Below are 57,671 nucleotides of genomic sequence, written 5' to 3'. Positions count from 1 at the left end.
TATGATAGAAATTATATCGGCTTTTAACTGTCTAGCCGAAAGGTTTACCGCGACAGATATATGCTCAAAACCAAGCGCATGCCATTGTGCCAATTGACTACAGGCTTGGTTAATCGCCCAGTGACCAATCTGGTTAATGATACCCGTTTCTTCTGCCAGCGGGATAAACTCAACTGGTGAAATAAGCCCTAGCTCTGGACTCTCCCAACGCATTAAGGCTTCAACGCCGATAATCTTTTCAGTTTTAACATCATATTTAGGTTGATAAACCAAATATAATTCGTTGTCTTGAATCGCCTTTTTTAGCCCTGCTTCTAATTGAACATAACGTGTTGCATATTGGTTTAACTGTTCAGTATAGAATTGGAAATTGTTTCGCCCCAATGATTTAGCATGATACATGGCTGTGTCGGCGTACTTAATCAACGATGTAGTATCTTTAGCATCTTCTGGATACAAACTGATACCAATTGACGGTGAGATCGTCAGTACTTTATCGTCTAGTAAGAATGGGGTTTGAAATGCATGTAACACTTTTTCCGCAATAATAGTGGCCGCTTTAGTTTTAGCCACGCCTTCTAAAATAATGGTAAATTCATCTCCGCCCAAACGAGCAACCGTGTCGCCATCTCGTACAGCATTTTGTAGACGATGGGCGACGGCTTTAAGCAGCAAATCACCAATATGGTGGCCCATTGAGTCGTTAATATGTTTAAATCGATCGAGATCTAAAAATAATAATGCCACGATACTATTGGCGCGATGGGCTTTGGTTACTGCTTGATTTAGTCGGTCTTGAAACAGAGTGCGGTTAGGCAGTCCGGTCAGTGGATCAAAGTTAGCCAATACACGTAAATCTTCTTCAGCTTTTTTACGTGCGGTAATATCAGTAAATACTGCAACAAAGTGACTGGTTTCACCTTTATTATCGATGACTTGGTTGATCTCTAACCATGCAAGAATACCGCGTCGATCGCGAGTTCGAATATGAATTTCACCAGCCCAATGTTTGTGTCTTAGTAGTTGGGTTTCAACAGCATTATAAAATTCTCGAGACTGCTTACCCATGGTCAAAAATAAGAAGTGCTTACCAACAACATCACGGTGTTTAAAGCCAGTTATACGGCTAAACGCAGGGTTGATTGAACGGATTTGGTAATCCAACTCGCCGACGACAACGGCTTCGTTCATACTGAATAATACTTGTGATGACAGTTTAAGTTCATTTTCGGTAATTTTACGACTCGTAATATCTTTATGTGTTCCCGCCATCCGTATAGGAATATTATTGTGATCACGTTCAACGATTTGGCCCCGGTCTAGTACCCAAGCCCATTCTCCGGGTTTGGTTTCAACACGGTACTCAGCTTCAAAAAACTCACTGTCGCCATTGAGATGTTCGTTAAGCAGTTGTTGAACCCGAGGCTTATCTTCTGGATCAATATTTTTAATCAATAGTTGATCTGTTAATGATAAATTCATCGGCTCAATCATATTAGTGCGATAAACTTTATCGTCCTTAATATTCCAATCCCACATACCGTCGCCAGAAGCCCAAAGCGCTAATTTGAGACGCTCTTCAGATGCGCGGATACTGCTGTCAAACTCGCGTTGTTTAGCTCGTTTTTTCTTTCTAGTCGAAAAAATCCAAATAATAATAAATAACCCAAATGTGGCATAAAGTGCATAGGCCATCTTGGTCATGTAAATAGGCGGGATGACTGATACATTTATATTTAGTGTATATTGACTGTATCTATTGGTTCCCAGAGCATGGCGAACCATTAAGGTGTACTCACCCGGCGGCAAGTTCGTATAAGTGATGTCATTGCCGTTAGATAACTCATGCCAATCACTATCATAGCCGTCTAAAAAGTAACTAAAACGGTTTAATCCAGGGTAATTAAAATTGAGTGAGCCGATTTCAAAACTGATCAGTTGTTGTTCATAAGGCATGACAATGTGAGGTGCATGGCTTAAGTCGAGAATAGGATGCTGGTCTTCACCTACGGTGTATTTCGTTAGCGCCAGTTTATTCTCCGCTCTCTGAGTGGGAATCGTGCTGGGGTTAAACTGATTAAGCCCTCTAATACCGCCAAACCATAAGGCGCCATTCGCCTCTTTAAATTTGGCAGTACCATTAAACTCGTTAGCTTGTAGACCTTCGAATTTATTATAGGAAATAAAGCTCTGAGTACTTGGAGTAAATCGTGAAATCCCTGAGTTAGTGCTGAGCCACAAATCGTGTGCGTCATCTTCTAAAATGGCATAAACCGTATTGCTACTGTTATCCGCGTTAACGTCCATCCGTTCAAAGTTAAATGTACCGTATTCAATCGTTAGCTTGTCTATACCACCATGGGTTGCTACCCAAAAATCACCGTTATCGGCCAGTAAAAAGTCTCTAACACGGTTATCACTAATGCTGTAAGGATTTTCTGGGTCGTGGTTTAACAGCACTAATTGTTGCGCTTCAGCAGAGAGCCTAACGACACCGCCCATGGTGCCTAGCCATAAATAACCTTGGCTAAAATAGAGCTTAATAATCTGGTATTTATAGGGTGAAAAGTCATCTTGAAAGCCAAAGTTATAAGCCATCATAGTGTGACTATATTCAGAGATGAAATACAACCCCTGTGAACTTGCTATCCATAAACGGCCTTTGTCATCAATGGTTAAACTGCGAAACTTGGTATCGGTACTAAATTGCTCATTTGCAGGTTTTACTTGTTTGAGGGTGTTGTTGTTATCGAGAGTAAACAGTCCTATATTGGTGGCAAACCACAGTAAACCTTGGTTATCTTGCACTATGTCGTGTACTACAAACGATAACTCTTCTGCTGGTATTGCTAATGTTTTAGCAAATAATTCATTAATATAGTGATATTGATGGTCATTAGGAGCTAAATATTTAAGCCCTGCACCATCAGTACCAACCCACAGGCGTTGCTGCTTATCGCGAAAAATAGCCCGGATCATGTTTGCCATGCCTGGGGTATCAGTTTGGTAATCGTAGAGATGGCTAAAGTATTGATTGGTAAGAGAGAGTTTATCAATTCCTGAATAACCTGTGCCAATCCATAAGGTGCCATTTGGATCAAGCATTAGGTTTTGCAGATTATTAGCACTGATGGTATTGAGGGTTTGCGGATTATACTTGTAATGCCTGCTATGCCATTGTTCATCAAAAAAATCCAGCTGAAAAAGGCCATTGTTATTGCCGATAGCAAAAATCTGATTGGCATTAATCACCACAAAGTCTGCAATATTACGGTTGTATCCGTAACTATTTTCATTTGTCCAAATGAGTTCTTTTTCATGGGTATCAAGATTGTAGCGCCAAATTTGATTATTAATCGCTAACCAAACTGAATAGATTGAGCTCGATTTAATTTGATTTACTGTCATATTGACCGGAATATCAAGTCGAATGATAGTGTTACTGTCGATGGCAAATATGCCATGCGCTTGAGTACCGACAACAATGTACTTATTGTCGATGTTAGCGATAGTGGTAATTTCAGGAGCAATGTTATTGCCTAGGCTAACGGAGGTTATTTTTTCTGTTTTGAGCGAGAGAATGTAAAGACCTGAACGTGTGCCGATCCAAAGGGTATCACCGATAACATCAAGTTTGGTCACCTGAAGATCTAGCAAGCCTTGAGCTTTTTTAAACTGAGTAAATTTGCCTGTGGTTAAATTTAACCTATTGAGACCATTATTGAGAGTACCGACCCATAAATCGCCGTCAGGTGACTGCAAAATATCAGTGATAAAATTGCCTGAAATAGAGTTAGTGCTTTTTTGTTGTTTCAAATACAAGCTAAAGTCTACACCATTATAACTGTGCAGACCGTCTTGAGTACCTATCCATAGCATTCCCGCACTGTCCATGAAAAGGCGAGTAATAGAGTTTTGATTTAGGCCATCCTTGGTATCAAAGTGCTCAAATTTTACTTCAGTTAGGCTGTCATAAGGAGCATTTTTTTGCGCTGCAACAGACACTGAGAAACTCAATGTAATGACCAAAATTAGCCAGTGTGTTGCAAGCGTTAAGGCACGAAAATTCAAATTTCACCTATAAACATTTCATTGGAAGGCTGCGAAAAATTTTAATTATGTTAACAATGATATGCTAATTTAAGCTTTGCAGATTCAGTTGTTAACTAATTTTATCAATTGAGTTATCTGAAAACTATTTTATTTCTAAAACTGACAGTTTTACATGCTCAACGCAACAGAAAATCGTCATTTGTCGACTTTCTGACAATTAAACCTATCCAATACCCTTATTACTGTTGGTAAACTTTCATTATGTCATCAATTTGCTGGTCTTTATCTAACCAGAGCTGATTTAACCAGCGCTGAAATTCGACACGGTTTTCAGGGCTTGAAAAGTAAATTTCTGAATCCACTTTAGGCACGGGTAGCGTTTCAACACGCATAACCACTTTTTTAGTGCGCCCATGCATGACATTGGCTAATACTTTTTCTGACGTTTCTGGATACACTAAAGTGATATTGAGCAGTCCGGTAAATTGTTCGCCCATTGCTGAAAGTGTAAAAGCGATACCGCTCGCTTTAGGACGTAACAAATGGCGATAAGGTGAGTTTTGACGCAGGCGTTTTTCTTCGGTAAACCGACTCCCTTCGACATAATTAATAATGGATGTCGGCATGTGCTTAAATCGTTCACAAGCTTTGCGGGTTGTTTGCAGATCTTTGCCTTTTAATTTAGGATTTTTTTTCAGTTTGGCAGCACTGGTGCGATCCATAAATGGCATATCGAGTGCCCAGCAACCTAGACCCATAATGGGCACATAGATGAGTTCTTTTTTTAAAAAGAATTTCAACATTGGAATGTGGTTACGCAATAAGTATGTTTGGGCTGCTATATCGAAACCACTCACATGATTACTGATCAATAAATACCAGCCATTAGGGTCAAGTTTATCTAGACCTTCGACGTCCCATTCTATATTTGAGATTAAATATAAAATACCACCATTGCATGTTGCCCACGCCCACATGAATCGGTTCATTATTCGCGTTAACAGTCGACGAACGGGCAAGAAAGGCAGTAATAATTTTACCACCCCACCAATGGTCAATAAGGTGCTCCATATTGCGGTATTGATGATCAATAGTGACAGACTAATAATAAACAGTATCGGACCTGGTAGAAAAGACAGCATTCCTTGTTATACCTCTTGCTTTGCTTGCGAAGAAAATTCCTGTAACTGTAAATCTTTTTTAAGCCAAAGCTGATTGAGCTGCTCTTGAAATTCAATTTTAAACTCACGATCTTTTAGGTAATCACCTCGCATCCTCTGAGGAATATCAGTGATTTTGATGTCGACTCTCACCTCTGACAACCCGCCACTGATATATTGCCAATATGTGGGTACCGTATCAGGGTAATATATAGTGACATTAACCAGCTTGTTAATGTGTTCACCCATGGCTGAAAGAGCAAACGCCATACCACCAGCTTTAGGTTTTAAAAGATGTTGAAAAGGTGATGCTTGTTTATCGTGTTTAGCTGCAGTAAAACGCGTACCTTCAACAAAGTTCATTATACTCACAGGCTTAGTTTTAAATTTTTCACATGCTTTACGTGTGATTTCAATGTCTTTCCCTTTCAATTTAGGGTTTTTGCGCAATTGTGATGTGCTATAACGGCGCATAAAAGGAAAGTCTAATGCCCACCAAGCCAAGCCTAGTACGGGCACAAAAATCAGTTCTTGTTTTAGGAAAAACTTTAAAAAGGGGATCTTGCGATTAAATACTCGTTGTAAAATGAGGATGTCGACCCAGGATTGATGGTTAGCAATAACCATATACCACTCTTGTTCCGAAAATGATTGATCACCTGTAACGCGAATACGCATCGGATGAAAAATAGCTTCGATGACGGTATTGACGCTAATCCAAGCTGTGGCGCAATTATCAAGAATATAGCTGCAGATTTTTTGGCAAATACCAATAGGGATCAATTTTACAAAACTAAATGCTAAGATCGGGATGGTCCAAAAAATGGTATTAATGACATAACATAAGAATGCGATTGAACCTTTGATTTTCGAAAGCAGCGACATTTGTATCTCCTATTAAACGGAGTGCTATGTTACTCGTAGTCGCTGTTTTGCTCAATCAATACGATAGGTTAAATTACGCTTATTGCTGATTCAATTTTGCCAGTAATCGGTCCATTGCCCTATAGCCAAGGGCTTGAGCAATATGACTGCGTTCGGTGGTTGGTGATTGCTGTAAGTCGGCAATGGTGCGAGATACCCGTTGAATACGATGAAAACTGCGAACAGACAACCCTAAACTCACCACACTTTGCTCCAAAAAAGCCAAATCTGCTTGAGTTATCCCGCCGTCTTGTTTGAGTTGTTTTGGGCTTAATTCACTATTCAATACTCCAGACCGGTTGAGTTGTCGATCGCGTGCTTGTTTAACCCGTTTAGCGATTTCAACGCTGGACTCACTGGGTTGATGTTGTTGGGTTAAGGTGCCAGCTGGCAGTTTGGGTACATCAACGGTTAAATCGAAACGATCCAAAAAAGGTCCCGATAGACGTGATAAGTAACGTTGAATTTGATCAGGGGTAGAACGAGTACGTTCCGTATCGCCACAGGGGCTGGGGTTCATTGCCGCGATGAGTTGAAATCGACTCAAAAAAGTCAGTTTAGCGGCTGCGCGTGATATCTCAACTTGACCGGTTTCTAGTGGCTCTCGCAGGCAATCTAATACTTTTCGAGGGAACTCAGCTATTTCGTCAAGAAATAATATACCACGGTGAGCCAACGATATTTCCCCAGGTTTTGGATGACTGCCACCACCAATAAGCGCAATCGATGATGACGTATGATGCGGCGAGCGAAAAGGGCGGTTAAGGAAACTTTGTGGTTTAATATGTAATCCGGCGACAGAGTGAATGGCAGCCACTTCAATGGCCTCATCGTAGGTGAGTTTGGGTAATAGTGGGATAATTCGATTAGCTAACATGCTTTTTCCTGTGCCAGGCACCCACGACTAAGTAAGTATTTAATCACACCTACTACTTATCCCTAAAGTTGACATAACACATACATTAACTACGCTTATTGGAATTAAATTTGTATTTTTAAGCGAAATGTCATGGCTTTTAAGTTTAACGAACATTTTAATTCAAGCGCTAAAATAACCTACCTAAATCAGTTTAGGTTCGGTCAGCTAGAGTTTGATAACCCTTCTGCTTCATGGCAGGGTCATAATTATGTTAGAGAGCATGATTATTACCCTAAGTTTCCAGTATTAATTCAAAGTAACGGACTTCCATGGGATATAGCTAATTCATATTTAATGAGTCTTGTACAGCAGAAACAACCTTGGGAAATGGAGTCGGTTAATACCCGCGCAAAGGGCTTATTGGCATATCTTAGATTCCTGGAACATTCAAACTTAAATTTTTTGCATCTACCAAAAAATAATAGACAAAAAGCTCCCTATCGTTTTAGGGCCAAATTGAGTGAGTTAATCTACGAGGGATTGAGTGTTTCATATGCAGCTAATTGTATTAGAGCAGTAATTGATTTTTACAAGCATATCGTAAAGTGGAAGTTATTAAATCCAGAAATGTTAGAGAATTCCCCCTACCAGACGATTGAGAGCCTCATTGCTTACATAAGTGGTGACGGTTTTAGCCGCATAAAAAAAATTGAAGCTGCGGACATATCAATTAAGATTCCAGCACCTCAAGTTCCAGTTGATCGTATCAAAGATGGAGGAATACTTCGTCCGTTGAGCATTGCCGAACAAAGAGTCCTAAAAACCTATATAGATTCTCCAGATTCAAATACTGCACTTAGTCTACTTATAAAGATAGCTGTGACGACAGGAGCAAGATTGCAGACTATTTGCACAATCAGAAATCATCATATTGACTACTTATGTTCAGAATTAGAGAGTAGACGAAAAGCTGGAAAAGCAAGGATTAGTATAGAACTGAATACAGGGAGATTCAGAGATATTGATACTAAAAACGGGACAAGCCACAAGCTATTGTTTAGTCCCGATATCATAGAATGCCTTTACATCTATTCAATAAGCGAAGTTCATGAAAAACGAATGTTTGTTTCTTATTATGGTAAAACACGAAACAACTATTTATTTCTTACCCGAGATGGAAACCCATTTTATACATCTAAAAAGGAAATACTTGAGCGCCAAAAAGAAGTGGCTATACCTGATATTAACATTAAGAAATTTATAATTAAGACCGGAGGGTCAGTTGATAAACTTTTAAAAAATTTAGTTAAATCAATGCTGGATAATCATGTGGAGGTGAAATCCTTTAGGATACATGATCTGCGTGCAACATTTGGTATGAATTTAGTTAGGCGTTTATCAGCTTCAGGTATTTCAGGAATAAAACTTCTTATAACTGTGAGAGATCGAATGGGCCATAAAGACATTTCTGTCACTCAGAGATACCTTGACTTCGATGAGATGCTCAGCGATATGGAGACTACTACTGAATTATATGAGAAAAACCTCTTCGGTGAGTATTAAATGCAGTTAAGTGAAAACATTTATCAAAATCGGCCTGTGACGATTATAGATATACTTAATCAAAATATTGAAATATTAAAGCCCGAGAGCGTTGTTATTAAACTTAATGACATTACGAAGTCTGGTGATAGTTATTTTGATATAGGGTCACTATGCTTCAGCATAAGGCGATACAGATTAAACCCTCGAAGCCAAGAAAATTATTATGGTGGAAAAATTGCTGATGTTGTTATTGAATCAAAAGAAGATTGGAGGATAGACCTCGTAAGATCTCTCATTGAGCATTTTAGAACAGAAGTGATCACTAAATCGACTTCAACTCTAAGAAATATAATCAAAATATGCCTTAATTTTTTTGAATTTTGTGAGAAATACTCTGATTCTAATGATCGAACAAAAACATTTGAAGGCTTCATTGCTATTTATAGAGATTTTACAGATAACCTTAAGCATAGAATTAAACTTGCTCCAAATAATCCACAATCTCTCAAAAGAGCTACAGCAGCATCTAAGCAAAGGTGTGTTCGTTTTTTCTTGTTACATCACTTTGAGAGATCGGAAATAGATATCATTAGATATGTACCCACTATTAAAAGAGGGAGGGATAAATGTAATGTTGTATCTGCGCCTGAGTCTGCTAATAGAGATGCATTTATAAAATTTTCATATGCTCTATTTCATGAACTTGCGGATGGAATTATAAGGCAAGAATACGCACCTATTAAACTTATGCTTCCTGTTAGGAAAAAATTAATTCCCCACATTTATTTAGACCCAAGCAGTCTTAGTGATATTATACTTAACCCTGATTTTAGTTGGCCTAATTTCTCAAGAAACGGAGAAAATAGCGCTACTGTCGATAACTTAATAAATGGCGACAGAGAGCTCCGTCGTAAGATTCGTGTAGCTACAAATCAAGCGAAAGCTCATCGTTCTTTTATAACACCTTCAGTTTCCTTATCTAAGTCTTATGTTCTGGCACAAAGTGCCTTCATAGCTTGTTTTTATGCATCTACTGGGATTAATCCTACTGTTCTTACGCATCTAAAAGTCACTTCAGAGACTCCGAAATCTACTCGTGGAATTCGTTTTAGCGGGCTTAAAGGAAGAGCCAACAATAAAATAGTATATCCCGAATTCGGAGCTAATTTTCTATCGACATTTAATAAATTTAAGAAACTACGTTCGTACGTTGTTAATCTTTTTGAAGATGAAGACTTTTGGTTTTTCCACCCGATTAATTCTCATAAGCAACTTGATTCAGATGCAACTTTATCTCCTTTAAAGCTATTTATTAAAGCTCACGATTTTGACATTCCTCTGATTACTCCGACTCAAATTAGAAAAGGTTTAGCTGTTGACTTCCTAAAACTGTCACAAGGGAATCTAGTCATCACATCCAAAAAGCTTGGAAACAATATCAACACCCTCTTATCCCACTACACGGTTAATTCTCCTTTAGAGCAGAGTCGTGAATTTTCAGATTTTTATCAGAAGATGTTTGAGTCTGCTCTTGAGCGTGCTCGGCCTAGACTAGTTAATATAGGGGTCTCGAAGTCTGCGAAGCAAGATTTTCATACACCAGCAGGACATTGTTCAAATACCCAAAAAAAGATCCCTCTCTTAATTGAAGGTTTTAGTCCGTTAGCTCCCCAACCAGATTGCTCCAGACCAGAAACATGTTTATTTTGCGAGCATTATTCAATAGTTCCTGATAAGGAAGATATTGGAAAGCTTTTAGGACTTAAAGAGCTGCTAAAACTCGTGAAACTCAATATTGGTGTATCAGATCAGTACATAAGTACTCTAGCACCAACTTTTCATCGTATTGACGAAATAATTCAATATATTCGAGATAATTATCCACAAACTGAGTCGATTATTTCTGATGTTCAATGTGATATTGAGCATGGGATTATCGATTCCTTTTGGGATGAGCATTATGATTTCTTAATTGAGCTGAGCTTAAAAGTATGAGTAAATTTATTCCCACATTTTTAGAGGATTTAGGCTTTGATTCAAGTATTTGCCCTGATGGAATCCACCCTAATTATCTTGCTATCAATGAAAATCATGTTATTAGTCGAGATAAAGTGGGCAATGTAGTCAGTAGGTTTAAAGATTTGCGATGGGATTTTTCTCATTACGCAAGCCGAGAGCTTAGAATTAACTTTACGAGATTTTACGAAGCAGATAAAACAGATAGTAAAGAGGTGTATGACGACCTTAAGTTGTGTAGTTTTTATCTCATATATTATCCGAACTTTAAAACAATGAGAACAGTTGACGGCGCTATAAGAGATTTATTTTTTTTTGCTGATAATGCAACCAAAAAGGGTATTTCTTTTCGGCAATCTTTAAATGATATTTCGGCACTTCAAGAAATTGAAGTTAATAATAAGTTATCTGAATCAGAAAAATTCCGGAAATTCAGCTCGATTTTAGCTTCATACAATAGACTAGGTAAATTATCAGCTCTCTTTTCTGCGTTTGATTTTTATCCAGAAAACAAGGCTTATAAATTTGTTTTAAAATGCTATCACATTTTCAAAAAAAATCGAATCGTTAACCAAACACTTGTAATACCGACGAGGTTGTTTGCAGAAATTATCACAGAGTGCTCTCACATTCTTGGTTCAATATTTTCTGAGACAGATTTCATTTTTAATGGAAAAAAACTTTTAGTTCATGAGGTTATTGAGAGATTGTTAGCTGATAGTATTTCTATTTGTCTTGAATCATCTAATAATGATAAATTTACATGCATTGATCAAATCCCCAATAATATTTGGAACTCCAGACGGTGGTCGCTACGGTTTTCTAAAAGTCAAGAAAGGTACTGGAAGGCACTGCAGCCATTCGGTATTAGCCACTTTAAGGACCTTAAAGTATTTTTTAGCTATTACTTTTCATCTGGAAGAGCTCTAGTGATGATTTTCACAGGAATGCGCTTTGAGGAATCTTCCAATGTGCCATTTAATGGGTTTGAAAGGATTTCACTTGAGGGAGAGGAGGCTTGTTTTATTCGTTCATGGACTACAAAGTTAGAGTCTGAATCAGCAAGGTTTGCAAGCTGGTTTACTTCGGATTTGTTTATTGACTACAACAAATCAATACAGACTTTAGTACGAATTTTTTATTCCAAATACAAATCGATTGATATAGACAGTGTAGACCAGTCAATGTACCCACTATTTCCCGCACTAGTGGGAAAAACACAAATAAACCCATTTTTTAACCACCCTTCGTTTAACAATTTTAATGCATTTACTGGATGGAGACCTTACGAACCATTTACATCTGCTCCTACTCGCTTTTGCGTAACTGATGAAGATATTGATGAATTACAAAGGTTAAATCCAGATAGTGACTGGCAAAGTCGAGGTATCAAAGTTGGAGTATGTTTTCCTTTTGCAAATCATCAATTTCGCCGAACACTTGTAGTCTATGCAGCACGTAGTGGACTTATATCTCTTCCCTCTTTACAAACTAATCTTCAGCATCTAAGTAACAAAATGACTGCGTATTATGCAAATAGCGCGTCTTATGCTGATAACTTTATTTTGGCAAATACAGATGAATCTAGTGGTAATAAATCCCTTAAAGCTTTTGTGAATGAATTTCGAGATGAGCAGTGTGATGCAGAGGTAGATTCTATCTGGGAAGATGTAGTTAAAACTGATGATATTCTTTTTGGCGTTTACGGATCATTTTTACAACGCAAAAAGGAATTAGGAACCATGCCTGCCATCTTCGAAAGTCGGGATAATGTTCGTAAAGCTGTCAAAAAAGGTAAACTAGCGTACAAGAAAACGCCACTAGGAGGATGTTGTTCATTAAGTTCCTGTGAGAAAGCTGCATTCACATCAATTACTGCATGTGTTCTGTGCGAAAACGCAGTGCTTAACAGTGTTTCAGCAGTAAAACTTGAAGTAACGAGGCATAACTTTAATCTCAAGTTAGCCCAGTTTGATCCACGTAGTCCTTTCGCACTTCAAATAAAAAAGGAAATTAAAGCGATTGACACCGCACTTTCCAACAGAATTTTTTCCATTGAAGGGAACAAAAACAATGTCTAGATCATTTGCTCAAGAGAAATATTGGGAGGCTTTAGAAAGAATCCAAAGCGAAAATACTCTTATTGTTAATACTAATGAACCTGGCTTCCGTATTAGTAACCTTACAGTTGCATTGGAAGCAGGCAAAGCAAAACCTAAAGGCTATATTAGACCTCTGCGCTTCCCTGAACTATGCGCTGCAATAAAAGCAGCACATCTTGACCGTCTAACTTCATTTGAAACATCAGCAACTAAGCGACAAAAGTTAGATTCAGACAAAAAACAAGCAATGAGTGCTAAGTATAAAGAGTTAAGAAATGATTATGAAAAGTTATTAGAGCAATATCTTAATGTGGTTAAAGAAAATTTTGAGCTTAAAACTCATATCTCTACTGAGAATAATTCAAAAAAAAGAATTTGATTTTAATACCGTTGATTGGTTAGAAAGCTCTGACCGGATCGGTGTCTAGAAACTGTAATATTTATCGTCATGGAAGTAACTCCTTTACATCACACTCGAGCACTTCAGCTAATTGATATACCTTTTCTAGTGTAATGTTAACTTCACCACGCTCAATTCTTCCTGCATAACTGCGATCCATTTCCGCTAATAAAGCCATTTTATCCTGTGAGATTCCAAGAATTTTACGTTTAGCTCTTATTTTTCGTCCAAATTGTACTGCTAAGTCTTTCATTTTTAATCTCATTAAAAAGAAAGACTATCTAAAGTTGCGGCTTATAAAGCCACGGACTATAATCCGCAATTGTTTTTTATGTCCATCTAACACTCAAAATGAGTGAGTAATAGAACCTTGTGAGAACGTTATGTCAAAAGCTTCAATCAAAATATGTTCAACATTACATACTATTCTCCAGGATGAGAGCTTCAATCATTTTCAAGTTATAGAATTACGGGATGTATATCATGCAGTTTCACAAGGCTGTGAAAGTGTAAGCCAAACATACAATTTCATTTATCGACAAATATCTAGATTGGTTAAAAAAGGGCTTTTGAAAAAATCTCAAAATGAAGGCTTAAAATCTATCACATACCAGAAGACAGAATTATTTTCAAAAACGAATTTCATTATAAGCACTAGTGATGAGCGAAGTTATCACCCTTTATCGCAAGCAGAAAATATTAGTAAAGATAAAATACAAAATCTAGAACAACGTCTTAAGCAATCGGAAGTTGATTTGCTCACAAGTATTGGAGAGTCAGAAGAATATATGCGTTTATATAATTCATTCCCTGAAATGAAATCGCATCTTGAGTCACAGTATATGCTTGCTAGAGAAAATAGTTCGAAGTTACTGGGACAGATAAAGGCAATTAAGTCTGTGCTCGCTCACCAACAGAAGTAAATATTATGCAACTAAGGCAATGGCAGTCAGAGTGCGTCAATCATGCCATAAAGCAATTTAGTGCTAATCAGAGACATTTCCTTTGTTTAGCTACTCCAGGGGCAGGAAAGACGGTTATGGCATCTGAGGTGACCGCTAGATTATTTGAACAAGGCCTTATTGATTTTGTTCTTTGTTTTTCGCCTTCAGTAAATATTGCACAGGGAATTCAAAAAACGTTTTCGCACCGGTTGTCATGTCGATTTGATGGTGTGATTGGTTCTATCGGATGCTCTTATACTTACCAAGGAATGCTATCTTTTAAAGAAGACTTTTGGCAATTACTAGAAAAAAATCGAGTACTAGTGGTCTTTGATGAAATCCATCATTGTTCAGGGAGAACTATTGAAGATGCAAATGCTTGGGGTGAAGAGATTTTACTCAACATACAAGATAAAGCTCAGTACACTTTGGCTCTGACAGGGACTCCATGGCGTTCAGATCAGGCTCCTATTACCTTGTCTCGATATACTGATCCAGATAATAAAATTCAATGTGATTATATTTATGGTCTAAAAGAGGCCATTATTGACGTTGTGTGTCGAAGTCCTAAAATAGTACTAATAGATAACGAAAAAATATCTGTTACTGACGAAGCCAATGAGACAAAAACCTTTTGCTGTTTTGATGAATTATTCAAAGGTACATCAGTTCCTTATCAATCGGTCATCAAAAATGATGAAGCGATCCGACATATTTTAACACTAGCAACAGACAAGCTTAAAATCATCAAAAAGGTCAATCCTAATGCTGCAGGGCTTATTGTTTCCTCATCAACAGAGCACGCTACATATATTTTCAACATGCTTAAAACAGAGTTTAATCAAACCGCTCAAATTGTTACTTATAAAGAAGACGAACCTTCACATAAAATAAATGAATTTAGGAACAGTTCAATCAACTGGATAGTAAGTATTGGGATGGTAAGTGAAGGAACTGATATCCCACGGCTGCAAGTATGTTGTCACCTAAGTAGAGTTAAAACCGAGCTCTACTTTAGACAAATATTAGGCCGTATTTTACGTATGACGACATCAGTTGATCAGCAAGCATGGCTATTCACCTTTGCAGAGCCAAAACTTGTTGAATTTGCAAATCGAATAGCAGAAGAAATACCCGAACAACCTGTAATATTTAGAGCTCCCGTCAATGTCAGTTTGTCAGAAGTAGTATTGTTAGATGAAAATAAAATCATGAAAAATGGCATTTCATCTATAGCTACTAACAAACTAGAATTTGGAAGTAGCTATAAACAAAAGCCCTTACAATCCGATTTTCTGGATACAACCACATCTAAGAATATAATAGGCTTAATATCCCAGTCTTTTGAGCTTTTGGGCGGATTTAGAGAGAAGGTAGTGTCTACGTTTGATTCGCCATTTTAGAGGGCTAATCGTACCAACTTGAAGTGTCGACGCTAAAGATATCTAAATCGATATCACTACCAAGAGGCTGTTTAAAATGAACTTCCATTTCACTGTGTACAGGGAAACTTACGGGTATTTCAGCACCATTATCCTTTCTTCGATCTGAAGCTGAACCATACATTAGTATTGCATGTATAGTTCCATCGACTTGCATTTTGAGTGAAGTAACCCCTATTTTTTCCACAACAATTGTATCAGGGTCAATCTCTTCTATGAATTGATGCGTAGACAACTCCATTAACTCTTCAACCGACTCACTATTAATTCGATCAAGAAGAACGGAATCTACATCATTTAATAAGCGTTCAGCAACTAAGACTCTGAGTTCATTTATTTTTTGTACAAAATGCAATGTAGCATCTAGACACTTTGTTGCTACATTCTCAACTTGCTGTAATTCAGTATTGAAAGTTGTATGTTCTACATGCGTATAATTGCTAAGTTCACTAATTATTTTAATAAGATTCTTGGATACGTCATTCAATTCATCTATTTTTAGTTTATTTATTACGTAAAAATCAGAAAGTCCCCCTTGAATAGCGAATTTGATTCTATGACTTCGAGTTATACCTGTCTTTGATGTTGGGTCGGGTTTAAACCATGTACAGCTTTGTAATTCATCGCTAGGGGCTAGTCGATGAAGCAAGTGCCGTGTCAATTCCCTCAGAGCATAAGCAAAGTTATTTAGCCTTAGAGGATTTGGAGTAAGCAGATTAATAAAAGCAGCATCTAGCAGTTCTGTTTCAAAACCATCAAGTAATATGCTTGTAATTTCGTGACTATATTTTGTGCGTAAATGTTCCATATGCCCTCTAATGTTTGTATAACGCGCATGCGCGTTATCATACTTTCTTTGTCTGTTATCTAACTTTGTGTAAAATATAGCCTACTGTTTTATAATAACTTATTCAATATTTATGCTCAAAAACCGTGCTGTGCACGACTTTTCTTTAATGCCAATACCAATATATAAAAATACAATCTCAAAGAGATATGTATAAAGTACGATAACAAAAATTATGGTAAACCAGACGGTAGAACACATGGAGGGGTTTAATGCTCTAGCTTGTTTTGGGGCAATAACTGCTTAGTGTGGTCACTCTAAACCGTACCTGGACATAACTTTGTTAGATTTTTAGCTCTAATTCGTGAGTTTCGGATAAAAATTTCTATGAGAAAACGCCTGCAATAAACGGCGCGTAAGTTGGTACTATTTTTGAGAGCTTTTTGTTTTTAGCAAAACCACGACAACTGTTATACGTCCGATTTAATTGCCCTGTTACGCTTTTGTGTTTAACACTCTCTCGGCGATTAAATCTAATTGTTTTTCTAATACCAAATCCCATTCTAAAATTAACGAGTTTATATCTGCTTCTCGAAAGATATCTCCCGTTTCGTGATTAGCAGTGTATCCTTTAACTTTAGCTTGTCTCATCGCGTACCTGTCTAGAATAAAACTATGCTCTGATTTGTCTCGCCCTCTATTAGGGGAATGGGCTGAAAAATCATTCCGGTAAGCAACTACTTCTGCACTCTTTATGACGGATATATTTTGTTCAATACTTAATTTTTGGCATATTACTAATATTGCCTGCTGTTGCATATAACATGAATTTAAAACACCATAGAACATCAAGTAAAGCTTCCCAAAAGATTCATTAATGAAGTCCACTTTACAAAATTCGCTTTTAGCTAGCTGAGTGTCTTCAAGCAAGTAAAAAGAATCAATAACTGAGTTGTATGCTTTTTCATCAACAACATTTATAAAATTTATCAGTTCCTTCGTTTCTGAATTGAAGTCTTCAGCTACTTTTGATATTTCATCACGAATTTTCTGGATTATCGAATCAATTCTACTCACTATACGGTACTCCATGAAACATAACGCTTTGTTATGTGCCTTTGTGAACAAAACCCCAATACACTTTGTGCTTATCAGCCAACGGAATGATTCCATATTTTTGGATACCAAGTAGGCACCCAACCCTTGAGTGCCCCTCAACTAAATGAGGCATACTAGACTTGCCACCAAGAACGTTTGCATCTAGGAATATAGGTGGGCTTAACCAAGTACCGTGCATTTTCCAATGATTGAGCACTACTTCTCGACAATCAATAACAGCCTCCCCAACCTCTTCGAAATGCGATGCATCTTCAGAGACCTCCTTAAGGAAATCTGGGAATGAAGCGTTTCTACCAATTTTCAAAAACTTCGTCGTATCAAATTCAACTAACTCCCACTTTAACTCATGAAGCGATAGATCACCGTAGAGCTCTAAAAAGCGATTGTTAGAGTTATGGTCAATATAAAACTGTTCAATCACAGAATCTGGCGCACTAACTCCATGCAGCTTGAGCAACTCGATACTCTTTTCGGTGCTATATGGATCTAATGCAATTTTCGACAATTCTTGATACTTCAATTTATTACCTCAAAACTCTGCTGGCACATAACGCTCCGCTAAAGGACGAGCTAAACGAGTCCTAGTGAAGGTCACGCTTTTTGTGGCCGGAACTAAATTGAGCGGCTTGTTATAAGCCTTACTTCCAATTCACGATTGCTGTAGCTTGGCAAGACGTGATACCGGAAATCCCATTGCGCCCCATAGAGATTCGAATGCGTTGTTCATTCACGTTTGCAATGGGCTTACCGACTTTATCGGAATGCTCCCAGGCAATTGCTGTTAATTGGCTTTTGCAAGCGGTAGCGACAGCATCACTTTCAGGTATGAACTGATATCGTGAGTAGTAAACTGTAATTCCAAATCCATCTTCACGATCTTCTATACCGTACTCGGTATCTTTATCATATGTGGATAGTGGAATATTCGTATGGCTGACTGGTGTTGCACAACCTACAAGTAAAGCACTGAAAACGATTGAAAGTATTAGTTTCATGCACAATCCTATTTTGGCTTATCGCTGCCTTAACCAGCGCAAGCTACAGTAAGTTTACTAACAACAACACCTGAGATGATGGCACCAATAAGAGCCAACGTAAAAGTTAAATACCAACCTTTACGAGATTCGCTTCGATTGTGAAAATATTCTATCCCCTTAGACCCAATATACATGTAACTGTCTGGGTTATTACTACCTAAGATAGTTTCATCTTGATACGTTTGTGTGCCATCACCCTGAGAATAAGCCTGAAATATCCTCACTTGTCTATAGATATTTACATTGTTCTCTTCATCAAGCTTAATTGGTCCAGTAAAGCCAATATAACCTGAATCCAATAGCGCAGCTAACGCATAGAAATCTCGATGATCATTATGTTTACGCATCATGATTTTCGATAGCTCTCGTATCCCAGCATCATCATTTTCGTATATATATTCTAGTATTCCATGATGTGATTTTTTCACTCAACCCTCCCTGAAACATAATATTTTATTCGTGCGCATGCGTGTTTACCTCATTCGACCAGTAAAAGCGCGCATAATTAAATACTTGTATTGCAATGAACTTATCAGCTTTCCATCAAATGTACCATCCGGAAACACGCACATGTGAATTGACTTAAAAACGCTCAATACTAATTAAGTCTGAATATAACTGATACCCACCAAGTTTCGCTCACTCAAGATGAAGTGCTAAAACTTCGGTTAATAGATAAGAATTTGGAGGGTAACTCGTTCGCAGGTTTTCGATTCACTAAAAGAGTTCTAGCAAGCTTTGGGGCAAATAGCGGCTTAGATCTATCACCCTAAGCTGTACCTGGACAAAACTGAGCTAGATTCCTATCTCTAATTTGTGAGCTTAGGATTAAAATTTCTATGCTCTAAGAGTGGAAGCTTAACTCCATACTGAGAGCCATACCCATCTAAGGATGGGTATTTTTTTCTTAAAAAAACACCACTTGTCTATTCTTTAATACATCGCCATCATATTTTTCTTTCAATGGGTTGATAGCTTTTTGAACTGCTTCAGCAAGCTCGTTTACTTCATTGTAGAGTATTAGTAGCGCCTCAACCTTTTCTTCGTTATTGAATATCTTTCTTGACTCATCAGGGACTATTAACGAGTTTCTTCTGTAATCGATATACGAAATGATTAGTAAATATGACCGTAAGTTTTCGAGTAGTGTCAACGGTAAGTTTTGGCTGCACAACAAACTTTCGTTCATGGAATAGGCAATTGCAGCAATGTCATAACTTGTCAGTTCTTTTGCTTTCGTTTTTTTGTATTCAGGCATGTCGGCTATAATGTTTTTCATTAGTCGAGTTACCTTTTTAAGGTTGCCACTGTACTGTGCGTCCCTGTCATTAACCTTCTTGATGTGTAAAAAAGGCTTGTTCTCAATTAAAACATGATTGTCTTTGTCATAAATGTTTACTGCTCTGAAGTGCTCCGATTTTGTTCTTTGGTAATCATGCGTGTCAAACCAACTGCTTGGCACAATATCAACCTTTCGTTTCAGGCTTCCCCCGCTAAGAGCAATCGATTTGGCACCGCTAGTGTTTACTTTAGCTGCGTGATATCGAGATGTTAGTTTCGCTTCAGACTGGAGTCTAAGCTCTTTTACAATCTCAACCATTGGTCTGGTATCGCTGGGGGCTGAATAGTTGGTTTCAGGTAATGCTGGGCCTTGGATAGTAATTATGTCCGACTTTAGTATCAACATATCTACATCTGAATGACCTTCAATATGAACATCCAATGCGACAGAACCTTGCATTTTTGCTTCAGCATAGATTCCTGATGTTCTTAACATTTCTAACAACGTTGATGAGACTCTTTCACCTTCGTCCTTTGATACTTGTGTGGACTCTGGGCTAACTGCTGCCATTGAGCCAATCACATATTTTATCGCGGCATTTTCGTGTAACCTTTCATGTGTTTCTGTCGGTCGGAGATCACCATAGAACGAATACTTGCCTTTTTCTAGTCGATCTCGCTCAGCTGTCCCTTGGCGACGGTTTTTTAGATTTTCGAGTCTTTTTTCAAAGTTGATCATTGCAGCTCTCTCCTTACAACCATTTTCCCGAAAGTCCTTCTGCCGTTACTGTTGAAGTAAGCGGCTTCCCCTTGGTTTAGTTCTTTGTTAAAAACTAACTCGCAATAACCTTTGTGAGAATTCAATTCATGGTATTGATTGGAGTCAGGGTTATTCGTATAGCTATAGTGGAGTATCCAGCCACCTTTTGTTCCTGATTTTTTACCGAGAGTTGCGGTATAGCTTTCGCTTGAACTCTGTGCCGTTTTTAGCGTTATACAGATCTGTTCCCATGTTTGTTCGATATCTATTTCAGCTTCCCAGTTGTACTTTGTAGAACCGTCTTCATTTAGAGTCTCGCCTTTTACAGACCATATGCCACTGATATCTGGGATGCTAAAAAACGGAATTTTCCAACCAAATCTATCAAAGCAATAGTGAAGAACGAAATAAATTATGGCTGGTGTTATTATGGCAGTTGCGAATGCTTCTATGTTTGTTGCTTCGTATAGCCAAACCAATAACGATGAAATAGCACCTGTCACAATTACAGATGCGACACCAAGCCATCGTCCTATGGTAGCCCTATTGTGCCCAAATATTGCGTAATCGTGCACTTTTTTGCTCCTCTGCATTCAATTTTTCTAAGCTCGTCATGAGGTTCTGATGCGCCACGCTATTTCATCTCATCTCATCGAGGTGGCCAAATTCACTATGCCGCTACACTTTGGCATATATTGAAAACTGAGATGATATCGAAATCTCACTTCAAGAAGTAAACGCGATGCGTTTGCGCCGCGACGAAAGCCTTCTAACGTTAACTTTCTCAGGGTTTACGTTAGTCTGCTTTAGTGGCAACCACCCAAAAAAAACACTATATATTGTGCTCTCAGGTTTGATTTATACCAAGATAATGAGGTTTACGGTGATTTGCAAGGGGGAGGATGGTCCCTATTTGTGGATAAGTCGGTTAAATTTCCATCTAATCTTTAGTAACCCCAGTAAATACGTGGGATTGCAATAGGTGTTCAATAATTAATCAGTTGAGCGTAAATGTCTGATCGCCAAATTAAGCTGAAAATGTGACAACCAATTGATCCGCATCCGCAGAAAACTTCATATCGATTAAAATTTCGTATTATGACAACGACTATCGACAACTTGGTTTGTATTACCTTGAAGCTTTTCAATACGCTTGGATCGCTTACACTCCCATTTCGAAACAGGATATTGCTTGTCCCAAGCTTGCATTAATTGGCTTTGTGGTTTACTCATCTTATATTTCGGATAGGTCATTTCCATGTACATATACGTCCGAGCTATTGGCCCTCTAGCCATTTCAGGCGGTTGAGCTTTTCGACTATCGATACGCATATCGCAACTGCCAAAGTCTGATTTAACCTCAGCTGACAACATTACGAAATTATAATTGCTTCTTAAAGCATTCACAGCTCCTATGGCAGGGAAAAGGTTATGCATATCGGCTTGCATATACCGATACTCTTTATTCAGCTTCTCAGCACATTTACGGCCCTTGAATGACTTACCTTTGCTATCAACACAATAGGTATGTCCGTCACGCCATTCACTGAATGCACGGCCAAAGTTTTCTGCCGGAACAACGTGTTCCCATTCAACTTTTTTAGCTCGTTTTAAATGAGTTGTTGTCACAAAACCTTCAGGAGCATGTATGTTTTTTTTTGCATCAAAATTAGCACCGCAGTAAATAGTCACTCTATGGTCTTTATATACCTGCTGTTCAAGCATCTTTTTAGCTTTATTGAATGAATCGTTAGATGTATTGCCTTCTGCGATGGCAGTAAAGCTAAAAATCAGAAATGTTAGAGGAAGTATAATTTTAGAAATAATCATAAATAAATATCTCACAAATAGAGTTGTTCGATAATGCCTTAATTTTAATAGTTATACCAAACCAACGGATAATTTGACTCATTTCTGGACAAAAACTTGTTAGAGTTAAAGCTCTTGATGTGATGAGTGTCATTAGAGAAAGTTCGACAATCGATATACAGTAACGCCTGCTATAAAGTGTGCTCCACTAAACTAGCAAAGCACACTGAGTTCAATGTCCAAACCATCGAGTGTAATGCATCATCTTGATGGCCTTGTTAAGCATTAGATTGGTTTGTCACTTCTAGGGTTTAATAGTGCTGAAAAGTCATCCATTAATGCACTCATTTGTGTCGGGTCTATATCACCATTTAATGCTACATTCTTCATTTTTTCACTCAGGCTTTTTAATTTAGTTTTGTCCAGAACATGGTTGTCATTAACTGGACCATAAGAATACTCATATGCAATGGAAGTGACCTTAAGCCTATTTGTTGATTTTAATTCAAGTTTTTCTCTAGCTACTGGATAACCAAACAATGAAATGTTGAAGAGTTTTTTCTTATGAGCTTGCCCAAAATAACTGTGAGTAATAAAACCGTCATATCCACGCTGCTCAATTTCATTAGCAAGTTCTTGGCAAATTTTATACTCCTCTTTCCCTGCATACGCCAGTCTTTGAAGCATACGATCTATGCGTTCAAACTCTGTAACAGCATTGCTTTCATCAGTACGTGATAAGTTAAGGATTTTAAGTGGTTTTGTCACACAGAACTTTGCCAGCATAATATAATCCGATAATGACGATCGCGTCTCATGAAGACATGTTTCAATGTCAGTAGCACCATAAAATATTGGAGTCGAATCAGAGTTGAATCGCCCTTCTTGAGTATATTTTTGTGGTGGTGTATCAAATTCAGAGGGTATTGCAGGTGGCAGTTTTTCACCAGTTCGTACTCGGTAGATATGTCCCCCCACATCTAAGGTTTCGTCAGCACAGCGACTAATGATTTCATGCCATATGTCTTTCCTTTCAATTCCTTGTACATTATCAAATACTAACGATTGGTAATGCTCTGTATACCCCAGTCGCCAAATCGGAGGGCCATAATGAAAAAGACCAACTTTGGTTGTTTGAGATATTTTTTTTAGATCTTTATCCAGTTCGGTGAGAAATTCAACATCTCCGGGATATTTGTGCTCGTTGAATTGAAACATAGGGGCTGGTCCGCCAACCTCCGGAGGGATTGAACCGGTAACAAAAAACTGATTCATGACTGAGAGAAGCTCATCATTTGATAAGTAATATCCTGTCTTTAAGCAACTTTCACATATGATCTCGTCACTTTGTTTATCAACAACACTTAAAGCAGTTTCTTTAATGCCATGATTGTCAAAACAAGATGTACAGATTTTACTCATTTTTGCACCATAATTAAAAATTTCAACGTTGCCTTGATGCTAAACGCCAAATTCAGCAGCGTAGACGTATTCTGGAATTTATTGTTAGCACTCTTCTGGGGATTTCACCCAGTATGGTGAATTTGTATCCATTATCTCTCGAGATAATTTGGCACTGCTACGATCACGTACTGTCTGGTAAAAATGAGTCATTTTTTGATGATACAAGAGCAAATGGCTGATTTTGTTTCTTCTGAGGTTTTAAGGCCAAAAGTTAACTTTTTATAGCATCAATATTCAAGTTGAATACCTGCCCACCACTCTCAGGTAATAAATACCGCTATTCAGCTTCATACTTCCAATTTATAGACTTCGTGTAAAGAGTTTTAAAGAATAATGAGAGCGCAGCATCGTTTGAATGCCACATATCACTAGCTGCATATAGCAAGAATGCGTTTCCAGTGATTTCACTCTCTTCTTTGTAGTCGACTTTGTGTAACCAGTCACTAACCATAGATTCCGATTTAGGAAAGAGTTTTTCAGGACAATAGCCAATGCAGATGCCTGAGTGGTTATCACCGTAGTGTGACCACATCAGAGTATTAACTGGATCTGATGATAGAGACAGTATTCCAACTGTTTCAGATTTTTTATTCCAGTAATCGGCAACCATACTCGCTTTTTTGTTTAAGATTTTCGCTTGGCTTTCCATTCTTAAATAGTTCATCAAAGCTATTGTAAGTTATATGTTTGCCAGTTTTACTTTTATACCAAATCTGAAACTTTCCAAAACTTTCGATAAATTCAGATTTACTTACATCATTAACCAGTAATTTTATGAGAATCGAAAGGATCATTTAGCTGGATAGGTTTTAGAACCCATAGACCATTGTCCAGTAACTCAGTATTGTGTACTTTTCAAAGTTTATATATTTGAATAATTCTTCAGGTATCATCAAAGCTCGATGTTTTGTTTGAGCGCTAAAGGGTACTGTTATTTGGTAATAAGTTTGAAATACGTGCTTTAATAATTTTATTGATGACATATTACATAAAAAGCTGATAAGTTCTATTTATTATAGATAGTTAATCATGCGCATTTTTACTGTTCTCATGAGATAAATGTGCACAATACAACGGTTCGATTTCAATAGAGTGTCATGATTGATAGAGATACAGCTGCACAACGACTAAATGCCGCTCGAGAAAGCTTCTGGTTCAGTTCGGGAGCCTATGGACTTCTCATGACCGAACCATCTCGCAGCCAACTCGCCACGATACAGATAAACGTACTGGATGATGGCACTTTATCGGTTACTGACGTTAATTACCAACTTGCACAAGGCACTTGCTACCATATAGGATTTAACTCCAGCCTGAGTGAGCAATCTGCCCGTCAAGTTGTCGAATATACGTTCAGGCAGATGGTTTTACAATCGTTCGAGGTTACAAAAGAATACGTGACTTCTAACAATTTGAGTGTCGCGAACGAACCTTGGTATCAGTTCGCGCGACATTATAGGAATGCAATCGCTCACAATGGGCATTGGAACATGAGAGGTAACTCCGGTCTTCCTCTCACATGGAGGAATCGAACACTTGATATCAGCATGAATGGTGCACCGATTGATGGTTTTCTCAGTTGGTTCGAGGGGCTACAACTTTGCGCGCAACTGTTAAACTTTGTCTCTGCAGACATTCGTTGAGGAGTAACCTGTTAATCAATGGATTCGCTAAAGCTATTCAAGTTATATTTTCCCCAATACTTTTAAATAAGTGAGATTTAATGAAGCTCATATCATGGACATTCTTTATCGATATGCTTGGATATCGTGATATTAATGGTGAAATAAACACAGAGGATAAGGCTAAAGAGTTCATTGATTTTATGAATCAAAATAAAGCCATTTTTGATTTTTCAAACTCAGAATCTGTAAAAGAAATTTATAAAAACAATAAACAATTTGATCTATACGAGTTCTACGATATCAAGTATTCGTTTATATCAGATTCCTTAGTGATCAATCTTTCCCCTAAGGAAGTCGAATCCCTAACAATTGAGCGTAAGAAAAATATGCATTCAGCGAATGCACTATTTATTGTATTGATGAGATTACAGTCATTTATATACTCTTGTTTTAAAGAGAAAGAGTTGTTTCTTCGCGGTGGCATATCAACTAAATACTGCTATTTGGATAATAATTTCGCAGTAGGTGAAGGATTGATTGATGCATACCATACAGAAAGTAAGGTAGCAGTTCATCCAAGAATAGCTTTTAGCGACAGCGTGTTTTCTGATAAGAAGCTACTTAAAGAAGTAGAGTTTCTGGGTAATGAAATGTATGGTCGCTCAATTCTGAAATGCGATGAAAAAGGAGTTTATTATCTTGATTATCTCGGGTACAACATGAGTTGTGTCGATCGGAATCATAAGATGGTCTGTCAAGCTATACTTAAAAACTTTAATGCGTACATGTCTAATTTAGAATCCTCAAAACTTTTCGTCAATCGCCATGCTGTAGCAATTTCCAATAAATTGTCAGAGCTAAAAATTAGGAAGTTAGCATTATCTTCTGATGAGGAAAGATATAATTTACAAAGGGTTATTGATAAGTTTGAATGGTTGAAAGGCTACCATAACTCTGCTATTAAGGATTTTTCTGATTTTAAAGAGTTTGTTGTGGAATAAAAATATAACGAGTCCAATGGTTACTATTGTAGTGGTCAAGTTAAATTGGCCACGGTTTTAGAGTCATTCCGATATAAACGTTCTGACTCATTTGGTGTTAATCCACCATTATATTGATGGGGTCTAGTTTCACTGTAATATCCTGTAATGTAGTTTGTGATCGCTTTATCTACTTCTGTAAAATTCCCATAGCCATTTACAGGTACCCATTCAGATTTCAAACTTCTAAAGAAACGCTCCATTGGTGCGTTATCCCAACAATTCCCGCGTCGACTCATGCTTTGCTCAATCTGAAGACGCCATAATAACTGTCTGAACTTCAAGCATTGTGTAATGCGAACCTTGATCGCTGTGATAAATCATATTCTCAGGTTTACCCCTTAACTCAAATGCCATTTTCAAGGCTTTGCATGTCAACTCGCTGTCAGGCGATAATGACAATGCCCAACCAACAGGTTTACGGGAAAACAGGTCTAGAACAACCGCTAAATATGCCCAACGATTACCGACCCAAACATACGTCACATCGCCACACCATACTTGATCTGGTTGAGTGACTGGCTTGAGTGCACTTATCAGCGTAAATTGTTCATCGAGTCTGACATCAAGAGATCGGTAGCCTTTTTTAGGATAAGACTATGCTCCTCAAGAGGAGCTGTTTGTTTTTTCAGTTCACAAATTTCAATTTGTTCAGGGGTAATGGGAAAGGCTTTTGGTGTGCCACCCTGGCGTTCTAGTGTTAACTGTCTTACCCATTATCCATAGTGAATTTACCCACGTTTATCGCCTTTGCAGCTTCGATGATTCTATGGTTTTTATCGAGGACTAATTGGGCTGCTTCAAGTTTGAATTCAGCACTAAATGTTATTCTGGTTATCGATCTCATGTGTTCGCCTAAATAACTATGCCACTACAATTGAGATATCGAGAACAATTTTACTCTGTTGTCCACTGTGCATTTTGACTTTGGTAGTTACGACATGCAAATTAATAATCGCAAGATACAACCTCCTGTAGCAGCTCGTGAGATTATTACTCGAACATATATGTATATCGAACAGATTTATCCTAAATGTAAAATGGACAATCAGCTGAGTCTATTAATGCAAGTTTGGGACAAAAAAATCCTGTTTCAGAATAGGAAAGTAAACGTTTAAAACGTATTGAAACGCTTCAAGGTCGTGAAAATCATATTGTAGAGAGACGCAATGAGGCACTTACTGAGTAACGATATGCTGAAGACGTTGTATTGGATATTATTGGTTGACAATATTATGTCAACCAAGCATAGATATTTGTCATAAATGTCAACTTCCATTACAAATAGGTTGACAATGTTTTTTATGTAAGCAGCCATTTTTAGATGATTTTATTTGTCAACTTAATTTTAAGTTGTGGGTAGCAAGGGGGGCCTATGAATAGCATGTTATGTCCCCCGGCAGCTGCGATTTCTAATCCTTGTTTGGCTTGATATTGACCAATGACATCGCTCATGCAAAGTGATGATTGCTGTTGCGGCTCTTCTTCAATCCACTCGGGGAGAGTATCGAGTAAAGGTAATTGTGCTTGACCGTGTAGAAATGCAGCTAAGTTTTGTAAGTGGGCGACAAAATAACTGTGATGATAGCCAACGAGCTCTGCCTCATGGCGATTTTCGATAGGCATAAAGAAATGATGCTGATCGTTACGGGCGGCAATAATGGCAGGTAACAAGCCACTGCAAGGGCGAATTTGACCGGAAAGAGCCAGTTCACCGACAAATTCACATTGATGTAATGCTTTGGCTGGGACTTGATTTGATGCTGCGAGAATCCCAACGGCAATAGGCAAATCATAGCGACCGCCTTGCTTAGGTAAATCTGCTGGCGCTAGGTTGACAGTGATCCGTCGTTGCGGGAACTCAAATCCTGCATTAATTAACGCGCTTCTGACCCGCTCTTTAGCTTCTTTAACTGACGTTTCTGGCAATCCCACCAGATTAAATGCTGGTAAACCATTACTTAAATGGACTTCAACTGTGACTCTCGGCGCTTCTACACCGCAACTCGCTCGGGTAAATACACAGGCAATCGCCATTAACAATTCCTTTTGTTTGAATAATATACAAATCAACACGTGATTATAGTCTAGCAGCGATGTGTTTTTTTGCGTGATAAAGCCCAAATAACTCAGATATAATTATGCTGGCACGCTAGTTTAAATCACTGATGTTGAGTAGAATACCGCGGCTTTATAGTACGAGAGGCTTGTTAATCAATAGGCCTTTTGCTGTGAAACGCTATAATCATATTCCATCTGTCGTTATTTCTATTTGTATTGAATCATTAGCTTTATTGATTTTTTATTTAAATCAATCGCTTTGGTTTTACATTTACCCATTTTGTAACAATGATATGTCCATACATTCCTGATATTTTGGCTAGTATTCAGGTAAAGGTAAACTATGAGCCTCTCTGATAATTTAGTCATCATCTTGTGCCTCATCGGCATTAGTTGTTTTTTTTCTATGTCCGAAATTGCCCTTGCGGCGTCGCGTAAAATTCGTCTGCAATTAATGGCTGATGAGGGCGACTTACGTGCAGCCAAAGTGCTGAAACTTCAAGCTCATCCCGGTAGTTTTTTTACCGTTGTCCAAATCGGCCTCAATGCGGTGGCGATCATGGGCGGTATCGTTGGAGAGTCTGCTTTTAGACCTCATTTTGAACAACTATTGTTACCTTTATTAGGCAACGAATGGGGTTTACAACTGAGTTTTGTGTGTTCATTTATCACAGTTACATCCTTATTCATTCTATTTGCTGATTTAATGCCGAAGCGGATTGCCATGGTGATCCCTGAGCAAGTCGCGGTCACTTTTGTGATGCCGATTATTTTGTGTATTAAAGTGTTAAAACCTTTCGTGTGGATTTTTAATGGCCTGGCCAACGCGATTTTTAAATTGTTGCAAGTGCCTACAGCGCGAAACGATCAAGTTACTCATGATGATATTTACGCCATGATGACCGCAGGTACTGAAGCTGGTGTAATGGATAAAGGTGAGCAGCAAATGATGGAGAACGTGTTTGAAATGCAGTCGGTATCGGTAACCTCTGCAATGACGGCGCGTGAAAGTTTAGTGTATTTCTTACTGCAAGATAGTGAAGAAGTCATCAAACAAAAAATTGCTAAGAATCCACATAACAAGTTTATTGTTTGTGATGGCCAACTGGACATGATCAAAGGTTTTGTTGATGCCAAAGAGTTGCTCATTAGGGTGATTAACGGCGAGAACATCACCCTAAAAGGCAGTACCTTAGTGCATAACTGTCTGATCATTCCTGATACGTTGACCTTGTCTGAGTCGATGGAATATTTTAAGAATAATCGTTCCGACTTTGCGGTGGTCATGAACGAGTATGCTTTAGTTGTCGGCATTGTGACCACTAATGACTTACAAAGCGCCGTGATGGGGGCGTGGTCATTACACGAAAGTGAGGAGCAAATAGTGGCTCGTGATGGCAATTCTTGGTTAGTCGATGGTGTGACGCCTATCACTGATGTGATGCGCGCTTTTAATATTGAAGCCTTTCCGCATAATCAAAATTACGAAACCATTGCTGGTTTTATGATGTATATGTTGCGCAAAATTCCTAAACGGACTGATTTTGTCAATTACGCGGGTTATAAGTTTGAGGTAGTCGACATTGATTCATATAAAGTGGACCAATTACTGGTTACTCGTTTAGATATTGAGATGCCACCTCTACCTTAAGTATCGTCTATCCGCTTAAGCCTAAGTCGCCTCGGTACGATTAAATGATGTCTAAGAACGCACTAATGATTGGATCATTGGTGCGTTTTTCTTTGCAGCAACAGCCTAATTCAAAAGGAGGAATCGGCACCGGTGACCATAAGGTTTGGATACGTTCTCGCACCGGACTGTTGTGGATCACCGCTTCTGGGCTAATACCAACCCCACAACCGAGTGCGACCATAGAGACAATCGCTTCCTGACCGGATACTTGAGCATAAATATTGGGTTTAATCCCCATCTGCTTAAACCATAAATCGATTCTTTTTCTGCCGGGACCATGGTCCGGTACGATATAAGGTAATTTAGCCCAGTCAATTTTTGGCTGATTGACCCATTGCTGAACTTGGCATTGTATTGTGGGTGCAATGACAGAAATCGGTACTTTATCAATCGGGGTAAAATGCAAACTGCTGGGGAGCACCTCTGGCAATGCAATAATGGCAATATCAGCACGATTCTTTTGAATTTGGCCGACTGCATTTGCCGGATCTCCGGTGTTGAGATTGATGTCTACATGGGGATGTTCACGTCTAAAGCGATCTAACAGTGCCGGTAAATGGCTGTAAGCTGCGGTCACCGAACAATACAGATTAAGATTACCGCGTAACACCTGCTGATTGGGATCAATCCGACTGCGTAGTTGGGTCCATTGCGCTAAAGTTTGCTCCGCAAAACCTTTAAATTCAATGCCTGCATGGGTAATAGTGACACTGCGATTGTCACGCTCGAACAATTTACTGCCTACTTCTTCTTCTAAACGCTGTAGAGCACGGCTTAACGTCGAGGGACTGACATGAGATTGCTCTGCAGTTTTGGCAAAATGCAGGCTATCGCACAAGTGTAAATACAATTTAAGTGAGCGAATATCCATAACAGTACCTTAAAGCACAAATTCAGTTGAGTATGAGGTTCATTAGTCCATGTTGCATTAATTGCAACGTGACGTCCCGAATATATCATTTTAAGCAATCATATGCATGCGCTATAGTGATTTCAATCACAACGCTTAAGGTCGCTGACTTATAAGATGTTGAGTCCCAAATTATTAAATTTTAAAGGTGGTATCAGATGGCTAACTATTTTAACTCTCTGAATTTACGTCAACAATTAGCTCAACTAGCACAATGCCGCTTTATGGACCGTACTGAATTCAGTGATGGTTGCCAATATATTAAAGATTGGAATATCGTTATTTTAGGTTGTGGCGCACAAGGCCTTAACCAAGGTTTAAACATGCGAGACTCAGGGCTGAACATTTCTTTTGCCTTACGTCCGCAAGCGATCGCTGAAAAGCGTGCCTCATGGCAAAAAGCGACCGATAATGGTTTTAAAGTCGGCACCTTTGAAGAGCTTATTCCTGCAGCTGATTTAGTGTTAAACCTAACACCAGACAAGCAACATACTAATGTTGTTAATGCGGTTATGCCATTAATGAAACAAGGTTCTACGCTATCTTATTCACATGGTTTCAATATTGTTGAAGAAGGCATGCAAGTTCGTCCAGACATTACTGTTGTTATGGTTGCACCTAAGTGTCCAGCGACAGAAGTTCGTGAAGAATATAAGCGTGGTTTTGGCGTACCGACCTTGATTGCTGTCCATCCAGAAAATGATCCTAATGGTGACGGTGTAGCCATTGCTAAGGCTTATGCTAGTGCAACAGGTGGCGACCGTGCCGGTGTATTAATGTCCTCGTTTGTGGCTGAAGTTAAGTCAGACTTAATGGGCGAGCAGACCATTTTATGTGGCATGTTACAAACGGGTGCCATTTTAGGCTACGAGAAAATGGTCGCTGACGGTGTTGAGCCTGGTTATGCCGGCAAGTTAATTCAACAAGGTTGGGAAACGGTTACCGAAGCACTTAAGCACGGCGGCATTACCAACATGATGGACCGCTTATCTAACCCAGCAAAAATCAAAGCATTTGATATGGCTGAAGAGTTAAAAGTTATCCTTAAGCCATTATTCGAAAAACACATGGATGACATTATTAGCGGTGAGTTTTCTCGCACTATGATGGCAGACTGGGCAAATGATGACGCTAACTTGCTGCGTTGGAGAGCGGAAACTAACGAAACCGCATTTGAAAATGCGCCAGTGTCATCTGAACATATTGATGAGCAAACCTACTTCGATAAAGGTATTTTCTTAGTGGCGATGATCAAAGCCGGTGTTGAGCTGGCATTTGATACCATGGTTGCCGCAGGGATTGTTGAAGAGTCTGCTTACTATGAGTCGTTACATGAAACCCCTTTGATTGCGAATACTATTGCACGTAAGCGTTTATACGAAATGAACGTAGTGATTTCGGATACGGCAGAATACGGTTGTTACTTGTTCAACCATGCTGCCGTGCCAATGTTACGTGATTATGTGAATGCCATGCCAGCTGCATATTTAGGTGCAGGGCTGGATGTTTCATCAAATGGTGTTGATAACAAACGTTTGATTGAAGTGAATGAGCAAATTCGTCATACCGACGTTGAATTCATTGGCGCAGAATTACGCGGTTACATGACCGACATGAAAGGCATTGTGGAAGCGAACTAAGCACTAATTACCAATTGTTTAATTGAACTGATGTTGTACCTGTTCAGAGTTTTGGCTGGAAATACAGCTCCGTTGTCGGACAGGCATCAATCGAAACGCCTTCATCCTCCTGATTGAGGCGTGGGGAAAACAAATAGTTAGAGTGAGTTCAACTTGATTATGTCGTTGAACTCATAGGTTAAGTTTTTGTTGTTGTTTGCATTGTCTCGGCAGGGAAGCTGAATTTTTTTTATAAAGACAATTTATTAGTTGTGCTAAGTAAATCTTTTATGGTACTTGTTAGTAATACCGTAACGTTATTTGAACATAACTAAACAAATTATTTACTAGAAACTTAGGATACAGTCTAAAACATGTTAAACCATGCAGCCATGCTCATTCTCGTAATTATTACCGTAGTGATTATTAAGTCACAGCGGGGGTGGCGTTTGGCAACTAGACTGACCTAAGAGTCAAACAGATTGCAAAAACCCCCGCTCCGAAAGGACCGGGGGTTTTTTAGTTTTAGGCTTAAAGAAAAACAACCACACAGTAGAGCAGCAGAACCATTGACGAAGTAGAGAGCAACATATGGAAGCAGGACAGAAAATGCGCGGCGCGGATGCAGTAATCAAAGTACTAGCAGCACATGGTGTGACAACCGTATTTGGTTATCCTGGCGGAGCGATTATGCCAATCTACGATGCCCTTTATGGCGGTCCGGTAGAACACTTGCTTAGTCGTCACGAACAAGGTGCTGCGTTTGCTGCTGTAGGGTATGCCCGCGCCAGTGGTAAAACCGGAGTGTGCTTTGCCACCTCAGGTCCAGGGGCCACGAATCTCATCACTTCACTTGCCGATGCTTTACTTGACTCAGTGCCATTAGTTGCCATAACCGGTCAAGTGTCTACTAGTGTTATTGGTACCGATGCATTTCAAGAAATCGATGTATTAGGTATGTCGTTATCATGTACCAAACATAGCTTTATGGTCACCGACATCAACGAGTTAATCCCAACGTTATATCGCGCATTCGAAATCGCTGCAGAAGGACGTCCTGGTCCTGTATTAGTTGATATCCCAAAAGACATCCAACTTGCGGCATTAGAATACAGAACACCGCTTCAAAGCGTTGCTGATGAGTTACAACCTCAGATAAGCGATTTAGATGCAGCTGCAGTGTTAATTAAGCAGGCTAAAAAACCTATGTTATACGTTGGCGGTGGTGTGGGGATGGCGGGTGCTGTTGCGCATTTACGTCAGTTCATCGACACCACGGGTATCCCATCGGTAGCGACGTTAAAAGGCTTGGGCAGTATTGCACATGGGACTAAAGGTTATTTAGGCATGTTGGGTATGCATGGTGGTAAAGGTGCCAACCTTGCAGTGCAAGAATGCGATTTATTGATGGTTGTCGGTGCACGTTTTGATGACAGGGTTACTGGCCGCCTTGCCAGTTTCGCCAGTAATGCCAAAGTATTGCATTTAGACATCGATGCCGCCGAAATTGGCAAGTTACGCCAAGCGGATGTCGCCATTGCCGCCGAGTTGAGCATAGTGTTGCCAGCATTAACTTCGGCGGTAGCAGATAAGCTTGATATTGGTCAGTGGCAAGCAGATGTTGAGGAGTTGTCTCGAAAGCATCAATGGGATTATCACCATCCAGGTGATTTAATTTATGCGCCAGCGATGTTACGTCGTTTAGCCAATAAATTACCGGAAGACAGCGTAGTTGCTTGCGATGTGGGCCAGCATCAAATGTGGGTTGCACAGCACATGTGGTTCCGCCGCCCTGAAGATCATTTAACCAGCGCAGGGTTAGGCACTATGGGCTTTGGTTTACCTGCTGCCATTGGTGCCCAAGTCGCACGCCCAGATGCGACTGTGGTTACTGTCTCTGGTGATGGCTCGTTTATGATGAATGTCCAAGAGTTAACCACCATTAAACGCCGTAAATTACCGGTGAAAATCTTACTGATTGATAACCAAAAACTGGGTATGGTTAAGCAATGGCAACAGCTATTTTTTGAAGAACGTTACAGTGAAACAGACTTATCTGATAACCCTAACTTTGTCCTTATGGCGTCGGCATTTGATATCCCTGGCCGAACCATTACGCGTGCGGATCAAGTCGAGCAAGGATTAGATGATATGTTAAACAGTAGCGGTCCTTACATGCTGCATGTTTCGATTGATGATATTTTTAACGTATGGCCTTTAGTACCGCCAGGTGCGAGTAATAGTGACATGATGGACCAAATGGAGAAGCAAACATGATGCATGCATTAGAAATAACCGTTCAGCAACGCCCCGAGGTACTTGAACGCGTGCTCCGTGTGACTCGCCATCGTGGATTTAAAGTCACTCAAATGCAGGTGCGCATCAACGACGACACCAGTATGGCGGTCGACTTATGGGTTGAGGCCGAACGCGCCATTGAATTGTTAAGTACCCAGTTAGATAAACTCATTGATGTGATGCATTGTAAAGTTTTGCCAGCAGTGTCACTGGATCAAGCAGCAAACAGTTAAGTTTTTTTATCACTCTTTATTAGAACGTTATCCGTGATCAAATCGGTAACGCGCTCCACATTAAACAAGGATATTTGCAATGCCAAAATTACGTTCAGCAACCAGTACCGAAGGCCGCAACATGGCAGGCGCCCGCGCACTATGGCGTGCCACTGGCGTAAAAGAAAATGATTTTGGTAAGCCCATTATTGCCATTGCCAATTCGTTCACCCAGTTTGTACCGGGTCATGTACATTTAAAGAATATGGGCTCATTGGTTGCTGGCGCGATTGAAGAGGCGGGCGGTATTGCCAAAGAGTTCAATACTATTGCCGTCGATGATGGTATCGCCATGGGTCATGGCGGCATGTTGTACAGCTTACCGTCTCGTGAGTTAATTGCAGATAGTGTTGAATATATGGTCAACGCTCATTGTGCCGATGCATTAGTGTGTATTTCTAACTGCGATAAAATTACCCCAGGCATGTTAATGGCCGCGCTGCGATTAAATATTCCGGTGGTATTTGTGTCCGGTGGCCCAATGGAAGCAGGTAAAACCAAGTTATCTGATCAAATTATTAAACTTGATTTAGTCGATGCCATGATTGCCGGTGCAGATTCTAATGTCAGTGATGAAGACAGCAAGCAAATTGAACGCAGTGCTTGCCCTACATGTGGCTCATGCTCGGGTATGTTTACTGCTAATTCAATGAACTGTTTAACCGAAGCCTTAGGTTTGTCTTTACCGGGTAATGGTTCAATGCTTGCAACTCATGAAGACCGTCGTGAATTATTTTTAGAAGCAGGTCGCCGGGTGATGATGCTTGCTGAACGTTATTACAAGCATGACGATGAAACTGCCTTGCCACGTAATATTGCGTCATTTAAATCATTTGAAAATGCCATGGTACTCGATGTTGCCATGGGAGGTTCATCTAATACTGTGTTGCATTTAGTCGCCGCAGCGCAAGAGGCGGAAATTGACTTTACCATGGCGGATATTGATCGCATATCGCGCTTAGTGCCTCATCTATGTAAGGTTGCGCCTTCAACGCCTAAATATCATATGGAAGATGTTCACCGTGCTGGTGGGGTAATGGGGATTTTAGGCGAGTTAGATAGAGCAGGTTTAATCCATAACGATGTACCGCATGTGGCCGCAGACAATGGTGGTGATTTAAAATCAGTCTTAGCTAAGTACGACATTAAACAAACTAACGATCCAGATGTAATCCGCTTTTTTAGTGCCGGCCCTGCTGGTATTCCCACCACGAAAGCATTCAGCCAAAATTGTCGTTGGGACAGTGTTGATGATGATCGTGAAAATGGCTGTATTCGTTCGCGTGAGTTTGCCTTTAGCCAAGAAGGGGGCTTAGCCGTATTGTCAGGTAATGTGGCCGTTGATGGTTGTATTGTGAAAACCGCAGGGGTAGACGAGTCTAACTTAACCTTTGTTGGTAGCGCTCGAGTGTATGAAAGCCAAGACGATGCGGTAGCCGGTATTCTCGGTGGCGAAGTCGTTGAAGGTGATGTAGTGGTTATCCGCTATGAAGGCCCTAAAGGTGGCCCGGGTATGCAAGAAATGCTCTATCCAACAACCTACTTAAAATCACGTGGTTTAGGCACTAAATGTGCGTTAATTACCGATGGGCGTTTTTCCGGTGGTACTTCAGGTTTATCGATTGGTCATGTGTCACCAGAAGCGGCGTCAGGTGGCACCATTGCACTTATCGAGAACGGCGATCAAATTGCCATCGACATTCCCAAGCGTAGCATTCAACTTAATGTCAGCGATAAAGATCTTGCTCAGCGTCGCACTGCGATGGATGCCAAAGGTCCGCTAGGTTGGAAGCCGGTTGCTCGTGAACGTTATGTGTCATTAGCGCTTAAGGCGTATGCATTATTGGCCACCAGTGCTGATAAAGGTGCCGTTCGCGATCGCTCTAAGCTGGAGGGGTAATATGTTGGCTTTGGCGTCTCAAACTCAATTAGATTTAGCGCATTATTATTTACAGAAAATTTTGCTGTCGTCTGTTTATGATGTGGCTAAAGTGACGCCATTGTCGAGCATGAATAAATTGTCTGCTCGCTTTGGTTGTCAGGTGTATTTAAAGCGTGAAGATATGCAGCCTGTGCATTCGTTTAAAATACGTGGTGCCTACAACCGTATCGCAGCGTTAACTCAAGATGAGTGCGATAGAGGTGTGGTGTGCGCATCAGCGGGCAATCACGCTCAAGGGGTAGCGATGTCTGCTGCCAGTCGCGGTATTGATGCCGTAATTGTAATGCCTAGTACCACGCCAGATATTAAGATTGATGCGGTGAAACGCTTAGGTGGCAATGTGGTCCTTCATGGGCAGGCGTTTGATCAAGCCAATGACTATGCCAAAAACCTCTCGGCAACAGAAGGACGGGTGTATATCGCCCCATTTGATGACGAAGCGGTTATTGCCGGACAAGGCACTATTGCTCAAGAAATGGTACAACAACAACGCGATATTGAAATCGTGTTTGTGCCTGTTGGCGGTGGTGGTTTAATTGCCGGTATTGCGGCCTATTACAAAGCGGTGATGCCGCAAGTTAAGATCATTGGGGTTGAACCCGAAGACGCTGCTTGCTTAAAGGCGGCACTCGAAGCTGATGAACCAGTAACTTTGGCTCAAGTGGGGTTGTTTGCTGACGGCGTAGCGGTTAAGCGGATTGGTACTGAGCCATTTCGCTTAGCGCGTGAATACGTTGATGAAGTGGTTACCGTTACTTCTGATGAAATTTGCGCCGCGGTTAAAGATATTTTTGAGGATACTCGCGCGATAGCAGAACCCGCTGGAGCCTTGTCGATAGCAGGGCTTAAAAAGTACATGGCGCAACAGGGTGATTCTATCGATGCCCCCAAAAAAGTAGCGGCTATTCTCAGTGGTGCTAACGTCAATTTTCATAGTTTACGTTATGTGTCTGAACGTTGTGAATTAGCTGAGCAAAAAGAGGCGGTGTTAGCGGTAAAAATACCTGAAAAACCAGGCAGTTTTTTACGTTTTTGTGAGTTACTTGATAAACGAGTGATGACCGAGTTTAATTACCGTTTTAGCAGTCGTGATATTGCAGTGGTATTTGCGGGTATTCGTCTCACTGGCGGCCAAGCAGAACTCAGTGAGATCATTGCTAAGTTAGAGTCTGAAGGCTTTGAAGTTCAAGACTTATCCCAAGATGAAACCGCTAAATTACACGTGCGTTATATGGTCGGTGGTCACCCACTTGAGCCATTAGAAGAGCGCTTATTTAGCTTTGAGTTTCCTGAGCATCCCGGGGCATTGCTGAAGTTTTTAACCACTTTACAGAGCAAATGGAATATCAGTTTATTTCATTACCGTAATCATGGTGCAGCCTTTGGTAGGGTGTTAACCGGTTTTGAAGTACCGGCTAAAGATGACGTCGCGTTTGCGCAATTTTTAATGGAGCTCGGTTTCGTTTATCAAGAAGAAACCCACAGTCCGGCTTATCAGTTATTTTTAAATAGTGCGAAAGCAAAATCATAATTCATTTTTAACTGACCTGAACTATGGATAAGAGGCGAAGATATGATATTAAAGATCATAGGCTTAGACGTTTATCACTATCAAACTTGTCATTTTTTTACTAACAAGGCGAATTGCGCGTCAATAGCGGGTCTATGGCAAGTTGATTCAACACCGTTAGCAAGACAAAGGGCTGTTTGAGAGGCGTTTGTTATCCCTAGTTCAGGTTAACTACCATTCTTAGGTGATTTAGTGCCTCAATGTGGTATTGTCAGTACGCCTAAAACGAAAAAATATTCGTGGGTCTGTAGAAACGATTACCAACAAGTGAATGTTGATTTATTTTGCTGCAACTGATTGGTATGTTTTGCTTTATATGTAGGGTAAATTTTTCCAGATTCATATTGAGTTATGAATTTTAGACCTCATTTTAAGGAGACATTGATGTTACCCGTGCCAACAATTCCAGTTTTTATGCCACCGCGCAGAATCTTAATGGGCCCAGGCCCATCTGATGTGTATCCCGAAGTGCTTGCGGCACAATCAAGGCCGACTATCGGTCACCTTGACCCATTATTTGTCGGCATGATGGATGAGCTCAAAAGCTTAATTCAATATGCTTTTCAAACTAAAAACGAAATGACTTTAGCGGTATCAGCACCAGGCAGTGCCGGTATGGAAACCTGTTTTGTCAATTTAGTTGAGCCAGGCGAAAAGGTCATCGTATGTCGTAATGGGGTGTTTGGTGAGCGCATGCGTCAGAACGTTGAACGAGTTGGCGGTGTAGCAGTTGTTGTCGACAATGAATGGGGCGAACCTGTATGCCCAGATAAAGTTGAAGCAGCACTCGTGGCGCATCCTGATGCAAAATTTCTCGCATTTGTGCATGCCGAAACTTCAACAGGTGCACTGTCTGATGCGAAAACCTTGTGCACCTTAGCGCAATTACATGACTGTATCAGTATTGTTGATGCCGTAACCTCATTGGGTGGTGTTGAATTGCTGGTGGATGAGTGGGGCATTGATGCCATTTATTCTGGCAGCCAAAAGTGTCTCTCCTGTGTCCCCGGTTTATCGCCTGTGTCATTTTCACCTAAAGCAGTTGCCAAGCTTAAAGCCCGTACTACCCAAGTACAAAGTTGGTTTTTAGATCAAACCTTAGTCATGGGTTATTGGGGCAATAGTGCTGGTGCTAAACGCAGTTATCATCATACTGCGCCAGTGAATGCCTTATATGCTCTGCATGAATCTTTACGTTTACTTGCCAATGAAGGGCTCGAAAATGCCTGGGCAAGACACCGAAAAATGCACTTGTTACTGCGTGATGGGCTAACAACATTAGGCTTTAAATTTGTGGTTGAAGAGTCGTCGCGTTTACCGCAACTCAATACAGTATACATTCCAGACGGTGTCGATGACGCTGCAGTGCGTAAGCATTTATTGGAAGAATATAATTTAGAAATTGGTGCTGGACTAGGAGCTTTAGCAGGTAAAGCATGGCGTATCGGCCTGATGGGCTTCAGTGCTCGTCGTGAAAATGTCGCCCTTTGCTTACACGCATTAGAAGAATCGTTAACATAAACATTGATTGTTGAATCATCATAAAAATGACGCTTTAGAGCGTCATTTTTTATGATTTTTCAGAGATTATTTAGTCGCTAATCAGCTAACTTTTTCTCTAATTCATTGACTTGTACTTGTAATGCTTCCAGCTTTTCACGGGTTTTCAGTAACACATGTTGCTGCACTTCAAACTCTTCACGCGATACCACATCCAGCTTCATCAGTTGGTTTTGTAATAGCTGCTTGCTGCGCTCTTCAAATTCCCCGGCAAACTGCTTAACACCGCTAGGTAAGTTGTCGCTAAGTTGTTTAGCGAGCTCTTCAATTTTCTTTGGATTAATCATTATGATCCCCTACTGATATATTGAGTTAATTGTAACCGAGGTGAGCGCTTTTCCAAACCTTAACTGTGATTTTTCGTTAACCGTCACCAGTTGATTCTGCTATGATCCGCCTTCGTTTAACGTTAAGTAAGGTGTAATAATTAATGAAACTCAATCCAGGGCAAAATGAAGCCGTACATTATGTGTCGGGTCCATGCTTAGTGCTTGCTGGCGCGGGGAGTGGTAAAACACGAGTTATCATTAATAAAATTGCTTACTTAGTTGAAAAGTGTGGCTACAAAGCCCGTAATATTGCCGCCGTAACCTTTACTAATAAAGCCGCGCGTGAAATGAAAGAGCGTGTGGCTCAGTCTATGGGCCGCAAAGAAGCCCGTGGATTATGGATATCTACCTTTCACACCTTAGGACTCGAAATCATTAAGCGTGAGCATAAAGTGCTTGGGCTTAAGGCGGGTTTCTCTTTGTTTGATGATCAAGACACCTTCGCGCTATTAAAAGAGCTGACTGAAGATGAGTTCGATGACGATAAAGATTTAATCAAGTCCTTGGCATCAGCCATATCGAACTGGAAAGGGGGATTAGTGATCCCTCAGCAGGCAATCAGTATGGCAAAAGATGAGCAAAGCCAATTATTTGCTACCTTGTATCAACGATATGCTCAGCATATGAAGTCCTATAATGCGCTCGATTTTGATGATCTTATCTTAATTCCAACCTTATTGTTGCGGATGAATGAAGAGGTGCGTACCCGCTGGCAAACCAAAATTCAATACTTGCTGGTGGATGAGTATCAAGATACTAATACTAGCCAATACGAATTAGTAAAACTGTTGGTGGGTCAGCGTTCACGTTTTACCGTGGTAGGTGATGACGATCAGTCTATTTATTCTTGGCGTGGCGCCAAACCGCAAAATCTGGTGTTGCTAGGAACTGATTTTCCTAAGCTTAAATTAATTAAGCTAGAGCAAAACTATCGATCAAGCCAACGAATTCTCCGTGCTGCCAATATTTTGATTGCCAACAACCCTCACGTGTACGATAAGGCGTTATTTAGTGAGTTAGCTTATGGTGAGCCACTAAGAGTATTAATAGCCGCTAACGAAGAGCAGGAAGCTGAGCGAGTGGTGGCAGAGATCATTCGGCATAAGTTTGTTGGGCGGACTAAATTTGGTGATTACGCCATTTTATACCGAGGTAATCATCAATCTCGTTTACTCGAACGATCGCTCATGACCAACCGCATTCCTTATAAGCTCAGTGGTGGTACTTCCTTTTTCTCCCGAGCAGAAATTAAAGACATCATGGGGTATTTACGTTTAGTGGTGAATCCTGACGATGATAATGCTTTTTTGCGGGTGGTTAACTTGCCTAAACGTGGTATCGGCCCTGCATCGCTGGAACGTTTGGGTAATTTTGCTAATCAAAAGCATATTTCGCTATTTGAAGCGATTTTTGATGTTGAATTGAATCATCACCTTGCACCCGCGGCAGTCAACTCGCTGTATCAATTTGGCAAATTTATTGTTGATACTGGTGAGCTAGCAACTCGTGGAGAGCCGGTTGAAGCGATTAAACAGCTGATCCGCAAAATTAATTACGAAGATTATCTGTACGAAACCAGTACCAGCGCTAAAGCGGCCGAAATGAGGATGAAAAATATTTCGGAATTATACCGTTGGGTTACCGAAATGCTCGAAGGTGATGAGTTAGATGAACCGATGACGCTACCGGAAGTGGTTACTCGATTAACCCTGCGCGACATGATGGAACGTAATAGCGAGGATGAAGGTGGCGATCAAGTACAGTTAATGACTTTACATGCTTCTAAAGGACTGGAATATCCTTTTGTATTTATGGTGGGGGTTGAAGAGAGAATTTTACCGCACCAGTCGAGTATTGACGAAGACAATGTCGATGAAGAACGGCGTCTGGCTTATGTGGGGATAACGCGAGCGCAGCGTGAATTATGGTTTGTGATATGTCGCGAGCGCCGCCAATTTGGTGAGACGATGCGCTGTGAACCCAGTCGCTTTTTACTTGAGTTACCACAAGATGACTTAATCTGGGAAAACCGTAAGCCAGTTCAAACTGAAGAGCAGCGTGTGGAAACCAGTAAAAGCCATATTGCCAACATACGCGATATGTTTAAAAAGTAGTGCTAATTAGGTTGGCCTATTGATTAGGCACAAGACTTATGGGGCTTTTTTTTTTCGTTAAATAATTTGCTGATTGCTCGCCCTTGACCACGCATATAACCAAGTTCTAAAAACTGTCTTACTTGTTGTTGCGTGTCAATGGTAGTGGCGTACATGTCGAAATTAAGTGTTTGCGCCGTCAATTGGTAAGCTTTGACTAATTGTAACTGTTTATCATTGAGTAAGTGCTTACTGATGTCTTCATCTAACTTTAACGCTTTAATCGGTAAGAAGCTTAAACAACTGAGCGAGCTGTAACCTGTACCATAGCCATCGATACCGATTTGCACACCCAGTTGCGAGATAAGCTCGAAGCCATTGATATGATTTTCGGTGTCTTGCATCAAGGCTTGTTCGTTAAAAAATAATATCAGTTTACGTAAATCGATATTACTGCCTTTGATGGTATTTTTGAGATTGCGTAACACAAACTTATTTTTAATATGTTGACTGCTAATCGATAAGTGCAGATCAATATTGGTACCATATCGTTGCTTAATTGATTGGAAATGTTCATTTAAGTGGCCAAACATATAAGCATCTAAATTCAGTGTTAGCTGATATTGTGCCGCCAAGCGTTTCATTTTTGAGTGATCAATAATGCCTTGTTTTAGATGATGCCATTCAACTTGTGGTTCAATAGCAATAATCTCACCAGTGTTAAAGTCGACCACTTCAATATAATGTATCTTAAATCCCTGTTGCTCGAGCGCCTGCTTAAATTCAATTTCTAAGTCATGTTGTAATTTAGATTTCGCGCTCAGCTTGTTATCAAAAATGACGAAACACCCTTTACCATTTGCTTTAGCTTGATACATTGCGGCGTCAGCATCTCGCAGAAGAGATTCACTGGTCACTAGCTTATTACGTCCGCTAAAAGCCACCCCTATACTCGCACCAGAGATGAATTCTTGTTTGGCTAACTGATAGGGCATAGATAATGTTTGTAAAATACGCTCACAGACTTCGACGGCATCTTCTGTGGCATTAATTGAGTCCAGTAATATAACAAATTCATCACCGCCCATGCGAGCCAGAGTATCGTTGTCGCGAATACATGATTTTATGCGTTGTGACGTTTCAATTAAAAAACGATCGCCTTCTAGGTGACCAAAAGAGTCATTGATGACCTTGAAACGGTCAAGATCGATAAATAATAATGCAAATTGATCTAGCCCATGACGACGTAAGTGCTTTAATGCTTGTGATAAACGTTCCATCAAATAGCTACGGTTAGGTAACCCTGTCAGGCCATCATGTTGAGCATCATATAATAATTGATCTTCCATTTTCCGGCGTTGATTAATCTCTTTTTGGAGATTGTTGTTGAGTTCTGCAAGCGCCATGGTACGTTGAACAACTTTATCTTCTAATAGCTCGTGGCTATTCTTCAGTGACTCAGCAGCGAGTTTACGTTCAATCGCATTAGCCATGTGCTGCGACACAAAGGTCAGCAGTTCAAGATCTTTTAATTGATAAATATGGGCGTCATCTAGACTATAAATGGTTAATGCCCCAGCAACTTCACCATTAATGATTAACGGAATACCTATCCATTGATGCATTCTATCGGTTTTGTTTAATTCTGGTGATTTAGCGTAAATTTCACCTAGGCTAACCATGGTCGAGATATCTTTAGCTGAAAATAATCGCGGTAATTTATGTTGGAGAATATATTCGGTTAATCCATCTTGCATTGGGCGAGAGGCAGGATATTCAGCCGTCATTTGCGACACATAAAACGGAAACGACAGCATATTATTTTTGTCAATTAACGAAATAAAACAGTTATTGGCAGGAATGAGCTGGCTGATAATAGCGTGGAGCCGTAAGTAGAAATCTTGCTGAAGCACGTTGGATGCAGATAAATCGGCAATTTCAAACAGTGTTTTTTGCAATTTCTCCGCTTTAACTCGTTCAGTGACTTCTTGTTTAACCTTCTCATACGCTTGGCTGAGCTCTTTAGTGCGCTCCACAATGGCTTGCTCAAGTTGTTGATGATGCTCAAGCCGCTCCATTACTCCTGAAATATGATGGCAAATAAAGCCCATTAACTCTAATTCTAACTCACCGTAAGTATTGGCTTCGTTGTAGCTTTGCACCACAAGTACACCACTGACGACGTCTTTGGTTTTAATCGGTACGCCAAGCCATTGATGACTTGGCGAGCCCAGGCTTTTAATATCGCCACTGGCAATCAATTCATTAAACTTATTATCGTCGCATAACAAAGGCTCACCATTGCGAAGCACATACCCAGTTAGACCACTATTGAGTAATGCCGATATTTCTTGGTCTGGGTAAAGCTCTGTTGGATGAGAATCTTGTTGGTCAGCAAAAAAGGGTAAACTTGTTAGCCCTGTTTTAGCATCTTGAGATGCAATAAAAAAGTTTTCTGCAGGGATAAGCTGTTGTAGATGTAAATGAACTCGTTGATAAAAGTCATCAAGTGAAGTGACCTGAGTTGCAATATTGGAAATACCGAGTAAGGCGTTTTGAATAATCTCAGAACGTTTATATTTTTTAGCCAAACGCTTTAAACGAGCGACCCGTTTTTGGAGATGCTCGATCCTAGGAAAGGTTTCAGAGTGGCTAATGATTGTATCCATACCCTTGTTTATCGTTATCCTATTAATTCTGTGAACAAATATTGTTGAACAGTCATTATAATTACCATAAATATAAATGTGATCCAAGCGAAATAAATGTAAATACAAAGTTAATAATTGTCGTAAGTGATAAAAAATAGGTTAATTGTTGCCTTAAACGCGTAAAAGTTAGTCAGTCAGTCAAAAGAAAGTAAATCAAGGCTAGACGTGAAGCTGTTTTATCCCTATTATATGCCTCGCTAACCAAGGCGAGCGCCCATAGCTCAGCTGGATAGAGCGTACCCCTCCGGAGGGTAAGGCCGAAGGTTCGAATCCTTCTGGGCGCACCATTCGGCAAGTACAGTTTCTGTCGTATTGGTTAGTAGAATTGAAAGTCAGTGGTGATTGTAGCTCAGTTGGTAGAGTCCCGGATTGTGATTCCGGTTGTCGTGGGTTCGAGCCCCATCAGTCACCCCATTCAATTTGTTGTTTTATATTTATTTCGGTGATTAGCGCAGCCCGGTAGCGCATCTCGTTTGGGACGAGAGGGTCAGAGGTTCGAATCCTCTATCACCGACCACATTTAAGTAAACAGGTTAACTTGATTAATTGGTTTACTGCACAGTTTAAAGTAAATTTCGGTGATTAGCGCAGCCCGGTAGCGCATCTCGTTTGGGACGAGAGGGTCAGAGGTTCGAATCCTCTATCACCGACCAATTTAAAAAAGCCACTCTTATGAGTGGCTTTTTGTTTTTCTAGAATCGATTAATGATTCTAATGGTATATTGTTATTTCAGCAACCATCATAAATCCTCAATCTAATTGATTGTATGAGCGTTAATATCGTTGTGCTGTTCTATTATGCCTATCTGTATTGAGCTCCTTAGGCTGCGTTATAGGCCGTATTAGCGCCTAATTATGTATCGCCCCCAAGCAACAACTTTCTAGCAGTGGTTCAAGAGATCAACCTAAATGTGTTGTGGCCACTCCATTAAACGTGAACTCTGGGCAAGACGTTAAAATATAATTATAAAGATTATAAGTTTAGACGTTAACCACTATCAATTAGTGAGCTAATCGCCGAGATATAAAAAACCACTCAAAAGAGTGGTTAGTTTTCAGCGAGCAATTCATTGATATAATTTAAAGGTCTATATTCACTGGCGGTACAATAAAGCCTTGATAGGCATCCACTCTGAGATCTGTAAACCTTGTTAATTGTTCAGCTTCCTGGATCCCTGTGACAATAACTTGAATATCTAATCCTTTAGCAACATTGACTAACGCACGGCATAATTCACTGTTATGTTGATTATCTTCAATGTAAGCCAGTGATTGGTCAAGTTTGACATAGTTAGGACGTAAGCTTTGTAAGTAGGCCATAGAGCCAAATTGACGACCAAAATGGTCAATACCAAAATGGGCGCCAGAATCTCTAATGACTTTACACAGATTTTCACAAGATTCTAAGTCGCTATAAACACTCGCTTCTGGAATTTCGAAACAAATACGATCGGCGTATTTACTGGCTCGTAGGAACTGTTTTAACCATACATGGAAATCAGTATCACTTATACTTTGATAGGTGAGGTTAATGGCAACACGTTCATAATTACGTTCAAATAAACGATTTTCATTGATGGTTTCAATTAAGCAACGATCAAGCATAGTCCCTAATGAGAGCAATTCTACATAAGGCATAAATTGACCTGCGTGCAGGGTTGTTTCGCCAATTTTCAGCTGACAATATAGCTCGCGTTGACAAATTTCATCTCTGGCACATAACTGAATAGGCTGCCAACGGAATTGGAAGTTTCTGGTCTTGATAGCATTGTTTAAATTACTGCGCCATTCTTCTCGGGTAAAAAGCTGCTTTTGAGTGTTTTCAAACCAATGGAACACCTTTTCGTCTTTAATGGCTTGTTGCAATGCGTTATCTGCTTGGGCCAGCATATCAGATACCGTCATTTGCCCTAAACGCTCTGCTACACCAATATAAAACTGTTCGTTGGGTTTGCAGCCAGATTTAGATATTTCTTTATTCACAGTGCGTATGAGACTCTGCAAATATTTAGTCAGTTGGTCGTGTTCACAGTCTTCAACAAGAAAGGCAAATTCGTACGCAGCAATCCGCGCAATAACAGAAGAGGATATTTCATCTTGGTGATGCTGTAATTTCTCCGCCAGAATACGAATTGTCTCATCACGAACTTGGAAACCATATTTACTGTGAACTTCTTCTAACCAATCCATTTTGACTAAGTAAAGCGCTCCGGTACTGGGCTCGCTTAACCAGCCATTCACTCGACTTACCATGTATTGTCTATTTGGCAGTCCAGATACTTGATCGACGAGATTTTTCTTTCTTAATGCAGAGACTTCTTCGTCGAGGGAGTTAAATACTTGTTTTAACTGAGCAGACATGCTGTTAAATGCATTGACTAGTTCTTTGAGTTCTTTGGTTTTTGGTGCTGGCATATCAGGGCCAAATTGGCGCTCAGCAATTTTTTTTGCGTGTACAGAAAGGGTATTTAATGGTTTTAATATCCAGCTTAATCCTACTCTTGCACAGATAATAGCAATGAGGAATAAGATCGAAAATAGAATAATAATGTCGGAAATAATCCGCCATAATTCTTGATAGCCAAAACCTGGATTTGCGGTAATTTCTAGCGTGGCAAGTTGTAACCAACCTGAAGTAATCGTAGTTTGTTTTTTTATTGTTTTAAACAAATTAAGATCAATAAACCATTGAGGAACATTGTCGACTTGTACCGCGTTATTCCACACCTGCTGCTTGCCACCCACTAACCAAGTTAACTTAATTTGTTGGTAGTAGCCGCCCTCAAAAATAACATTGACTAATGTTTCAGCTCCGGCATCATCACCCGCTTCTAAAACAGGCGTTAGCATCAGTCCTAATGAGTTGCTGGCATTATTAAGATCAGATTCCATCTGTTTAGATAAGAAACCTTGGGTCTCTGAAAATTGTACGTAGGCTACACTTGCAATTGTTAGCAAGAAAAGCCCAAAAAGTAACGCATAGATCTGCCTGAACAGGGTCATGTTGTTACTACTCCATGTTGAGTTTTGGTTGGCGTAGGCGATCTACACCTAATCTAAGTTTAAGGTCAGTCCATTTTTCAAGGCGTGATGATGAGCCAGCTAACACACCTCGACCTTTTTCTTTGTTTAACCATAATTGTTTACCGTTAAAACTGTAAACAGGCAGAAGATCTGTTCTTTTTGTTGCCAGCTTTATGGTTTTATCTAAATTATCAAGCACTAGCGGGATTGAATTTGGTTTTTCGTAATACGCTAAAACCATATGATACTGATTTAAAGATGTTGCTTTTACCATGGTTATTCTGAGTTTGTCTTCAGGAATACCAAGCTGGAGTAGCGTAAAGTATTTTGCTATTGAAAAGTCTTCACAATCCCCGCCATTGGCACCAATAAACTCCATTGGCGATGCCCAATAATTGGAGTCGCCCCACAATGTTTGATCATCAATAAATCTAAATAAATTAAAAAATTGATTAACTTTTTCTAATTTGTCTATATCAGCAAGTTGTTGCGAATCTCTGACGATATTAAACCAAGCATTGGCTCGTAATCCGGCGCGATCGCCATAGCGTTGCGATAATGCAGCGACGGTTTTGTCTTGGTTTAACTCTTGTGTCGGAGCGGCAAATAAACATGAAACTAAAAGGGCCGATGCCATAATAAAAACATGGCAGACCCTTTTATATAGCGATATGGTTACTTTGCTGCTTTCGCGACTCAAAGAATCAATGCCTTGTATGTCCGTTAGTCAACTTCTTCATCTACAGTGTAGATATTCCATCGCATTGCTGGAAGGGTATCATCAGCTGTCACTTCAGCGATTACACGACGATTACGTTCCTCTGCTGCTGGTGTGCCACTGTTATCGATAGGACGATCAAAACTATAACCAATTGCCGTTAAGCGACTTGGATTGATACCATAGGTGGTTTTTAACACATCAGTGACAGCTTTAGCACGATTTTGAGATAACGCTAAATTTAGCTCATAACTGCCAACTTTGCTTGTATGACCTTCAATTGTCACCCTTGTGGTCGGATATGTTTCCATCAATTTAGCTACTTTTTCAATTTGGTTATAATATTGAGGTTCGATAACCGTAGAATTATTACTAAATAGAATTTTTAAGTCTTGGCGTTCATTGATATTTGTTATTCTGCCACAACCATAGTTGTCAACCGCAGCACCCACAACAGTACCAGCGCAACGTTCACGGGCCATGATCACGCCATCACGGTCACTATCATTAAGATCAAATTGTTGAGTTGTAGATGGATTCGACTCAACAATATCGGTTACTGAACAGCCTGCAGTCGTTATCAATGCGAATAAAACTAGTAAGTATTTCATTATTTTACTCCTCCTTCATAATCCTGCTCTCCACGCCATTCTCCTGGACGTGTTACTCGAAGTGAGTCAAGTAGATCGCCAGTTGCATTTAGTACTCGATAGCGAGCGGCAATTTCATCGTACTCAGTTTGTAAGTAATCCTTACGAGCTTCAAATAGTTCATTTTCGGTATCGAGTAAGTCAAGAAGGGTACGTTGACCCAAATTAAACTGTTGTTCATAAGCGACTTGAGTCTGTTTTGCTGCAACAACATGTTCGCGAATAAACTGTTTTTGCGGTGCTAACATTTCATAGGCATTCCAAGCTAAAGAAATACCTTCAACAACTTCACGATAAGCGCGTTGTTGGACCTCTTTTGCCTCATTGATTTTATAGGCGCTCTCTCTGTCTTTAGAGGTGTCTTTACCACCAGAGAAGAGGTTGTATTTCATCCTAACCATGGCGACTAAGTCATTATTATAGCCATTGACGTTCTGGCTATTAATCGCGCTATAGCCGTCTTCACCAGAGGTATCATTATTCCAGTTACCGTTAAGCTCTAAACTTAATTTTGGATAATAGTTAGCTTGGCCTGAACTTCGTTCTTTTTTAGCAGCATTAATGTCATTTTCTGCTGATTTTAATATTGGGTGTTTTGCTTTAGCTAACATGATCCCTTTATCTAAACTTTCAGGCAGCAAATCGGCATCAGGCACAGGTAGAATTAAGTCAACAGGCTGTGCTTCAACCACTCTAAAAAAGGCTGCGCGGGCATCTTGTAGATTATTTTTAGCTGAAATAACATTGGCATTTGCACGGGCGAGACGGCCTGCAATTTGCGATAAATCTGCTGTTGATCCCAATCCAGAATCTGTACGTTGTTTTATTTGGTCATATATATCTTTATGACTCGCGAGATTTTTTTCAGACAGCAATAATACTTGCTCACTACGAATGTAGTTTAAGTAGACTTTTGTCACATCCAATGCGGTATCTTCAGCAGCAGAAAATAATGCCCACTGATCTGCACTCGCTTCAAATGAATAGCGATCGACTTCGCTACTGGTATAAAAACCATCAAAAAGCATTTGTTTGATGCTAACACCGGCTTCGCCACGTTCTAAATCAATCATACCGTCACTATCAACATCACCTTGACCCGCTCGGCGACGTGTTGAAGGACTATCTGTTTGTTCCCAGCCATAACCCGCTGTGATATCAAGTGTCGGCATGTATCCTGATTGAGCTTGATTAACTTGCTCTTCACGTGCTTTAAAGCGATTAAAAGCTATACGTAAATCTGGGTTTGTATCTAGTGTATATGCAACAGCTTGCTCAAGTGTTTGACTTGAAGCTGTCGGGGCTATCAGCATTGACAAAGTTAGTGCTATAACAGTTAACTTGTTTTGCTGTTTTGTTGTAGTAATAGTCATTAAAAAACCCTCCTGGTTCTTCTTAGCGCTCTCTAAGAGCTGTATCTTTGGCTCTTAAAATTGGATTTAAAATATACTCAAGTATGGATCTTTTTCCTGTAATGACATCAACCGAAGTGAGCATTCCAGGAATAATTGGCATCTCTGTACCATCGTCTTTCATTAAACTGGATTCTTGTGTTCTTACTTTTACAATATAGAAACTGTTACCTTCATCGTCCTGTGACGTATCGGCACTAATATGCTCAACCGTTCCTTTGAGCCCACCATAACGAGTAAAGTCATAGGCAGTCACTTTGACGATTGCAGGTAATCCTGGATGTAAAAAAGCAATATCTTTTGGTATTATTTTGGTTTCTATCAGTAATTTATCTTCTGAAGGAACAATTTCCATAATATCTTCGCCTGGCTGAACAACTCCACCCAAAGTATTAAAGTTAATCTTTTTAATGGTGCCAATAACAGGAGAGGTAATGACAGCTTTGCTGACTTTATCAAATGCTCCTTTTTGCGCTTGGTTCATGCGCGATAATTTCGTTTGCATTTCATTTAGCTGTGCCCGTAGATCGGTAGCATAAACAAACACAGCGTCGCGACGTTTTAAAATGGCCTCATCCATAGCGGCTTTCACTTTTGGGCGCAAGAGTCTAACAGATTGTAATTCGCCCTGAATATCGTTTACGGTGCGCTCAAGTTTGAGGAGTTCTACTTCAGGCACAATGCCTTTACGAGCAAGCGGTCGAGTCAATTCGAGTTCGCGAGATACTAATTGATAACTTGTCGTAAGTGTACTGATTTTAGAAGCTAATTCTTCAATTTCTTGTTGTCGTTGTTGAATTTGACGCGCTAAAATTTCTAATTGGTTACTTAAATTATCAAGTCGAATGGAATACTCTTCTTGTTGGCGTTTAACCAGTTCTGGTTCTTCATCAATAATGGTTTGTGGAAAAACTAAATTTTGCTTAGTAATTTTCACTTGTTGGCGCCAGTCTGAGGACATGTCAGAGATAATTATGCTATCCAACTCAGTGCGCATGCGAATAATATTTGTCTGTAACCCAAAGACCTCTTGCTCTTGTTGGTCAAAGTCTGAGCGAAATCGTGTGTCATCAATACGAGCTAAAGGTTGATCTTTAGTCACTAATCCACCTTCTTGAACATAGATCTCTTGTAAAATACCACCATCTAAACTTTGAATAACTTGCAGTTGTGAAGAGGGAATGACTTTACCGGTTCCTGTCGTCACCTGATCTAATTCTGAGAAATATGCCCAAATAAAAAAACACATCATCATTGCCGCGAGCGACCAAATAATAAGACGATGCCCTGACGGGGCATCGGTCATCATGGCGCCATAAACATCATCGACCATTTCTAAATCTTTCGTTGTCAGATATTTACTCATGAAGATTGGCCTCCAGACAGGGTCCCTGAATTGAGTTTTGCTAGGACCTCATCTTTAGGGCCATCAGCCACAACATGACCACGTTCGAGTACAATAATACGATCGACAAGATTTAATAAATGCATTTTATGGGTAATAAGTAGTAAGGTTCTTTCACGGCTCACTAGCTGCATTGAGCGAATAAACTGTTTTTCAGCTCGAGCATCGAGGCTTGCCGTTGGCTCATCCATTAATAATATTGACGGGTCATTTAATGTTGCCCTTGCTAAAGCAACGGTTTGCCTTTGACCACGGCTAAGTGCGAGACCACCTTCACCCACTTGTTGGTCTAAGCCTTCTGACTCTAAGTTAGTAAACATACTCACGCCAGAAAGCTGGATAGCTCTTATTAATTGATGCTCTGTCACTTGACGAGATCCAAATAAAATATTGTCGCGGATGGTACCGTGAAATAAGGTGACGTCTTGGGGTAAGTAGCCAAAGTTACGTCTAAGATCGCTAGGGTGAATTTGTCCAGCATCAAGGCCATCATAGCGAAGACTACCTTGAGTTGGTTTATACAGTCCGAGTAGTAATTTGGCTAAGGTACTTTTACCTGAGCCATTTCGGCCAATGATGGCAATGCGCTCACCTGGATTAATATTGATTGAGAAGGGGTGTAAGCTTGGTTTTTCCGAGCCTGGAAAGCTGAAACTAATATTATCAGCTTCAATTTTGCCCATAAACCGTTCTTTACTGGCTAGATTTCCTTTGTCTTCAAACTCATCTTCTTGTTCCATGATAGCGTCTAGTTGGCGCAGTGAACTTATTGTATGATTACCACGAGTAATTAAGCCTGCTAATTGTGCCATCGGTGATATGGCTCTGCTAGATAGCATGACTGCAGCAATGATCCCACCCATAGAGATTTCGTTGTCAGCTAATCTGTACACACCCAGTATCACGACCATGACAACAGTTAATTGCACCATGAAGTTAGCAATATTAGTCACATAATTGGATAGCTTTTTAGTTTTAAGTTGCCAGTTAGCAGTATGACCGATCATTTGTTGCCAGCTTTTCTGCACTAAGCCTTCGGCGCCATTAGCTTTAATTGATTCTAATGCGGTTAAACTTTCTATTAAATGTCCATGCTTTAAGCTAGCAAAACGATTACTTTCTTCAATGGCTTGTTTTAGTTTAGGTTGAAGATAAAAGGTCACCGCAATAATAACTAAGCTGCAAATTACTGGGATGATGGCTAAATCACCCGCGACAATATAGATGATGAGCACAAATAGTAGTGCAAACGGCAAATCAACCAATGCAGTTATGGTGGCCGAAGTTAAAAACTCGCGAATACTGTCAAACTCACCTAGTTGTCTTGCCATACCGCCAACACTTGGCGAGCGTTTTGACAGTGGAATACCAATGGCTTTTGCAAATAGTTTTGATGAAACAATAATGTCGACTTTTTTACCTGCAATATCGATTAAATAGCTTCGTAACTGCCGCATAATAAAGTCAAATATATAAGCAATGCTGGCACCTATGGCTAAAACCCAAAGTGATTCAAATGCAAGGTTGGGCACCACTTTGTCATAAACATTCATAATAAAGAGTGGTGAAACTAGTGCAAAAAGGTTAACTAATACTGAGGCTATAAGCGCATCTCGGTAAATAGGAGCAGAGTCTTTGATGCTTTGCATTAACCAATGTGTTTTGCTGTCATGCAGGTGAACATCAAAACTTTTATCACCACGATAATCTTGTTTAACTAAGAATAAATAGCCGACGTATAGGGTTTCTAAACCTTCGATTGTTAGAGTATCTTCGCCACCCGTTTCGGGTAATTGAATTATGGCTTTGTCTTGTTCTAGATCTATTTCTCTTAAAATACATGCCTTTTTATCTTTTAATAATAAGATACAAGGCAATAAAATTTTGGAAATTTGATTTAAATCTTTTCGTGATAACTTCGCTGATAATCCAGCTCTACCAGCCGCTTGAGGGATTAAATCAGGTGTGATGACTGCACCAGACAGCGGAAGTCCTGCCGCAAGAGAATCTATTGAGCAAGGGTTGCCAAAATGTTCAGTTAATAACACTAGACAGTCGAGTAAAGGATCAACCGTTACCCGTTGGGCAGCCGAAATAGTCCATTGCTCACTTGTGTTAGACGCAGTTTTAGGCACCTAATCTTTATCCTTAATATTATTGTTAGAATTATCAAATATGCGCCGCATGATACTATGTGGCGCAGTCAATGTGTTGTTATTAAGGAATAATATTTCCATTATGTTGATCAAATAGATCAGCATGAGTGGTTCCTGGTGACGGAGCTGGGTTGGCTGTTGCAGTATCAACAATAAGTGCACCATCATTAAGCAAACCGTTAATAATCACGCCCTCATCATTGCTACCGTATTCATGCGATAGGTCTACACCATCGAGTATGATCAATTGGTCAACACTGCCATTAAGGTCGGCATCGATAGAAATTGTCGTACTGCCATTACTGAACGAGAATTCAAGATAGGATTCTAAGTTACCGTTCTGTTCATTTTGTAATAAATCACTGATATGAAGAGAGTCATTGTTAACTTCGAAGTCTTTAATCGTATCTGTACCAGTATCGCCCTTAGACCATACAAAAGTGTCATTACCCAGACCACCAATGAGTGTGTCATCGCCTAAACCACCGATAAGCACGTCATTACCTTCGCCGCCATGGATAAGGTCATTGCCGCCTTGGCCGAAAATGATATCGTTACCCGCTGCGCCATTTAAAATATCGTTACCGTCATATTGATTATTGATATTAAATTCATTTACATGTTCACGAATGTAATCATGTACTTCACTTACATCAATATCGGCAATGTTTTGGCCTGTTTTATCTGCAACATAGCTTTGTAAAGCGAGATAGCCTTGTTCCGTTATACCAGCAAACTGGGCCAAGTCACCAAAGATAATGTCATTACCAGCAGCACCATCAACATTATCATCACCTTGAAGTAACTGTGTTTCAGTACCCAAAATAACAGAGGCAAGGTTGTTGGCATTAACACCAGTTACTGGAGTGCCGTCAGAATCATAATTTTGTAGAGTAGTATAATTAATACCGTTGCCGATCCCGATAGCCTCGATATCTGAAATGGCATTCAAATTAGCAAAAGCTGCAGGAGCGCTACTTGAATTAGTATTAGGATAACCATCGGTAATAAAGTAGGTTAAGTTTTCACCACCACTTAAACTGTTGAACCAGCTTGTAGCAGCATTAAAGCCTGCCGCATAATTTGTATTACCACCAGAAGCCATAGCATTGAGTGCTGCGGCTAATAACGTAAGAGCATTGGTGTCAGCTAAGTTGACTGGAACTGAAGCTTGAAGACCAGTATCAAAATCCACTAACAAAATATTCACTATGCCCGAATGTGTACCACCTATGCTTGCCTTTAGCGTATCAAATACTGAGGTTAACTGAGCTTTCATGATATCGAGCTGAGTACGACCTACACTTCCAGAAGTATCGACAATGAAGGCAATATTGTAAGATTCACCATCAACTATTTTTATCGACTGCTGATCACTAACGATAACATCGTTATTGTTTGTTCCTTGAATCGTGTCATCGTTAGGATTTCCGGTATAGCTCACATAAGTTGAGCTAGGATCAGATTCTCCCACAATATTTATGGTCACAGTTGCTGTATCTGTAGCACCATATTGATCTGTTACTGTGTAGGTAAAGGTATCAGTTGACAGCTCGCCAGCCGTTAGTGATTCAAATGCATTATTGGTGTCGTAAGAATAGGTACCATCGCTGTGTATGGTTAATAGTGCACCACTATCTAGCAAAATCATCTGACCATCTGTAACTGTTGCACCATTCACCCCAGTTAGCGTAAATGTATGACCTTGCGCATCTGAGTCATTATTCAATAGGCCTAGGCTAGTATCTGTAATAGATAGCACGCCATCTTCAGAGACCATATAAGTGCCCATAATAGCTGGACCAGACGCGGTAATGCCGGTTAAGAAGTAATCAGATGAGTCACTTAAGACACTACCATTCGTTGCTTCATTAATTGTCTGTGTTGCTTCAAACACTAATTGGTCAAAGACAATATTACCAGTGTCAATATTGAAAGTCCCCACATTGCCAGCGTCCGTCTTGAATGTGTCGCTTGCGACTAGTTGGCCATTATAATAAGCCTTCCAAATTCCTTGTTCGCCATTATTTTCATCTGAAAACAGGTTAGAAACACTGAATTCAGCTTTATTTACTAGGCCATTAAAATCAATGACAACCGACTCTGAGGTGCCTGTCGCTGAGTTATATTCAATTTGTCCAGTAATTTGGTCTGAGCTGCGTGGAGATCCTGCTACTCCGAGCAAATTATTACCAGGTTCATAGTTTAATACACCCATAGAACCATCAGCATTACGAGCGGATATCGTCATTAGATTCTCGCCATTAGACTGTGGAATAGTCCAAGCGGTATTAGAACCTGTGGTCACTGAATATGATGATCCAGGAAGGTCATCGTTAGCATCAACGTTATTAAGATCAAAGGTCACAATTGCAGTATCACTTAAGCTGCCATCACTTGTCTTAACGGTTAGGCTAATTTGGCTACCATTGTCATAGTTAATTTGTGTCGTGTCATTAACAGAAATGACCCCAGTCTGAGCATCAATAATAAATGCACCATTTTCGCTAATTAAGCTGCTCGATCCATTAGCCAGAATGAAAGAGTAAGTTAAGTTATCGCTATCAATATCGGTATCGTTACCTGTGTTGGCATCATTCACATCATATACGCTAGTGCCATTGGCAATCGAATCGTTAATAGTGCTGCTGTAATCATCAATGACTGGAGCATCGTTCACTGGGGTGACGGTGATGGTCAAGGTCGAGGTGTCAGTGCTTGAGCCGTCGGTTAACACATAAGTGATCAGCGGCACAGGGCCGTTGTAGTTGGCGACCGGGGTGAAGCTGTAGCTGCCGTCAGCGCTCAAGGTGAAGCTGCCGACACCGCTAATGGTGACCGCTTGGCCTAAGGTCAAGGGGCCGGTCACGCCATCAATGCT

General features: G+C 40.0%; 40 protein-coding genes, 4 tRNA genes and 3 pseudogenes (1 of these 47 running past the window's edge). 20 read left to right on the top strand and 27 right to left on the bottom strand.

Going from position 1 to position 57,671, the window contains the following annotated elements; translation table 11 throughout:
- The 4 genes and pseudogenes from ACED29_RS17285 to ACED29_RS17270 form a co-directional block, all read right to left on the bottom strand.
- On the bottom strand, positions 1 to 4,071 hold the 5' portion of the coding sequence (locus ACED29_RS17285) for an EAL domain-containing protein (RefSeq protein WP_371698202.1). The gene continues 456 nt to the left of window position 1, outside the view; only the first 4,071 of its 4,527 coding nucleotides appear in the window; it begins with the start codon at positions 4,069 to 4,071; its stop codon lies beyond the left edge, outside the window.
- 221 nt (positions 4,072 to 4,292) lie between these two features.
- On the bottom strand, positions 4,293 to 5,195 hold the full coding sequence (locus ACED29_RS17280) for an acyltransferase (protein WP_347690402.1): 903 nt from the start codon (positions 5,193 to 5,195) through the stop codon (positions 4,293 to 4,295).
- A 6-nt stretch (positions 5,196 to 5,201) separates the two neighbouring features.
- Positions 5,202 to 6,098 carry an acyltransferase gene (locus tag ACED29_RS17275; protein ID WP_371698201.1) on the bottom strand — a complete coding sequence of 299 codons (897 nt, stop codon included), beginning with the start codon at positions 6,096 to 6,098 and terminating at the stop codon, positions 5,202 to 5,204.
- A 79-nt stretch (positions 6,099 to 6,177) separates the two neighbouring features.
- Positions 6,178 to 7,032 (bottom strand): annotated as a pseudogene (locus ACED29_RS17270) (YifB family Mg chelatase-like AAA ATPase); the annotation flags it as partial.
- Between the two features lie 114 nt (positions 7,033 to 7,146).
- Here ACED29_RS17270 and ACED29_RS17265 point away from each other — a divergent pair.
- Genes ACED29_RS17265 through ACED29_RS17250 form a run of 4 tightly spaced genes read left to right on the top strand, consistent with a single transcriptional unit; the run spans position 7,147 to position 13,038 of the window.
- Positions 7,147 to 8,559 carry a hypothetical protein gene (locus tag ACED29_RS17265; protein WP_371698199.1) on the top strand — a complete coding sequence of 471 codons (1,413 nt, stop codon included), beginning with the start codon at positions 7,147 to 7,149 and terminating at the stop codon, positions 8,557 to 8,559.
- Positions 8,560 to 10,536: a hypothetical protein gene (locus ACED29_RS17260; protein ID WP_371698197.1), complete on the top strand. Its 1,977-nt coding sequence runs from the start codon at positions 8,560 to 8,562 to the stop codon at positions 10,534 to 10,536.
- Positions 10,533 to 12,638, top strand: coding sequence for a hypothetical protein (locus tag ACED29_RS17255; protein WP_371698196.1), 2,106 nt, complete (start codon positions 10,533 to 10,535; stop codon positions 12,636 to 12,638). The genes ACED29_RS17260 and ACED29_RS17255 overlap by 4 nt, the downstream gene beginning before the upstream one ends.
- Positions 12,631 to 13,038: a hypothetical protein gene (locus ACED29_RS17250; RefSeq protein ID WP_371698195.1), complete on the top strand. Its 408-nt coding sequence runs from the start codon at positions 12,631 to 12,633 to the stop codon at positions 13,036 to 13,038. Before ACED29_RS17255 ends, ACED29_RS17250 begins: the two co-directional genes overlap by 8 nt.
- A gap of 67 nt (positions 13,039 to 13,105) precedes the next feature.
- On the opposite strand, the gene ACED29_RS17245 is transcribed toward ACED29_RS17250, so the two are convergent.
- Positions 13,106 to 13,312, bottom strand: coding sequence for a helix-turn-helix domain-containing protein (locus tag ACED29_RS17245; RefSeq protein WP_371698194.1), 207 nt, complete (start codon positions 13,310 to 13,312; stop codon positions 13,106 to 13,108).
- A gap of 130 nt (positions 13,313 to 13,442) precedes the next feature.
- Between ACED29_RS17245 and ACED29_RS17240 the strand changes: the two genes are divergently transcribed.
- Both ACED29_RS17240 and ACED29_RS17235 read left to right on the top strand, forming a co-directional pair.
- Positions 13,443 to 13,982 carry a response regulator gene (locus ACED29_RS17240; protein WP_371698192.1) on the top strand — a complete coding sequence of 180 codons (540 nt, stop codon included), beginning with the start codon at positions 13,443 to 13,445 and terminating at the stop codon, positions 13,980 to 13,982.
- Between the two features lie 5 nt (positions 13,983 to 13,987).
- Positions 13,988 to 15,406, top strand: a complete 1,419-nt coding sequence (locus ACED29_RS17235) for a DEAD/DEAH box helicase (RefSeq protein ID WP_371698190.1) — start codon at positions 13,988 to 13,990, stop codon at positions 15,404 to 15,406.
- Positions 15,407 to 15,410: 4 nt separating this feature from the next.
- Here ACED29_RS17235 and ACED29_RS17230 read toward each other — a convergent pair whose 3' ends face one another.
- The 10 genes from ACED29_RS17230 to ACED29_RS17185 form a co-directional block, all read right to left on the bottom strand.
- Positions 15,411 to 16,253 (bottom strand): hypothetical protein, encoded by an 843-nt coding sequence (locus ACED29_RS17230; protein WP_371698189.1) that lies wholly within the window; start codon positions 16,251 to 16,253, stop codon positions 15,411 to 15,413.
- A gap of 474 nt (positions 16,254 to 16,727) precedes the next feature.
- Entirely contained in the window at positions 16,728 to 17,309 is a 582-nt protein-coding gene (locus ACED29_RS17225) for a hypothetical protein (RefSeq protein ID WP_371698188.1), read from the bottom strand.
- Positions 17,310 to 17,340: 31 nt separating this feature from the next.
- Entirely contained in the window at positions 17,341 to 17,871 is a 531-nt protein-coding gene (locus tag ACED29_RS17220) for a hypothetical protein (protein WP_371698187.1), read from the bottom strand.
- Positions 17,872 to 17,989: 118 nt separating this feature from the next.
- Positions 17,990 to 18,346: a hypothetical protein gene (locus tag ACED29_RS17215; protein ID WP_371698186.1), complete on the bottom strand. Its 357-nt coding sequence runs from the start codon at positions 18,344 to 18,346 to the stop codon at positions 17,990 to 17,992.
- Between the two features lie 29 nt (positions 18,347 to 18,375).
- Complete coding sequence (locus ACED29_RS17210) at positions 18,376 to 18,816, bottom strand: hypothetical protein (RefSeq protein ID WP_371698184.1); 441 nt, start codon at positions 18,814 to 18,816, stop codon at positions 18,376 to 18,378.
- Between the two features lie 479 nt (positions 18,817 to 19,295).
- Positions 19,296 to 20,408: a hypothetical protein gene (locus tag ACED29_RS17205; protein WP_371698183.1), complete on the bottom strand. Its 1,113-nt coding sequence runs from the start codon at positions 20,406 to 20,408 to the stop codon at positions 19,296 to 19,298.
- The gene (locus tag ACED29_RS17200) at positions 20,405 to 21,004 is read right to left on the bottom strand and encodes a pancortin-3 (RefSeq protein ID WP_371698182.1); all 600 of its coding nucleotides are present in this window, start codon (positions 21,002 to 21,004) and stop codon (positions 20,405 to 20,407) included. The genes ACED29_RS17205 and ACED29_RS17200 overlap by 4 nt, the downstream gene beginning before the upstream one ends.
- Positions 21,005 to 21,512: 508 nt before the next feature.
- Positions 21,513 to 22,259: an endonuclease gene (locus tag ACED29_RS17195; protein WP_371698181.1), complete on the bottom strand. Its 747-nt coding sequence runs from the start codon at positions 22,257 to 22,259 to the stop codon at positions 21,513 to 21,515.
- A gap of 264 nt (positions 22,260 to 22,523) precedes the next feature.
- The gene (locus tag ACED29_RS17190) at positions 22,524 to 23,660 is read right to left on the bottom strand and encodes an RES family NAD+ phosphorylase (protein ID WP_371698180.1); all 1,137 of its coding nucleotides are present in this window, start codon (positions 23,658 to 23,660) and stop codon (positions 22,524 to 22,526) included.
- Between the two features lie 319 nt (positions 23,661 to 23,979).
- Positions 23,980 to 24,351 (bottom strand): DUF2971 domain-containing protein, encoded by a 372-nt coding sequence (locus tag ACED29_RS17185; RefSeq protein ID WP_371698179.1) that lies wholly within the window; start codon positions 24,349 to 24,351, stop codon positions 23,980 to 23,982.
- 448 nt (positions 24,352 to 24,799) lie between these two features.
- Between ACED29_RS17185 and ACED29_RS17180 the strand changes: the two genes are divergently transcribed.
- Together ACED29_RS17180 and ACED29_RS17175 are read left to right on the top strand one after the other, a co-directional pair.
- Positions 24,800 to 25,345 (top strand): hypothetical protein, encoded by a 546-nt coding sequence (locus tag ACED29_RS17180; RefSeq protein WP_371698178.1) that lies wholly within the window; start codon positions 24,800 to 24,802, stop codon positions 25,343 to 25,345.
- Between the two features lie 80 nt (positions 25,346 to 25,425).
- The gene (locus tag ACED29_RS17175) at positions 25,426 to 26,328 is read left to right on the top strand and encodes a hypothetical protein (RefSeq protein ID WP_371698177.1); all 903 of its coding nucleotides are present in this window, start codon (positions 25,426 to 25,428) and stop codon (positions 26,326 to 26,328) included.
- A gap of 35 nt (positions 26,329 to 26,363) precedes the next feature.
- Here ACED29_RS17175 and ACED29_RS17170 read toward each other — a convergent pair.
- Together ACED29_RS17170 and ACED29_RS17165 are read right to left on the bottom strand one after the other, a co-directional pair.
- Positions 26,364 to 27,214: pseudogene (locus ACED29_RS17170) on the bottom strand (IS3 family transposase).
- A gap of 518 nt (positions 27,215 to 27,732) precedes the next feature.
- A pseudogene (locus tag ACED29_RS17165) lies at positions 27,733 to 28,404 on the bottom strand (magnesium chelatase domain-containing protein); the annotation flags it as partial.
- A 367-nt stretch (positions 28,405 to 28,771) separates the two neighbouring features.
- Between ACED29_RS17165 and ACED29_RS17160 the strand changes: the two are divergent.
- Positions 28,772 to 30,079 carry a hemolysin family protein gene (locus tag ACED29_RS17160; RefSeq protein ID WP_124017529.1) on the top strand — a complete coding sequence of 436 codons (1,308 nt, stop codon included), beginning with the start codon at positions 28,772 to 28,774 and terminating at the stop codon, positions 30,077 to 30,079.
- Positions 30,080 to 30,119: 40 nt separating this feature from the next.
- Here ACED29_RS17160 and ilvY read toward each other — a convergent pair whose 3' ends face one another.
- Entirely contained in the window at positions 30,120 to 30,992 is an 873-nt protein-coding gene (ilvY, locus tag ACED29_RS17155; RefSeq protein WP_182723113.1) for an HTH-type transcriptional activator IlvY, read from the bottom strand.
- 197 nt (positions 30,993 to 31,189) lie between these two features.
- Between ilvY and ilvC the strand changes: the two genes are divergently transcribed.
- From ilvC to ACED29_RS17125, 6 genes are all read left to right on the top strand, one after another.
- Positions 31,190 to 32,671: a ketol-acid reductoisomerase gene (gene ilvC, locus ACED29_RS17150; RefSeq protein ID WP_124017531.1), complete on the top strand. Its 1,482-nt coding sequence runs from the start codon at positions 31,190 to 31,192 to the stop codon at positions 32,669 to 32,671.
- 570 nt (positions 32,672 to 33,241) lie between these two features.
- The gene (ilvG, locus tag ACED29_RS17145) at positions 33,242 to 34,927 is read left to right on the top strand and encodes an acetolactate synthase 2 catalytic subunit (RefSeq protein WP_371698176.1); all 1,686 of its coding nucleotides are present in this window, start codon (positions 33,242 to 33,244) and stop codon (positions 34,925 to 34,927) included.
- Complete coding sequence (gene ilvM, locus ACED29_RS17140) at positions 34,924 to 35,181, top strand: acetolactate synthase 2 small subunit (protein WP_123778371.1); 258 nt, start codon at positions 34,924 to 34,926, stop codon at positions 35,179 to 35,181. The genes ilvG and ilvM overlap by 4 nt, the downstream gene beginning before the upstream one ends.
- A 79-nt stretch (positions 35,182 to 35,260) precedes the next feature.
- Positions 35,261 to 37,120: a dihydroxy-acid dehydratase gene (gene ilvD, locus ACED29_RS17135; RefSeq protein WP_371698175.1), complete on the top strand. Its 1,860-nt coding sequence runs from the start codon at positions 35,261 to 35,263 to the stop codon at positions 37,118 to 37,120.
- A 1-nt stretch (position 37,121) separates the two neighbouring features.
- Entirely contained in the window at positions 37,122 to 38,693 is a 1,572-nt protein-coding gene (gene ilvA, locus ACED29_RS17130; RefSeq protein ID WP_124017534.1) for a threonine ammonia-lyase, biosynthetic, read from the top strand.
- A 423-nt stretch (positions 38,694 to 39,116) separates the two neighbouring features.
- Positions 39,117 to 40,253 (top strand): alanine--glyoxylate aminotransferase family protein, encoded by a 1,137-nt coding sequence (locus ACED29_RS17125; protein ID WP_124017535.1) that lies wholly within the window; start codon positions 39,117 to 39,119, stop codon positions 40,251 to 40,253.
- A 77-nt stretch (positions 40,254 to 40,330) separates the two neighbouring features.
- Here ACED29_RS17125 and ACED29_RS17120 read toward each other — a convergent pair whose 3' ends face one another.
- Positions 40,331 to 40,579, bottom strand: coding sequence for an accessory factor UbiK family protein (locus ACED29_RS17120; protein WP_124017536.1), 249 nt, complete (start codon positions 40,577 to 40,579; stop codon positions 40,331 to 40,333).
- Positions 40,580 to 40,722: 143 nt separating this feature from the next.
- Between ACED29_RS17120 and rep the strand changes: the two genes are divergently transcribed.
- Positions 40,723 to 42,735 (top strand): DNA helicase Rep, encoded by a 2,013-nt coding sequence (rep, locus tag ACED29_RS17115; RefSeq protein ID WP_124017537.1) that lies wholly within the window; start codon positions 40,723 to 40,725, stop codon positions 42,733 to 42,735.
- 23 nt (positions 42,736 to 42,758) lie between these two features.
- Here rep and ACED29_RS17110 read toward each other — a convergent pair whose 3' ends face one another.
- Positions 42,759 to 45,383: a diguanylate cyclase domain-containing protein gene (locus ACED29_RS17110; RefSeq protein ID WP_371698174.1), complete on the bottom strand. Its 2,625-nt coding sequence runs from the start codon at positions 45,381 to 45,383 to the stop codon at positions 42,759 to 42,761.
- A gap of 252 nt (positions 45,384 to 45,635) precedes the next feature.
- Between ACED29_RS17110 and ACED29_RS17105 the strand changes: the two genes are divergently transcribed.
- The 4 genes from ACED29_RS17105 to ACED29_RS17090 all read left to right on the top strand — a co-directional run bounded on the left by ACED29_RS17105 (position 45,636) and on the right by ACED29_RS17090 (position 46,078).
- Positions 45,636 to 45,712: transfer RNA gene (locus tag ACED29_RS17105), tRNA-Arg, on the top strand.
- A 51-nt stretch (positions 45,713 to 45,763) separates the two neighbouring features.
- Positions 45,764 to 45,839: transfer RNA gene (locus ACED29_RS17100), tRNA-His, on the top strand.
- A gap of 26 nt (positions 45,840 to 45,865) precedes the next feature.
- A tRNA-Pro gene (locus ACED29_RS17095) sits at positions 45,866 to 45,942 on the top strand.
- Positions 45,943 to 46,001: 59 nt separating this feature from the next.
- Positions 46,002 to 46,078, top strand: a tRNA-Pro gene (locus tag ACED29_RS17090).
- Positions 46,079 to 46,505: 427 nt separating this feature from the next.
- Here ACED29_RS17090 and ACED29_RS17085 read toward each other — a convergent pair.
- The 7 genes from ACED29_RS17085 to ACED29_RS17055 all read right to left on the bottom strand — a co-directional run.
- Positions 46,506 to 48,428: an EAL domain-containing protein gene (locus tag ACED29_RS17085; protein ID WP_273058817.1), complete on the bottom strand. Its 1,923-nt coding sequence runs from the start codon at positions 48,426 to 48,428 to the stop codon at positions 46,506 to 46,508.
- A 7-nt stretch (positions 48,429 to 48,435) separates the two neighbouring features.
- Complete coding sequence (locus ACED29_RS17080) at positions 48,436 to 49,086, bottom strand: transglutaminase-like cysteine peptidase (protein ID WP_182697793.1); 651 nt, start codon at positions 49,084 to 49,086, stop codon at positions 48,436 to 48,438.
- An 86-nt stretch (positions 49,087 to 49,172) separates the two neighbouring features.
- Entirely contained in the window at positions 49,173 to 49,778 is a 606-nt protein-coding gene (locus tag ACED29_RS17075; protein WP_182755835.1) for an OmpA family protein, read from the bottom strand.
- Positions 49,778 to 51,190, bottom strand: coding sequence for a TolC family outer membrane protein (locus tag ACED29_RS17070; RefSeq protein ID WP_371698173.1), 1,413 nt, complete (start codon positions 51,188 to 51,190; stop codon positions 49,778 to 49,780). The genes ACED29_RS17075 and ACED29_RS17070 overlap by 1 nt, the downstream gene beginning before the upstream one ends.
- Before the next feature lie 22 nt (positions 51,191 to 51,212).
- Complete coding sequence (locus tag ACED29_RS17065) at positions 51,213 to 52,595, bottom strand: HlyD family type I secretion periplasmic adaptor subunit (protein ID WP_182697796.1); 1,383 nt, start codon at positions 52,593 to 52,595, stop codon at positions 51,213 to 51,215.
- A complete protein-coding gene (locus ACED29_RS17060; RefSeq protein ID WP_124017544.1) occupies positions 52,592 to 54,769 on the bottom strand; it encodes a type I secretion system permease/ATPase in 2,178 nt (725 codons plus the stop codon). Before ACED29_RS17060 ends, ACED29_RS17065 begins: the two co-directional genes overlap by 4 nt.
- Before the next feature lie 82 nt (positions 54,770 to 54,851).
- Positions 54,852 to 57,671: Ig-like domain-containing protein (locus tag ACED29_RS17055; protein WP_371698172.1), on the bottom strand; the 2,820-nt coding region annotated here is incomplete at its 5' end.

Origin of the sequence: Shewanella sp. 5S214, from assembly GCF_041439795.1 — a bacterium.
Classification (GTDB): Bacteria; Pseudomonadota; Gammaproteobacteria; order Enterobacterales; family Shewanellaceae; genus Shewanella; species Shewanella vesiculosa.
The sequence above is the reverse complement of the archived record's forward strand: the minus strand, read 5'-3'. Positions and strand labels throughout refer to the sequence as shown.

Excerpts from the sequence above, each read along its gene's own strand:
- ACED29_RS17235 (WP_371698190.1), top strand. The coding sequence starts at position 13,988 with ATGCAACTAAGGCAATGGCAGTCAGAGTGCGTCAATCATGCCATAAAG.
- ACED29_RS17280 (WP_347690402.1), bottom strand. The coding sequence starts at position 5,195 with ATGCTGTCTTTTCTACCAGGTCCGATACTGTTTATTATTAGTCTGTCA.
- ilvG (WP_371698176.1), top strand. The coding sequence starts at position 33,242 with ATGGAAGCAGGACAGAAAATGCGCGGCGCGGATGCAGTAATCAAAGTA.
- ilvM (WP_123778371.1), top strand. The coding sequence starts at position 34,924 with ATGATGCATGCATTAGAAATAACCGTTCAGCAACGCCCCGAGGTACTT.
- ACED29_RS17160 (WP_124017529.1), top strand. The coding sequence starts at position 28,772 with ATGAGCCTCTCTGATAATTTAGTCATCATCTTGTGCCTCATCGGCATT.
- rep (WP_124017537.1), top strand. The coding sequence starts at position 40,723 with ATGAAACTCAATCCAGGGCAAAATGAAGCCGTACATTATGTGTCGGGT.
- ACED29_RS17120 (WP_124017536.1), bottom strand. The coding sequence starts at position 40,579 with ATGATTAATCCAAAGAAAATTGAAGAGCTCGCTAAACAACTTAGCGAC.
- ACED29_RS17085 (WP_273058817.1), bottom strand. The coding sequence starts at position 48,428 with ATGACCCTGTTCAGGCAGATCTATGCGTTACTTTTTGGGCTTTTCTTG.
- ACED29_RS17080 (WP_182697793.1), bottom strand. The coding sequence starts at position 49,086 with ATGGCATCGGCCCTTTTAGTTTCATGTTTATTTGCCGCTCCGACACAA.
- ACED29_RS17065 (WP_182697796.1), bottom strand. The coding sequence starts at position 52,595 with ATGAGTAAATATCTGACAACGAAAGATTTAGAAATGGTCGATGATGTT.
- ACED29_RS17230 (WP_371698189.1), bottom strand. The coding sequence starts at position 16,253 with ATGGAACATTTACGCACAAAATATAGTCACGAAATTACAAGCATATTA.
- ACED29_RS17240 (WP_371698192.1), top strand. The coding sequence starts at position 13,443 with ATGTCAAAAGCTTCAATCAAAATATGTTCAACATTACATACTATTCTC.
- ACED29_RS17070 (WP_371698173.1), bottom strand. The coding sequence starts at position 51,190 with ATGACTATTACTACAACAAAACAGCAAAACAAGTTAACTGTTATAGCA.
- ilvA (WP_124017534.1), top strand. The coding sequence starts at position 37,122 with ATGTTGGCTTTGGCGTCTCAAACTCAATTAGATTTAGCGCATTATTAT.
- ACED29_RS17075 (WP_182755835.1), bottom strand. The coding sequence starts at position 49,778 with ATGAAATACTTACTAGTTTTATTCGCATTGATAACGACTGCAGGCTGT.
- ACED29_RS17195 (WP_371698181.1), bottom strand. The coding sequence starts at position 22,259 with ATGATTATTTCTAAAATTATACTTCCTCTAACATTTCTGATTTTTAGC.
- ACED29_RS17275 (WP_371698201.1), bottom strand. The coding sequence starts at position 6,098 with ATGTCGCTGCTTTCGAAAATCAAAGGTTCAATCGCATTCTTATGTTAT.
- ACED29_RS17260 (WP_371698197.1), top strand. The coding sequence starts at position 8,560 with ATGCAGTTAAGTGAAAACATTTATCAAAATCGGCCTGTGACGATTATA.
- ACED29_RS17185 (WP_371698179.1), bottom strand. The coding sequence starts at position 24,351 with ATGGAAAGCCAAGCGAAAATCTTAAACAAAAAAGCGAGTATGGTTGCC.
- ACED29_RS17175 (WP_371698177.1), top strand. The coding sequence starts at position 25,426 with ATGAAGCTCATATCATGGACATTCTTTATCGATATGCTTGGATATCGT.
- ilvY (WP_182723113.1), bottom strand. The coding sequence starts at position 30,992 with ATGGATATTCGCTCACTTAAATTGTATTTACACTTGTGCGATAGCCTG.
- ACED29_RS17250 (WP_371698195.1), top strand. The coding sequence starts at position 12,631 with ATGTCTAGATCATTTGCTCAAGAGAAATATTGGGAGGCTTTAGAAAGA.
- ACED29_RS17215 (WP_371698186.1), bottom strand. The coding sequence starts at position 18,346 with ATGAAACTAATACTTTCAATCGTTTTCAGTGCTTTACTTGTAGGTTGT.
- ACED29_RS17245 (WP_371698194.1), bottom strand. The coding sequence starts at position 13,312 with ATGAAAGACTTAGCAGTACAATTTGGACGAAAAATAAGAGCTAAACGT.
- ACED29_RS17255 (WP_371698196.1), top strand. The coding sequence starts at position 10,533 with ATGAGTAAATTTATTCCCACATTTTTAGAGGATTTAGGCTTTGATTCA.
- ACED29_RS17265 (WP_371698199.1), top strand. The coding sequence starts at position 7,147 with ATGGCTTTTAAGTTTAACGAACATTTTAATTCAAGCGCTAAAATAACC.
- ACED29_RS17190 (WP_371698180.1), bottom strand. The coding sequence starts at position 23,660 with ATGAGTAAAATCTGTACATCTTGTTTTGACAATCATGGCATTAAAGAA.
- ilvC (WP_124017531.1), top strand. The coding sequence starts at position 31,190 with ATGGCTAACTATTTTAACTCTCTGAATTTACGTCAACAATTAGCTCAA.
- ACED29_RS17205 (WP_371698183.1), bottom strand. The coding sequence starts at position 20,408 with ATGATCAACTTTGAAAAAAGACTCGAAAATCTAAAAAACCGTCGCCAA.
- ACED29_RS17180 (WP_371698178.1), top strand. The coding sequence starts at position 24,800 with ATGATTGATAGAGATACAGCTGCACAACGACTAAATGCCGCTCGAGAA.
- ilvD (WP_371698175.1), top strand. The coding sequence starts at position 35,261 with ATGCCAAAATTACGTTCAGCAACCAGTACCGAAGGCCGCAACATGGCA.
- ACED29_RS17125 (WP_124017535.1), top strand. The coding sequence starts at position 39,117 with ATGTTACCCGTGCCAACAATTCCAGTTTTTATGCCACCGCGCAGAATC.
- ACED29_RS17110 (WP_371698174.1), bottom strand. The coding sequence starts at position 45,383 with ATGGATACAATCATTAGCCACTCTGAAACCTTTCCTAGGATCGAGCAT.